This window comes from Streptococcus sp. S784/96/1 (assembly GCF_902729355.1).
Classification (GTDB): Bacteria; Bacillota; Bacilli; order Lactobacillales; family Streptococcaceae; genus Streptococcus; species Streptococcus caledonicus.
In genome coordinates this window covers 1-47,600 of the sequence record NZ_CACVCC010000019.1, presented here as the reverse complement: position 1 = coordinate 47,600, position 47,600 = coordinate 1, and the positions used below count along the sequence as shown (strand labels likewise).

Sequence of the window (47,600 nt, the reverse complement as noted above, 5' to 3'; positions counted from 1 at the left end):
AATAACAGAGATGAACTCATCCAACAAATTAAAGAATACATGGACTGGTATAACTATGATAGACCACAAGAAATATTAAAAGGTATGACCCCTATGGAATTCAGGGAGTCATACCTTACTAACTAATATTCTTTTTTACACTGTCTATTTTAGACGGGGCTTGACAAAATGCATCAGCTTTTTAAGCTATGTTCGCTCGTGCCCCCTTCTTTAAGCAACAAAAAAACGAAGCCGAAATATCCCTAGCTCCGTTCTATGTTTCAAGACGATAATCATTCATCTCTCTATTAATATTTTCTAAACCTTTGATAACGTTCTTGCAGTAAGGCTTCTGTATCTAGTTGGGCAAGTTCATCAAATGTTGTCATCAAATGTTGCTTCAAGTCTTCAACAATTTCACTTGAAAAGTAACCACGTTCAGCAATGACTTTATCGACAACCTTCATATTTAAAAGTTCACCAGCCGTAATTTTCATAAGTTCAGCAGCCTCTGATGCCCGGCTACCATCTTTCCATAAGATTGAAGCAAAGCCTTCTGGACTGAGGATTGAGTAAACCGTATTTTCCAGCATCCATACCCTATCTGCAACAGCTAGAGCAAGGGCACCTCCAGAACCACCTTCACCAATAATAACTGCAATAATGGGAACCTTCAGATCACTCATTTCCATGAGATTACGAGCAATAGCCTCACCTTGCCCACGCTCCTCAGCTCCAACACCTGGATAAGCTCCTGGGGTATTGATTAAGGTTAGAACTGGTCGGCCAAATTTTTCAGCCTGTTTCATCAATCGTAGTGCTTTACGATACCCTTCTGGATGGGGTTGCCCAAAATTACACTTGAGGTTTTCTTGGAGATTCTTACCCTTTTGGATTCCCACAAAGGTAATTGGTTGACCAGCTAAGCGACCAATGCCACCCACAATTGCTCCATCGTCAGAAAATTGGCGATCGCCATGTAATTCCATTACATCATCCAGAAGGAGGTTGGCGTAGTCTAAAGCATTCAGACGCGTCTGACTTCTAGCTTCTTTTAAAATACGTCCTACTGTGCTCATTTTTCACCTCCGTGAAAAGCTACTAACTGGGCAATCGTATCCTTCAACTCCAAACGATTGACAATGGCATCAACAAAACCGTGCTCCTGTAAAAACTCCGCCTTTTGGAAATCCTCTGGCAAATCTTCACGCACTGTCGTTTCAATCACACGACGCCCAGCAAAACCAATCAAAGCCTGTGGTTCTGCCAAGATAATATCACCCTCCATTGCAAAAGAGGCTGTGACTCCACCTGTCGTTGGATCCGTTAAAATCGTTAGGTAAAAAAGCCCTGCATTCGAATGACGTTTAACCGCTGCTGAAATTTTAGCCATCTGCATCAATGACATGATCCCTTCTTGCATACGGGCACCGCCTGACGCTGTAAAGGCAACAACCGGCAGATTTTTTTCAGTCGCTAATTCAAAAAGAAGTGTCAACTTTTCTCCAACAACCGTTCCCATAGACCCCATAATAAAATTAGCATCCATAATCGCAAGAGCAACACTCTTGCCTCCAATTTTAGCAACACCTGTCAGTACAGCTTCATCAAGCCCCGTTGATTCCTTTACCGCTTTAAGTTTTTCGTGATAATTAGGAAAGCGGAGAGGATTCGTATTTTCCAGACCTACAAACAATTCTTCAAACGATCCCTCATCAACTGTTAATTTTAAACGTTCTTGTGCTGAAATTCGAAAATTATAGCTACAAGTCGGACAAATCTTAGCAGGTCCTAAATCTTTTTGATAAATCATGTGCTTACACGCTGGGCATTTAGCAAAAAGTTCATCTGGAACTTCAGGCGCCTCACGTTTAACAGTAGGCTTGAGTGATCTATTTGGATTGATTCGGATATATTTTTCTTTCCTATCAAATAATCCCATCTTTATCCTCTTTTTCTTACTTTTTAATAAAAGCCTCAGGAGCAATCGAGACTTTTTGATAGTTAATCACTATTTTTAGTATAGGCAGGCAGGAAAGTTTCCATTAGAAAACTTGTATCATAGTCTCCTGCAATAACCTGTTTATCTGAAATTAAATCTAGCTGAAAATCCGTATTCGTTACAACACCTTCGATTTCAAGTTCATAAAGTGCACGTTGCATTTTCATTAGAGCATCAAAACGATTTTCACCGTGCACAATAACTTTAGCAATCATTGAATCATAGTAAGGTGGTATCGTATAACCACTGTAAACAGCAGAATCTACGCGTAAGCCCATGCCACCTGACGGAAGGTAAAGTTCACGAATCTTACCTGGACTTGGCGCAAAGTTAAACTTTGGATTCTCTGCGTTAATTCGACATTCAATGGCATGACCAGTAATTTGAACTTCTTCTTGTGTAACGGACAACGGTTGACCAGATGCAATGCGAATTTGCTCCTTGACGATATCAACACCGGTAACAAATTCCGTCACAGGATGCTCAACCTGCACACGAGTGTTCATTTCCATGAAATAAAACTCTCCTGTCTTTTCATCAAGAAGAAATTCTATTGTCCCAGCATTTTCATAGTTAACCGCTTGAGCAGCACGAACAGCAGCTTTACCAAGCGAGTGGCGCAATGTCTTTCCAATAGCTACCGAGGGAGATTCTTCTAAAACTTTTTGATTATTCCTTTGAAGAGAACAGTCTCGTTCACCTAAGTGAATGATATTTCCAAAAGAATCACCTAAAATTTGTACTTCAATGTGACGGGCAGGATAAATCACTTTTTCAATGTACATAGCCCCATTGCCAAAAGCAGCTTGGGCTTCTTGCGATGCCGATTCAAAAGCAGGTGCTAGTTCTTCACGATTCGTTACTTTACGAATCCCTTTTCCTCCACCGCCTGCGGAAGCTTTTAGCATAACTGGATACCCCAGTTTGTCCGCAATAGTCAGCGCCTCTTCCGTAGAAAAAACCTCTCCTTCTGAACCAGGTATAACAGGTACATCAGCCTTTATCATCTCAGCACGCGCATTGATTTTATCACCCATTTTATCCATAACAGAACCAGAAGGGCCAATGAATTTGATATTCATCTCTTCACACATGGTGGCAAATTTAGAATTTTCACTTAAAAAACCAAATCCTGGGTGAATCGCTTCTGCTTTAGTCACAATAGCTGCCGATAAGACAGAATTCATATTTAAATAAGAATCTGTGGATTTTGCAGGACCGACACAAATAGCTTCATCAGCAAGAGCTACATGAAGAGCTTCTTTGTCAGCTTCTGAATAGATGGCTACGGTCGCAATGCCTAATTCACGTGCCGCACGAATAATACGGACCGCAATCTCGCCACGATTGGCAATAAGAATTTTTTTAAACATAATTTATGAGTTAGCAAACAACTATTTAAACCATTGTTGCTACCTTTTCATCCTCTCGTAAATTTTAGAAACCAATAAATCTGTTGATTATGATGAAAATTAAGTCTCGCAAACAAATTTCAAGCAAGTCATCCCAAAACAACCGATTCTTTAGTTTCCTATCGCAAAAGTCAAGGTTCCACTTGCTGCTAGTTTTCCATCAACCTCCGCTTTCGCTTCAACAACTGCAATCGTTCCACGACGTTTCACAAATTTAGCTGTCATGACGAGTTGATCTCCAGGAATCACTTGTTTTTTAAACTTAACTTTATCCATACCGGCATAAAAAACTAACTTGCCTTTATTTTCTGCTTTAGATAACTCTAATACTCCTGCAGTCTGTGCCAATGCTTCCATGATAAGCACGCCTGGCATAACAGGGTATTGCGGAAAATGTCCTTGGAAAAAGGGCTCATTGATCGTTACATTTTTTATGGCAACAATTTCATCATCAGAAACTTCTAATACACGATCAACCAGTAAAAAAGGGTAACGGTGCGGTAATGCTTCTTTTATTTGATTAATATCAATAATCATTTAATACGCACCAATCCTTTTCCAAAATCAACAACTTCCTCATTGACCACTAAAATCTCAGTAATAACACCGTCTTTTGGAGCTGGTACCTCATTCATGACTTTCATCGCTTCTACAATAAGGAGAGTTTGACCTTTTTTTACCATATCACCTACTGATACAAAAACAGGTTTGTCTGGTCCTGGTGATAGATAGGCGACACCTACTAACGGACTTTCAACAATATCCCCTTCAACTTCTTGAGAAGTTTGAACTGATTGAACAGTCTCATCTTTTTGAGACAAAACTGGCGCAACTTCAGATGTTACTGTCTGACTAGAGGCAGAGATGCTTTCTACAACATTTCTTGAAACATTGCTCTGCTCATTTTTTGAAAAAAACAGTTCATTTCCATCTTTTCTATAAGTAAATTCACGAAGACTCGATTGATCAAATTGAGCCATCAAATCTTTGATTTCACTAATATTCACGTTTTAATCCTCCCAACGTTTGAAAGCAAGAACAGCATTGTGCCCTCCAAAGCCAAACGTATTTGAAATAGCATATCGAATTTCTTGCTCTAAACCTTGTCCAGTGACAACATTTGCTTCAATATTTTCTGATAATTCTTGCGTTCCCGCAGTTTTTGGAATAAAGCTATGACGCATCGCTTCAACAGTAGCAATTGCTTCAACAGCTCCTGCTGCACCAAGCAAATGTCCTGTAAATGACTTAGTAGATGATACAGGAACCTCTTTCCCTAAGACAGCTACAATCGCTTGACTTTCTCCCTTTTCATTGGCTGGGGTTGACGTGCCATGAGCGTTAACATAGCCAACTGCTGATGCTTCAATACCTGCTTCCTGAAGCGCTAAGTTTATCGCCTTACGTGCCCCTAATCCTTCTGGATGCGGTGAAGTCATATGGTAGGCATCACAAGTATTTCCATAGCCGACCACTTCCGCTAAAATAGTTGCTCCGCGTTGTTGAGCATGCTCTAAGCTTTCCAAAACAAGCATTCCAGAACCTTCTCCCATGACAAAACCATTACGATCTTTATCAAACGGAATTGAAGCACGTTCAGGATTTTCAGTCGTTGACAAGGCGGTTAAACTTTGGAATCCTGCAATTGCAAACCGTGTAATAGAAGCTTCTGCCCCACCTACCAACATCACATCCTGAAGACCAAATTTAATCGTGCGGAAGGCATCACCTATAGCATCATTGGACGAAGCACAAGCAGTATTAATAGATTTACATACCCCTTGAGCGTTAAAAGCCATTGCAACATTCCCAGACGCCATGTTAGGTAAACATTTTGGCAAGGTCATCGGTTTCACGCGTTTAGGACCTTTTTCATGTAAACGAATCACTTGCTCTTCAATCTCATAAATACCACCTATACCTGATGCCACAATCACTCCAAAACGATCAGAATCAATCGCTTCAACATCTAATCTAGCATTTTGTACAGCCTCTGACGCTGCGTAGAGAGCATATAATGAATACAAATCATAACGATTCGTGTCTTTTTTAACAAAATATTTGTCAAATGGAAAATCTTGAATTTCCGCAGCATTCTTAACAGCAAAATCACTTGTGTCAAACTTCATAATTGGTTTAATACCAATTTTACCATCTCGAAGACTCGCCCAAAATTCTTCTGGTGTATTTCCAATTGGTGAGGTTACACCGTAACCTGTAATTACAACACGATTTGTCATCTTTTTCTCCTTGGCACTCTGCCCATTCACTTATCTTTACCCTTTGGCAAAATAAATATCTCATTGACTCAGCTTAGCCTTGCATGGTCATGCCGCCATCAATTGCAATAACTTGACCAGTTAGGTATTCTTGTTGAGCCAAGAATACAGCTACTTCCGCAACTTGTTCCGGTTTTCCAATAACTTTCATCGGTATTTGCGAGAGCATTACTTCTTTCATTTTTTCAGGAATAACATCCGTCATATCTGATTCTATAAAGCCAGGAGCAATAACATTTACTCGCACTCCTCGTGCTGCAACTTCCTTAGCAACTGACTTAGTAAAACCAATTAAGCCTGCTTTTGAAGCGGCGTAATTAGCCTGACCAATGTTTCCAGCTAAACCGACAACAGATGACACATTGATGATAGCACCTTCTTTTGCTTTCGTCATCGGTTTCAAGACTGATTTTGTCATGTTAAAAGCCCCCGTCAGATTAACCTTAAGAACTTTTTCAAAATCTTCCTCAGTCATTTTGAGCATCAATTTGTCATTCGTAATACCAGCATTATTAACCAGAATATCGACACTTCCTAGCATTTGATTAGCTTCAGTAATCATACGTTCAGCATCTTCAAATGTTGAAATATCGCCAGAAATGGCACAAACTTTAACACCATAATCAGCAAATTGCGCCAGCAATTCTTCAGAAATAGCAGAGCGCCCATTAAGAACGACATTCGCACCAAGACTGGCAAATTTATGAGCAATTGCTAAGCCGATGCCTCGAGTTGATCCTGTGACAAAAACATTTTTTGATTTAATTTCCATTTATTTTAACACTCCAAAAGAAATTTTAGAGAATCTAAATTCTCTACTGATTTGACTAAGAGGTTTTTATCAATTTTTTTGATAAAGCCTGACAAAACTTTCCCTGGTCCAATTTCAATCATCTCATCCACACCAAACGCTCGAATACTTGTAATAGAATCATAAAAACGAACGGGTTCCATTACTTGACGAGCTAGAAGCGATTTAATCTGTCCTTTTTCCATAATCTTCGCTTCAGTATTCCCAACTAAAGGGCAACAAAAGTCAGAGAACGTCACCTCGTCCAGTGCAGTAGCTAACTTTTGAGAAGCCGAAGCCAAAAGGGCTGTGTGGAATGGCCCTGATACATTAAGTGGAATAAGACGTCTAGCTCCTGCTTCCTTCAATAATTCAGTAGCATAATCAACTGCAATAACCTCGCCACCAATCACAATCTGCGCTGGAGTATTATAGTTAGCTGGGGTGACAACGCCCATTTTAGAAGCCTTTCGACATATTTCTTCAATTAAGGTTGGATCGGTATTCATAACCGCAACCATTTTACCACTACCAGCAGGGGCAGCCGTCTCCATAAACTCACCGCGTTTAGCAACCAAAGCTACTGCATCTTCAAACTTAAGTGCTCCACTTGCTACCAGGGCTGAGTATTCTCCTAAAGAAAGCCCTGCTACAATATCAGGAGTGAACCCATTTTCCTCTAACAAGCGATAAATTGCTACCGAAGTTGTCAAAATAGCTGGTTGCGTGTAACGGGTCTGATTTAGCTTCACTTCATCATTATCAATCAAGTCACGCAAATCATAACCTAAAATTTGACCTGCAGCATCAAAAGTTTCTCTGACAACCGGATAAGTATCATACAAATCCTTAGCCATTCCAATTTTTTGAGATCCTTGCCCAGCAAATAAAAAAGCTTTTTTAGACATATTCATATCCTTTTTGAGCATCCGCTCTTCTTTTTATTTTATGATAACAGCATTTAAGACAAATGCCTCAGATTAAACCATTAATCCATCCAGCGTTTCGCTTCTGCTAGAATAACTTGGCGAGCACCAGAATAAAGGTCTTCTAAAATTTCTTGACATGTTTCTTCTTTATTTACAAATCCTGCAATCTGACCTGCCATAACAGAACCATTGACAACATCACCATCCACAACTGCATTTCTAAGAGCACCCGCACCAAGCTCTTCAATTTCTTCAGCCGTTTTGCGACCTGCCAAAAATTCTTTCTCAGCATGAGAATAATTTGTTGACAATTTATTTTTGATAGCACGAACTGGATGACCGACTACAGAAGCTGATATGACAGTGTCAATATCCTTAGCTTTTAAAATTTTATCTTTGAAATTTTGATGGGCATTTGATTCCTTAGCAACAACAAAGCGTGTCCCTACTTGAATAGCATCAGCTCCCAGCATAAATGCTGCTGCTGCGCCATGTCCATCTGCAATACCACCAGCAGCAATGACTGGAATATTGACTGCTGCAACAACTTGACGAACTAGAGTCATGGTGGTCAATTTTCCAATATGTCCACCCGCTTCCATACCTTCAGCGATTACAGCATCAGCTCCTAATTTTTCCATACGTTTAGCTAAAGCAACGGAAGGTACTACAGGGATAACGGTAATCCCTGCCTCATGAAAACGTTCCATGTATTTTCCTGGATTGCCAGCACCAGTGGTCACAACTTTGACACCTTCAGCGATAACAAGATCAACGATGTCATCTGCGAATGGAGATAAGAGCATGATATTGACCCCAAAAGGTTGATCAGTAATCGACTTTACCTTATCAATATTAGCTTTGACCACTTCTTTAGGAGCATTACCACCACCAATAATACCAAGGCCACCTGCATTTGATACGGCTCCAGCTAAATCACCATCAGCAACCCAGGCCATTCCTCCTTGGAAAATAGGGTATTTAATCCCCAAAAGTTCTGTAATACGAGATTTCATTTTTCTACTAACCTTCTAATAGATACATTCATTATAATAATTTGAAAATCAAAGTATGATTCTAAGAAGAAAGGTTGGATATCACTCACAACCTCCTTTTATTCAAAAAGACTTTACTCAACAGTTGATTGAAAATAGCACTATCATTTAAAATGCTTATCTCAATCACCATATTGGAATACTGCTATAAAATCAAATTCGCACAGCGAACACATGATTTCTGCATTTCTTCCTATTTTGTTTTTTCTTCAACATAGGCAACAAGGTCACCTACAGTATTAAGTCCTTCTTCTGTCTCAATTTGGATATCAAAAGCATCTTCAATTTCTGAGATAACTTGAAAAACATCCAATGAATCTGCATCAAGATCATCAAAAGTTGTTTCTACTTTTACCTCTTCTGCTTCTTTACCAAGTTCTTCAACGATAATTTCTTGTACTTTTTCAAATACTGACATGAGTTTTCTCCTCTATAAATATAAAAATTTTTAATTGCGTTTTAATTTTACGCAGATTAACTAAATTCTAACAATTAAATTTCCCCAAGTCAAACCTCCACCAAATCCTGATAAAAGAATTTTTTGAGTACCATCTAATTTCAAGGTTCCATTTGCGACATTCTCTGAGAGCAAAATGGGAATCGAAGCCGCACTAGTGTTACCATATCGCTGCATATTAGCTAAGAATTTCTCTCTATTAACACCGATTTTCTTAGCCATTTTATCTAAAATACGTTCATTAGCCTGATGAAGCAACAAATAATCAGGTTCTCCAACTTCCTCTATGATAGCCAAAATACTTTTAGATACTGTACGAATAGTGAATTCAAAAATAGCTCTTCCATCCATCTGTATAAAAGGATTGATAGCTTCATGCTCTTGAGTAAAGGGAGACTTAACTGTTGTAGCACCGCCAAGAAGACCACCTTTGCTACCATCCGTATGAAGGGACTCCGCTAAAAAATGAAGAACGTCTGCTTTTTCTAAGAGAACACCTCCTGCACCATCTCCAAAGAGAACTGCCGTTGAACGATCGGACCAATCCAACTGTTTTGATAAAACCTCAGCACCGATAACGAGACCACGTGTATAGGCTCCTGAATTAATCAATTTTTCTGCTGTCGCTAGTGCAAAAACAAATCCTGAACAAGCAGCTGATAAGTCAAAAGCAAAGGCGTTGGTTGCACCAAGAGCGCCTTGAACACGCGCTGCCGTTGAAGGCATCAGCGAGTCTGGAGACATTGTTGCGATAAGGATAAAGTCTAGTTCCTCTGGATCTAGATGAGATTTTTCAAGCAATTGCCAAGCTACTTTAATCGCTAAATCGCTCGTATTTTCATTTGTTGAAATGCGGCGCTCACGGATACCCGTTCGTGTTGAAATCCATTCGTCCGATGTATCCATGATTTTAGCTAAATCATCATTGCTTACCACTTGACTAGGAACGTAATGGGCTACTTGACTAATTTTTACAAAAGTCATTAGCGTCTCTCCTCCAAGAAAGTATGAAGATTAACAAGACCACGTTCTAAACCTTCTAATTCATTTTCTGACATTCCCGCCAAAATTTGGTCAATCATGACACGATGAAATTTTTTATGTAAATGATAGACCACACGACCTTTTTTAGTCAAACTAAGATAGACGACACGACGATCCTCTTGTGAACGAGTACGGATAACATACCCCTTGCTCTCTAATTTATTAAGCGCAGTAGTAACTGTACCTAAAGTTACCATAAGCTCTTTAGCAATATCGCTTGGCGTCACCAAACGGTTCTTACCGATGATATCAATAGTATGCACTTCTTTGATGGTACAGTCGCTGAAGGGGCTACTGCGTAAGGTGTTCTCTTCAATAACTAAAATTCGATTAAAGATATCAACGAGATAGTCATTTATTTGATGAAAGTCCATTTAAGACTCCTTTATAATTTGATAATTTAAATAATATCACACTATAAATCATTTGCCAAGTAAAAATCCGTTACCACTTCCCAGAAAAGGCTGGTCTCCTACGTTCTGAATATGCTTTTACACCTTCTTTAAAATCATCTTTAAAAGCAAGGGCTTCTTGAAGATTTAGCTCCAGTTCTGCATAACCCTGCCATCCAGAAAAAAAACTTTGCCAAATTAATTCTTTCATAGCCCTATAAGAATTAAACGACCCTCGTTTTAGACGTTTAATTAATTGCTGAGTGGTTATTCCCAATTTTTCTGATAAGCACGTTTTATAGACGAAACCATACTCCAAAGCTTTTTCAGCTGTCACCGCCTCACCTGTCATTACCAAATGAGTGGCTTTGTTCATCCCAACAGCCCTCATCAAGAGATAAAGACCTCCAGCATCAGGAGCTAACCCAACATTTACAAAAGCTTGGATAAACTTTGCCTTTTCACTGGCGATACAAAAATCTGCTGCCAAGATCATATTAAATGCCGCACCAGCAACAGGTCCATCTACGGCCATAATGATTGGTTTAGGCAACTGCTTCATGGCATATGAGATATCTTGAACCAACTTTGCAATGTCAACTAAGGACTGAATATCGTCAGCCTCCACAGCTCTTTCCATTTCCGTTAAATCTCCCCCAACAGAAAATACTTTTCCTTCTGCTTGGAAGAGAATCATTTTAACGGCTTCATCATCTTTGGCAAGATTAAGTGCTGTTAGAATTTCTTGACACATCGGAATGTTAAAGCCATTTGAAACTTCAGGACGATTAAAGGTTATCGTGGCTAGGTCGCCAGATATATCATATAAGATGGTTTGAAAGTTCATATAACTCCCTCCTTAAAATTATTTATTTGATCAATAAATAATTTATGACTCAAATTATATCACAAAAAAATTATTCGTCAAGCAAAATATTAATAAGATTTTTAAAAAATTTTAGGATATTTTTAAAGTAAATGACAAATTATCAGAATTTTGCTATAATTATTTCAATTTTATTTTCGAGGATTATTTATGAAAGTTATAAAATTTGGCGGGAGTTCCTTGGCTTCTGCTGAGCAATTAAAAAAAGTGTTAGAGATTGTTAAAAGCGACTCTAATCGTCGCTTTGTGGTAGTATCTGCACCTGGAAAACGAAGTTCAGAAGATACAAAAGTAACCGATGCCTTAATCAAATACTATAAGCACTATACAGCAAATCAAGATATTGTTATTGATCAAGAATGGATTATTGATCGTTATAAATCAATTATTGATGGTCTTGCTCTCCCTTCTACAATTTTAGATGAAATCTCGACAGCTATTAAACATCTAGCAACATTTCCAAAAGAAAACAATGATTTTTTGTACGATACTTTCTTAGCTGCCGGTGAAGATAATAATGCTAAGTTGATTGCCGAATATTTCCGTAAAGAAGGATTAAATGCCCGATATATTCATCCTAAACAAGCAGGTTTGATTGTAACAAGTGAACCTGGAAATGCTCGTATTTTACCTTCTAGCTACGATAAATTAGAGGCATTACGCGAACAGGATGAGATTTTAATCATTCCTGGCTTTTTCGGTGTGACTATAGATAACCAAATTTGTACTTTTTCCCGAGGTGGTTCTGATATTACAGGTTCTATTATTGCTGCTGGTGTTAAAGCTGATCTTTATGAAAACTTTACAGATGTTGACGGTATTTTTGCAGCACATCCAGGAGTCGTTGAACAACCTCACTCTATTAAAGAATTAACTTACCGAGAAATGAGAGAATTGGCTTATGCTGGTTTTTCTGTCCTTCATGATGAGGCACTTATTCCAGCTTATCGTGGAAAAATTCCACTTGTTATAAAAAACACAAACAATCCCAGTCACCCTGGTACTCGCATTGTTCTTGAGCACAGTGGAACATCGTCACCTGTTGTTGGCATTTCTGGCGATGATGATTTTGTCAGCATCAACATATCCAAATACCTAATGAATCGTGAAGTTGGTTTTGGGCGTAAAGTTCTTCAAATTTTAGAAGACCTCAATATCCGTTTTGAGCACATGCCTACAGGAATTGACGACATGTCAATTGTTCTTCGTGGGCGTGAATTAACTCCTATCAAAGAACAAGAAATCTTAACTCAGTTGCGTCACCTTGAAGTTGATGAACTCTCAATTGAACGTGACCTTTCGATTATTATGATTGTTGGTGAAAACATGAAGAGTCACGTTGGTGTTACCGCAACCGCAACTCGTTCCTTATCAGAAGCAGGCATCAACCTCATGATGATTTCACAAGGTTCTAGCGAAGTTTCCGTCATGTTCGTTGTTAAAACAGAAAGTGAGAAAAAGGCCATTCGTGCCTTATATGATGCTTTCTTTAAAAACTAACGCTCTAAAACGCTCATTACGGCTTTTGCCTTAATGATGTCAAAGTTCAGTTTATACCATCTCCCAAAGTATAGATAATAAAAAAAGAGTCGGATTATCAAGCTGAGAAATCTTTATAATATGAAAAAGAAAAAAGTTGAAAAAATAGTAAATGGCTTAGAGTAACGTTGCTTAACGACGTTACTCTAGGCCATTTTATACTGAATTCATTTCAAAATTTAGAATTGCGGTCCTCATATTAATGACTCCTGAAATAGCTATGCGCAGACTGGTTAATAAATTAATATGGACACCATGTCTCATCAGGTACTAGCCAGATACTCCCGAAATTCCCCAAGCAATCTAATAACTAAACGTAGTTCTTGCCTTGGCGAAACTTAAGAACATAACAGAAGACCTGATACAACTTTATCAAAAACATTAAACCTATACTTTTTAGACCCTTCATATTTTAAGGTGACTGGAAGAGTAATTTTTACGCTAACTTACTTTGTACATCCTTTTAGGAACGCCAGTCATCATATAAATTAAATATATTAAAGAGGATCACTTAAGTATAGATATTCACTTATAGAACTCTAATCAATCGTGATATCAAATGTCATCATAATCTATTAGAAAGTGAACAAAAAAGAAGAAGACGAAGACGTCTCCTATAAACTTTTCCCTCTTTTTCTCTAGACTTTTTGAATGTTTAAAGTTCTTGAACCAAGTAATTAAATAATTTTTGATTTTGATTATCCATTCGATCTAATAAGAGTTCTGGATGCCATTGAAGTCCTAGAAGAGGGGCTCCGTGTTTTCCTTCGTAAGCTTCAATTGTGCCATCACGAGGATCACGCGCTGTTACTTTAAGGCTAGGGGCCAAATCCTTCACGGATTGACGGTGAATAGAATTGATTTTACTGCCGTTTTCAATTAAATGGCTAACACGACTATTTTTGACAATCGTCACTTCGTGATGAGTTCCTTGATATTCTGACTGCCAGTGATTGTCCACTTTTTGGTTTAAGGTCCCACCAAGAGCAACATTTAAAAGTTGCATTCCACGGCAAACTGCAAAAATAGGTTTTTTCTGCGCTAGCGCTTCTTTAACAAGAGCAAATTCAAACTCATCACGCTCTAAATTGTAATCATCACAGTCAGTAGCTTTGCTTTCTCCATAAAAACGAGGATCAACATTCTGTCCACCAGATAGAATCAATTTATCAATCATATCGACGTAGCTTTTAGCCAAATCAGGTGTTCCCAGTGGAAGAATAATAGGCACTCCACCAGCCACTTTCACCCCTTCTGACAAATGGCGTGAGACAGCATCATAATACATTCCTGACATAGTCGGTATTTCCTTTTCATTTCCTGTAATTCCAACAATGACTGGTTTCATGTTATATCCTCACTTTCCATTTTCTAATGTCTTATATTTTACCGTAAAATGAAAACAATAGCTAATACAGAAAAATTATCGTTAGTATAGTTTAAGCCTATCACATTTCTACTCTACTCGAAAAAGCAAGGAACATCATTTTGCTCCCTGCCTTACAATCACATCACTCTCACAACATCCATCGTACTAGTTTTGGCTAGTTTTTTTCCAATATAGTCCTAGCCCTATTAACACAAAACCTACTAACAAAACTCCAAAACTCTCCCTATCTCCTGATTTAGGTAATTTGGGTTGTTTTTCGGTTGTGATTTCGGTCATTGACTCTGTTGTGCTCTCGGTCGTCGATTCGGTCGTTGACTCCGTTGTGCTTTCTGTTGTCGTTTCCGTTGTTGACTCCGTTGTTACTGGGGCATAACTATTTTTAAATATCGGTGCTTGATTATAGCTAACCTCACCCATTTTGACCCCATTCACATCCGTAACAGAGACAACGACGTGATACGTTACAGAATCATAACTGATTGCCTGATCTGAACCAGCAAGCTCTTTGATGACATACCGATAGCTTCCCTCTTGACTGTAACGAATGGTATCAAAAGTTACCGTACCATCACCAGCGTTGGTTTTTGTTTGAAGCGGTGTCACTAAATCGTCTGCATCATATAGTGCAAACGTAAATTCACCATCTTTCAACTCACGTCCTTCCAACAATTTCGTAGCTTTTAAGACAACATTTTCTGATTTTTCAGATGACGCTTTACCTGAACCAGACTGCAACTTTACGAGTGCCTCAACATCTTTACCAGTTGTTGTGGCTGACGACTACGATAACACGTTACTTAGCGTTGCGCCCTCTACAACACCTTCAGGAATATGAGTCGCATATTCAAAGTAAATAACACGTCTATCATTATTACCGTAAGGTAACGTTAAACCAATAACTTCCCCTGCACCATTACGATTAAGAACCACTTTATCAGTAAGGTTAGTCAAAGCCTCCAATTCCCATAGTTCATCTTCAGATTTAATTGCTTCTGGTTGCGTTGCATAATCAACAACACGTAAACTACCTTCTACTAATGTCTGATTTTCTCCAAATGTATCTACAATCACTAAATCGTTAAGAAGTGATTGCCCGGCGTTCACAACAATACGCCATTGAATTTGATCCGGATTTTTTGAATCTTGATAACCGTATTTCATTTCAGTAAAACCAGCACTACCACGATTATTCTTAAAAGTGAACTTAAACAAACCTCCACCATACTGAACTGTTTTTTCACCATCTGAAACATTACTACGGTCAATAACTGCATCAAATGAAATTTCTACCTTTTTATTCTCAGGGACCTTTGAAAAATGATCCGTAAAGGTCAAGGTAACCGTATCTGTTTCTGGATCAGCAATAGCTTGAGCTACAATAATACCCTCAGCGTTTTTCACTGGAAATTTCATAATGGTAATGAGATTAAATTCCTCTGGAATTTTTAAAACTAATGTATCTCCCTCTTTGATTATCTGACTATCAGGAAAAGACAACTTGTTAACAAACCGAAAATCAACTCCCGATTCAACCACTACATCCACGGTTTCACTGGTAATTTGAACATTATTTTTATCTGGATCATAATAAAGCGTAGCTTCACTTGCATAATCCTTAATTACATTAGCACTTACATCTAATATAGGAATTGAAACCATCCCTAAAATCAAGACAAAGAGTGAAATCAGGTTTATCCACTTCAATTTCATAAATCAACTCTCCTAAAATAATTTTGAAGATAACTAATTTTCTCCAAAGTAATTTTATCACTTTTTTCTAAAAAAGATAAATGTAGCCATTTTATACTAATCCAACTTCAAAAACTACTCTTTGTTTCTTTTTTTTTTAAAAGTTCGGGTGCTCAAAAGAGGAATATTTGAGATAGAAAATAAGACGAACAGCGTTCATCTTATTTCCAACCTCCAAAGGTCTCCCAGACTTTTGGAGCTGTGCGGAGGTGGGAGTGAAAGTGTCCAGTGGACAGTTTCAGCCTGAGCTTCGAAATCAGAGAGCGAGGGAAAGTCAGGATTTCGAAATCATGTCTTCTGTCCCACTCTCAATACCCCCTTCGGAGTTTCATTAATTACTAGAGTTTAACCTAAGATCTCCGTTCGCTTTTTTGGTTCCAACTCTCACGCTGAAAGTGTCCAGTGGCCCCACACTCGACGATTAACCATCTGAGCCTAATCGTTTTTTACCACGGTGGCAACTGTCTGGTCTCAAGAAATCTTGTGGCCGTATTATTTTAAGTTACCGCTAAGAAGTTTAACTTGTGAATACCATTTCTGAACAGGATTATACTTTCAATATAAGTCATAAATCTTGTTGAATTTCTAAAACAAATGGTAACTAACCACTTCTATCATTTGACACCATACGATGTAAGGCCACATTTTCAGGTGTTGAAATGAATTCAGTAGATATCCCTTAAAACGCTAAAAACCAATCCGAAGATTGGTTAAAAGTCATTGATAATTACTAACGCGATAGGAAAGTTTCCCTAGCTAATCTCTGAGTTCCTAGTCAGAACACCTCAATGGACATGCTTAATATCCTATTATTCTATTTCTAGGCTATCGTTAAAATCGTCTACTAGACAGGCTTACTATCCTATCTCTCCAGAGTTACAGTTAAAACGGTCCACTCGATAGTTCTAATCCAACAACTTCTGCAATTCTTGCGCAAGGAGTTGCTGAGCAACTTGTGGATTTGCTTGTCCTTTGGTTGCTTTCATGAGGAATCCTGTAAAGGCCTTATCCGCATTGCGTTTTCCTGACTTGAAGTCCGCAACAGCAGCTTCATTGTCTGCAAAGACTTGGTGGATAATCGGAATCAAGACCGCTGGATCCGATACTTGTACGAGCCCTGCTTTTTCAACATATTCCTTAGCAGAACCACCATTTTTAGCTAGGTGTACAAATACTTTCTTAGCGATCTTAGATGAAATGGTGCCATCTTGAATAAGTCCAATCATTTCAACTAAATTTTCTGGTGTCAAAGCGATGGTTTCAATTGTTTTTTGCTCTGCATTGAGGAATTGAGCTACTTCACCTTGTAACCAGTTAGATACTTGTTTAGCATCTCCTCCAATTTCAACAGCTTTTTCAAAGAAATCAGAAAGAGCTTTTGTTGCCGTCAACTGTCCAGCATCATAGGCCGACAAGCCGAGTTTTTCTACGTATTCCGCACGGCGTTCCGCTGGGAATTTTGGTAACTCTACACGCATTTCCTCAATCCACTCATCTGAAATCTCGTAAAGTGGTAAGTCTGGTTCTGGGAAGTAACGGTAATCCGCTGCACCTTCCTTGACACGCATAAGAATGGTTGATTTATTAGCCTCATCGTAACGACGGGTTTCTTGTTGAATAACGCCACCTGAGCGAAGGATTTTCGCTTGGCGTTCCACCTCATACTCCAATCCTTTACGAACATTGCTGAAAGAGTTCAAGTTTTTCAACTCAGTCTTGATGCCAAATTTTTCCTGACCATATGGACGGAGGGAGATATTGGCATCAACACGCATGGAACCTTCTTCCATCTTCACATCTGAAATCCCTGTGTACTGAATGATTTCTTTCAGAGCTATCAAGTAGGCGTAAGCTTCTTCTGGTGAACGCATGTCTGCTTCTGACACGATTTCGATCAATGGTACACCTTGACGGTTAAGGTCGACATAAGAGTAACCATCTGTTCCGTGGGTGTTTTTACCAGCATCCTCTTCAAGATGGGCACGTTCCACACGGATTTTCTTGGTAGAACCATCTTCCAAAGTTATATTAATCCAGCCGTTGTAACCAATCGGTTCGTCAAATTGTGAAATTTGGTAAGCCTTTGGATTATCTGGGTAGAAATAATTCTTACGGTCAAAGTGCATATGCTGGTGAATGTTCATGTTCAAAGCCAGCGCAGCCTTGATACCCGCATCAATAACCCCCTTATTCATCACAGGAAGCACACCAGGAAACGACCAGTCAATAATATTGGTATTTGTATTTGGGTCATCGCTAAAATGAGCAGGTGTTGGTGAGAAGATTTTTGAGTTGGTGTTCAATTCAACGTGGACCTCAAGTCCTATAATGGTTTCAAAGTTCATTAATTGTCACCTCCAAAAATCACTGGTTGTTGTTTGTGATAGTCTGTTGTTGCTTCAAAAGCTGCCGCTGCTTGGTAAATCGTTTCTTCTGAATATTTTGGACCAATCAATTGCAAGCCAACTGGTAATCCGTCGACAAATCCAGAAGGAATGGAAATACCTGCTAAACCTGCAAGGTTAACTGGAATTGTTAGCAAATCAGCCAAATACATCGCAACTGGGTCATGGCTTTGACCATCCAAGTCATAAGCTACTGTCGGCGTTGTTGGTCCAAGAATCAAGTCATAGTCCGCAAAAACCTTTTCAAAGTCTTGGATAATCAAGGTGCGAACCTGACCAGCTTTTTTGAAATAAGCATCATAATAGCCAGATGACAAGGAGAAAGTTCCCAACATGATACGGCGTTTTACCTCTTCACCGAAGCCCTGACTGCGAGTATTAACATAAATTTCTTCAAGACTTCTAGCATCTTCTGCACGGAAACCATAGCGAATCCCATCAAAACGTTGCAAGTTAGATGAGGCTTCTGATGAAGCAATGATGTAGTAAACTGCCACCCCATACTTACTATGAGGCAAAGAAACTTCCTCGATGATAGCACCTAGTTTTTCAAAATGCTTGGCTGCTACGAGAATATTTTCCTTAATCTTCGGATCAATCCCTTCACCGAGGTATTCCTTAGGAAGGGCTATTCTCATTCCCTTGATATCTTGACCAATCTTGCTAGTAAAGTCAGTTACCTGCACTGGGGCAGAGGTTGAATCTTTGCTATCTGCTCCTGCAATCACATTGAGCAACTGCGCATTTTCCTCAACTGTTTGAGAAAATGGTCCAATCTGATCCAAAGAGCTACCAAAAGCAATGAGGCCAAAACGTGACACAGTTCCATAAGTTGGTTTCAAACCAACGATACCATTAAAGGCTGCTGGTTGGCGAATTGAGCCTCCAGTATCAGACCCGAGCGACAAACGCACTTGTCCTGAAGCAACTGCTGTTGCAGAACCGCCTGATGAACCACCAGGAACTTTTGACTGGTCCCAAGCATTTTTTGTTTTCTTGAAATAAGACGTTTCTGTTGAACCACCCATGGCAAATTCATCCATGTTGGTCTTACCAACCACAATCATGCTATTTTGGTAGGCATTGGCAACGGCTGTCGCATCAAAAATTGGCTCATAATTGTAAAGCATTTTAGACGCTGCGGTTGTCAATATTCCCTTAGTTGAGATATTATCTTTAACTGCCAAAGGAATCCCTGACATGATATTGTCTGCGTCAATTCCTTTTTCATCAATCACCTTAGCCTGTGCAAGCGCTGCTTCTTCTGAAATCGTAATAAATGAACCAACAGCTTCTTCACGAGATTTGATATCTTCAAGCGTTGCTTTTGTGAGTTCTGTGGCAGTGACTTCTTTTGCAACCAAGAGGTCATGCAATTCTTTAATCGTTTTATTATTAAATGACATTAAGCATCTCCTCCGTCTTCAAAGATAGCTGGGACCTTGATAAAGTTATTCGCACTTTCTGGTACATTTTTAAATAACAATTTACGATCCATGCCAGCTTCTGCCTTATCTTCACGAATCACCGTTTTACGGTCGGCCATGGTCGTTGTAATTGGAACACCAGTTGTATCAACCTCGTTTAACAATTCCACCATATCGACAATTTTTGTCAATGTTGTTGCAAATGCAGCTGTCTCTTCGTCTGAAAATGACAATTTAGACAGCTTCGCAACATGGCGAACTTCTTCTTCAGAAATTTTCATGAGTTACCTCTTCTAATATTCTACGTAATCTTCTTTATTATACCACAAAGCTCTCAGCTCTGCTATTTCCCCAAAAAGAAATCATCATAAAAAGCCCCAAATTGAGGCTTTAGCATTCAGGAACGATCATCGTAACCTTTTGGATGGCTTGAATGCCATGCCCAAGCGGTTTTAATGATTTTTTCAATATTGTCAAATTGTGGTTTCCAACCGAGCACTTCACGCGCTTTTTCTGAACTTGCAATCAGGGTGTCTGGGTCTCCAGGACGACGGTCAGCTAATTCAGCTGGGATTTCTTTACCAGTCACTTTACGAGCAGCTTCTAAAATTTGTAGGTTTGAGAAACCTGTCGATGATCCCAAGTTAAAGGCTGCCGATGCTCCGCCATTTCTCAAATAATCAACTGCTAAGATATGTGCGTCTGCCAAATCAAATGGATGCACATAATCACGGACGTTAGTACCATCTGGAGTGTTATAGTCATCCCCAAAAATCAGGATTTTCTCGCGCTCACCTTGCGCAACTTGCAAAATAATTGGAAGCAAGTGTGTTTCAGGACCGTGGTCTTCACCGATAGAACCATCTGGTTTAGCGCCAGCAACATTGAAATAACGAAAGGCTACAAATTTGATGCCATAAGCCTTATCAGACCACTTCATAATAGTTTCCATCATTAGCTTACTTTCACCGTAAGGATTGATTGGTTTTTGTGGTGTAGTCTCAAGGATTGGAATTTGCTCTGGAATGCCATAAGTGGCTGCTGTTGATGAAAAGACAATGTTGTTCACGCCACATTCATTCATAATTTCCAATAAGCTAACCATGCCTGATGTGTTATTATCAAAATATTTCAATGGATCTTCCATAGACTCTGCCACCAATGAAAAGGCTGCAAAGTGAATCACCGCATCAACATCAGGATTTTCAGTAAAGACTTGACGCATGAAGTCCTTATCAGCCAAATCCCCTTCATAAAATTTAGCCTCTGGATGCACTGCGGCACGGTGTCCTGTCACCAAGTTATCAACAACGATAACCTTCTCTTTTCCTTCAGAAATCAAACGGTCAACCATATGAGAACCGATATACCCAGCCCCACCTAGAACGACTACTGTCATACTTATCTCCTTTTATTTTAAGTGACTTTATTATAACAAAAAACGTTTTATCTGACTATTCTACACCAACAGACGCTATAAAACGTCTAAAAGCAGTTTGACCCTCTGCTGTCATTTTGTAAACCCCTGCATCTTCTAGCACACGAGTAAAGGTTGCACCAACAGCATCTTGAACAACACCAGTCACTGTCTCAGCTTTCACTTCTGGATGAGTATCCTTGATTTGATTCGCCCAGTCCAAATGATAATCTGCGACATCATTTTCGTGACCGAGTAAGTATTTCTCTACTTCTTTCAATTCATCCTTTAAGCGTGGTGGCAAAATAGCCAAACCCATGACTTCAATGAGTCCAATATTTTCCTTTTTAATATGCTGAACGTCTTTGTGTGGATGATAAACCCCGTCTGGGTGTTCTGCCGAGGTGTGATTATCTCGCAGCACTAAATCCAACTCAAATTTGCCATCACGTTTTCGAGCAATCGGTGTTACCGTGTGATGAGGAACTTCATCTGTGTAAGCAATGATATCTGCCTCAGTATCAGAATAATCTCTCCAAGCTAGACGAATCCGTTCTGCCAACTCAACCAATCGTGTATTGTCAAACGATTTCAATCGAATCACTGACATAGGCCAGTTAACAATACCTGCTGCTACAGTTTCAAAACCTTTGAAGGTAAATCGCTCTGTTAGCTCTGCCATTTCCATAGGAAAGGTATGACATCCACCTTGATAGTGATTATGGGTCAAAATAGAGCCACCAACAATCGGCAAATCGGAGTTTGAACCCGCAAAATAACCTGGGAAAATGTCAACAATGTCCAATAGCTGTTCAAAAGTCTGACGGCTAATCACCATAGGGACATGCTCAGTATTCAAGAAAATACAGTGCTCGTTAAAATAAGCATAGGGTGAATATTGGAAACCCCAGTTCTCCTCACCCAGTTTCATACGAATAATCCTATGATTGGCACGATCCGGATGATTAATGCGGCCTTGATAACCTTCATTTTCCATGCACAGTTGACATTTCGGATATTCACTAGCTTTAACTAATTTAGCTGCCGCAATCGCTTTAGGATCCTTTTCAGGTTTAGACAAATTAATGGTAATCTGCATATCCCCGTATTTAGAAGGTGTTTTAAAAGCAATATTTTTGGCAATAGCATCAACTTTGATATAGTCATTTTTTTTACTTAGCTCATAAAAATCAGCGATAGCTTTTTCCGGACTTTTTTTATAGGTTTGCCAAAATCTTTGATTAAGCACACTTGGAATCGGCGTGATAAAACTCATCAATTCAGCACCCAAACAGTTTTTTTCCTCCTGTAAAGGACCACATTTCCCATTTTTCACAGCTATATCCACAAGGCGATTTTTTAGAGGAATTAAGGATGTCTCATCCGTTTCTTCATTAACCTGTTCCTCACCAACCAATGCCATAATCCGATTTTTAAGATAGATAGCATCTAACTCAGTATAATCACTATTAGCAATCACAGTTTCTACAAATTGATCTAGTACTGTCATAACGTTACTTTCTAGATAATACTCGGCTACCACCAGCTACTTCTGCGATGTAAAAAGCTGGCGCATATCCAATTTTTTCTTCATAAATCTTGCCAACAACCTCTGTGAAGCCGTCAACCTTATCTTTTTGGACAATAGCAATGGCACAGCCACCAAAACCAGCTCCTGTCATACGGGCTCCAAGTACTCCATCTTGTTCCCAAGCTGTATGTACAAGCGTATCAAGTTCGACACCAGTTACTTCGTAGTCATGTTCAAGAGAAACGTGCGACGCATTCACCAATCGCCCAAATTGTTCCAAGTCACCAGCTACCAAAGCAGCTTTGGCTTTCAAGGTCCGTTGGTTTTCAGATACTGCATGGCGGGAACGCTTGATCCTATTCCCATCTTTAATGAGATAAGCATATTGATCAAAAGTTGCTTCATCAAGCTCACCTAAGGTTTCGACAGATAGCAAAGCATTTAATTCGGTCACAGCGGCTTCACACTCACCACGACGCTCATTATACTTGGAATCAGCCAGTTCACGACGTTTATTGGTGTTCATAATAACAACAATGTAATCACCTAAATCAAGTGGTACAAGCTCGTATTCCAGAGTATTAGTGTCCAGATAAATGGCCTGTTTATCTGCTCCCATACCAATGGCAAACTGATCCATGATACCTGAATTCACACCGATAAAATGATTTTCTGTTTGCTTCCCAATTTTTACCAAATCAAGACGGTCAAGGGTCAACTCAAATAATTCTTCACAAATAACGCCAATCAGCAATTCTAACGAAGCAGATGACGATAGCCCTGAACCATTTGGAATGTTACCATAAACATAGACATCCATACCAGATTCAATCACATGCCCTGCTTCTTTTAAAAACTTAATGACACCTTTAGGATAATTAGTCCAACTGTCCTCTTTTTTAAAAACAAGGTCATCAAGACTGACCTCAATAATACCTAGATCCTCAAAATTCCCAGAATAAAAACGTAAGGTACGGTCATCACGTTTACGGGCAGAACCATAAGTCCCAAGCGTAATCGCCGCAGGAAACACATGACCACCATTATAATCGGTATGCTCCCCAATCAAATTGATACGACCAGGTGAAAAGAAAGTTGCATCAGGTGCAACACCAAAAGTGTCTAGAAAAGCTTGTTTTAATTGTTCAGTATCCATAAAATACTCCTTTGATATCGTTTTTAGTTATATTATAGAGTACATTAGTAAAAAAATCAATATTATCAGTAAAAATTTTATCTATTTTTACCCTTTTTTACTTTAGTAATTTTGTCACTTTTATTACACCATATAATAACATAAAATATTAAAGTCCTCACTACAATATCAGCCACCTATTTTAACATATAAAAGAGGCTTATGACCTGTTATGGACTAGCCTCATTTTTACTATTTATTTGCTCCCAACATCCCTGCAACAAATTGTTTTTGAAGGACAAAGAAGATAACTAGTGTTGGTACAGTAGCTACAAGCACAGCAGCCATAATCATACCAAAATCTGGAGAATAGCTTGATCCTAACTGCGAAATTAAAAGTGGTACAGTTTGTTTTTCAGTTGATTGTACTACAACCAGTGGCCAAAGGTAATTATTCCAACTGTTCATAAAGGTAATAATAGCTGCAGCTGCATATGTCGTCTTCATTGTCGGCATATAAATCTTAAAGAAAAGTCCTACCTCAGAGACACCATCGATACGCCCCGCTTCCAACAATTCCTTTGGAAACATTTTTGTATTCTGACGGAAATAAAAAATCAAAAAAGCAGTCGCAATATATGGTAAGAAAATAGAAGCGTAAGAATTGATTCCCACAAGAGAGCTTACCATAGACATTTTCCCAAACAAACGAAATAGCGGAATCATAATTGCCGCAAATGGTACCATCATGGATAAAAGAATAATATTAAACACAATGTCCTTGCCTTTACTGCGATAAACTTCAAATCCATATCCTGCGGAAGAACCTATTAAGAGAGCTAATGTTGTTTGAAAAAGGGCAACAACAGTTGAGTTTTTCAAAGCATTGCTCATATCTGTTTGACTAAAAATATTTTTCAAGTTCGTAAAAAGTTCACCACCTGGTAACATGCGTCCATTAGTAACATCAATGCTACTATTTGTTGCACTCACCACTAAAAAATAAAATGGAAATACAAAGACAATGGACATAAGTATCAAAAAAATATAAGTTGCTATTGTTTTTGGTTTATCTCTTTTCATCTTTTCCTCCCACTCGTGTTTGAATAATAGATAAAATCACTACCAGTAATACAATTGCATATGAGACAGCTGCCGCATAACCAAAATCTGGCGTGTATTTAAAACTCAAATTATAGATATATTGTGAAATAGTCGTTGTAGCATCCCCAGGACCACCTTGAGTGATGTTCATTGGTTCATCAAACAATTGCAATGTCCCAATGGTCGAAGTAATTGTTGTAAATAAAATCACAGGTTTTAAGAGAGGAATAGTGATATTAAAGAACTTATTAACTGCACTAGCACCATCAACATCAGCTGCTTCATAAATTTCGGGATCAATATTCTGCAATGCAGACAGGAAGAAAATCATATTATATCCTGTCCAGCGCCAAGTAATAGCAATAATAATAACAACTTTCGCCCAAAAAACATCATCCAGCCACATTATTGGTTCTTGTAAAATATGTAAAGTTGTTAAAATCTTATTCATGATACCATCATTTGAAAAAAGATATTTGAAGACAATAGAATAAGCAACCAGAGATGTTACTGAAGGTAGGAAGACAATCGTTCTAAAAAGTCCTTTCAACTTTAATGACTTGTTATTTAACAATACTGAGAAGAAAATGGCTAAGATTATCATAACTGGCACTTGGACAACCAGGAACAAAACAGTATTCTTTAATGCACTGATAAAAACTGGATCATTAAAGAGACGCTTGTAATTATCAAAACCAACAAAACTCAAATTATTTCCTTTGCCTGATGAGAGCGATAACTTGAAAGCTTCCAGCATTGGATAAAAATAGAACAGGATGATCAATATAGTCGGAATGATAACAAATAACCATCCCGCAAGCTTTGATCGTAAAAATGGATTCATTTTTTTCATTCTAAACTCCGACTTTCTGAATAAAATAACCAAATAATTTAGTTATCAAGCAAATGCCATGAACGTCCTAAATTATTTGGCTAACATGCGATTATTTCAACTGATTTTCAGCCTCTTTTTGTGCATCTTCAAGGACTTTATCGATATCCTCTCCACTCAAATATTTTTGCAATCCTTTGATAAGGATATCTTCAATAGCGTATGTGTTTTCACCATAGTTAACAGCTGGAATTTGTGTTGACCATTCCGCGAAGTCTTTATAGATTTTTTGTCCACCAAAATATTTTGCTTCTGTGTCATAAACACCTGCTTCAGTTGCTGGAATATAAGAACCAATAGCACCGATGTTTTCTACAAGTGTTTTGTAAAGGTCTGTACTAGTACCAAATGTTTCTTTTAAGAAATCAGCAGCTGCTTCTTTGCCATCAACATTAAGTACGTAAATTGACGCACCTCCAAGGTTAGAAGCGTTGACTGAACCTTCCATTTCTTGACGTGGGAATGGTACAACTGCCCATTTTCCTTCCTGATCTTCTTGTGCTGTGATAGATGGTGTAATCCAGTTACCTGTTGGCACTGACCAAACAACACCATTATTAAAGTCACTTAGCCATTGCCCCCAATCACTATTACTATCTGTAAGACCAGCATCATATATTTTTTTGAAATCTTCGAATGCTAATTTCAATGACGCATTGCCTGCAAGAGTTGGCGTTTTCCCATCTTTTCCTGTATACCAAGAACCTGTTGAATTAATCATCGAACGAATCAATCCGAGGTCATTAACGTCTGTAGAAAGTAATTTTTTACCTGTCTTTTCAAAAACTTTTTTACCAATTTCAGTATATTGTGCCCATGTTAGATTTTGCAAGTCTTCTAATTTGTAACCTGCTTTTTCAAGAATATCTGTTCGAACATAAAGACCTGTCACACTTGTATCAAACGGCACTGCATAGTTTGTACCATCAACTGAAGTTGCTTCAACTTTATAAGCCGAGAAATCATCTGCATTGATAACATCTGTCAATGGGAAAAAACTATCTGGATACGCTTCTAGGAAGCTCTTTGCACGATAGTCTTCAATGAGAACAATATTTGGCAAACCATTTGTCACACCTGAACTAAGGGCAGTATTAAGTTTTTGAACGATATCTGCTTGTGCATTTTCAACGATATCTAAATCAACTTTATCCCCTTCGGCTGCATCATGTACTTTTTCAGCCTCTTCAAAAGCACGGACATTATAATTTTTATCCCAAGCCCATACAGTAAGTTCAGTTTTTCCTGAATTGTCTGTCTTTGAAGCACCAGACTCTGATTTCGATCCACAAGCTGTTAACAACAAACTCGAAAACAAAGCGCCAACCAAAAGTGTTTTAACAGTACGTTTTTTCATTATGATTCTCCTTGAATCCTTTATTTTACATTGTCATTATAAAATGTAAGCGGTTAAAAGTCAAGTGTTTTTCAGTAATTTTTTACTATTTTTTTAGTTTATAAACTTCTGATGTTGTTAACCATTTCTAACCTAAAGTAGCAATTTATATTTAACTGTTCTTAATAAAGACCTCAGTATAGACATATCTCCTACTATTTTTGTAGAATTACTAGACTTTCTTAGAAAACACATCAATTAATTTAGTAAAAAACCAACCTAAGGCTGGTTTATATATTTTAAATCCCTCTAAGGGTAAATGTAATAGTCAATTCTCTCTCAGCATATAAATGATACTGCTCTTGTACCGGAGCCCCCCAAGAATCATCACCACCTACACCCATCTGTGCTGCTAAAATGCGAATCCAGGTCCAATGAGACTGAGAAAGATCTTCTTGATGACTTGCAGCATCTATCTCTTGAGCACTGTGTGGTAAAACGCTCATCTCAAATGGTTTATTAACAGCTTCAAACAATAAAGCATGGTCCTCATTATCAGAAACTTTCAACCACCGAACTCCTGTCCGGTTACCATTTTCTTGTGGTACCAAATACGGAGTCTCATTATTTTGGACTGTTGTTTCAAAAATCCCTAGGCGAACTCCTTCTTTCCGGTCGATATAATTTTCTTCCGGACCATTTCCATAATAAGTGATTTCCTGATAAGTTCTAGGTAATTTGAATTCCATCCCATAGGCAGGAATGGTTGGTAAATTAGCATATCCTGGATATGTTAGATCAATAGTTATATCACCTTGTCCATTAATGGTATACGATACTTTATGTGTATACTCCCCAGATATCGCTAATTGATGAGTAAAGGCAATTGTCACTCTATCACTTTCTTCTTCAATGGTCATGCCGATATGCTTCTGATAAAGTCCAGCTGTTAACCACATACCTCGATCAAAACCATGCTTCACACCACGATCATTATCTGTCAATGCACGCCAAAAAGTAGTCTTAGGAGTTCTTGTGATATATTCAATGCCATTTTTAACAAATGATACCAAACCACCCTCAGCTATTGAAATTAGAACACTAAAATCATTTCCATGGACACCGATGTTAACATCTCCTTTAACAACCCGTATAGGTAAGATATTTTTATTCCCTTGCTGTGTATTAGACATTTTTTCTATATACTGAGCAAAAGTAATTTCATCTCCAATTTTTCCCCAAATAGTGGCTACTTTTAGATGCTGGGTGACTTCGTAAGTATATTCTCCATCTGCTTTAACCTCAGGATAATCCAAATCAAATGTTATTTTCTCACCCGCAGGTACAATAAAATGATAATCTCGACTCCAGATAAACTCCCCATTTTTTCTAAGACTAGCTTTAAAATAGCTATCTCCAGTATCACTAAAAAGATTTTGATTATCAATTGTCACATTTTTAGGAGTTACGGATAATTTAACATTGGCATAGAGTTTTTTAACCTCTTGTGCTTTAGGAGTCGGCTTTCTGTCCGCGAAAACAATACCATTGCCGCAGAATTCATAATCTGTTGCACGATCTCCCCAGTCCCCACCGTAGGTCAAGACTTCCTGTCCAAATTCATTTTTCTGAAGAATTGATTGGTCAATATAATCCCAGATAAAACCACCCTGGTACTGTTCATATCGGTTCTCCAAATCTGTATAGAGACCCATTCCCCCCAGAGAATTACCCATCGCGTGCATATACTCACAGGAAATGTATGGTTTTTTAGGACATTTTTCTAAATACTCAATAATGTCTGCCGGTTTAGCATACATACGACTTTCCATGTCCGATATCTCATCGTAGTCACGATTCCAAAAGACTCCTTCATAATGAACAAGCCGATTTGGATCAACTCGATGGAAAAATTCCGTCATTGCTAAAATATCTTCACCAGCATAAGATTCATTTCCACATGACCAAATAAGAATTGCAGGATGATTTTTATCTCTTTGAAACATGCTGTTCGCACGATCCAATACATTTTCTTTCCATTCTGGTAGATTGCCAGGAACATTCCACGATGGATCTAAGTGCCCAAGCTTTTGCCAAGATCCGTGTGTTTCTAAATTAGTTTCATCAATCATATAAAGACCGTATTCATCACACAGCTCATACCACCGTGTTTGATTAGGATAATGAGACGTCCTAACAGCATTGATATTATGCTGTTTCATAAACTTAATATCCCATAACATCTCTTCCTCTGTAATTGCTCGGCCATAACGGTGGTGAAACTCATGACGATTCACTCCTTTAAAGATAATACGCTTACCATTAAGCAACATCAGACCGTTCTTTAATTCAAAACTTCTAAATCCAACCTTGTTAATAACTAGCTCAATTAACTGACCAGCTCTTTCTAGACGTAATTCTAATTGATATAAATTAGGTTTTTCAGCACTCCAGGCATGAACTCCTGGAAGAATAATCCCTTTTTCAATCTCCGCTATTTCCCCAGAGAAAACTACATCTCCTTTTGAATCCAGTAAACGGGCTGATCGCGATAAGGCCTGACAATCTCCTAAAATATCCACTTCAATCTTTAATAAACCATCCTTATAATGATTAATCAAATCTTGGTGAATAAAGAGATCACGAATATGTACTTCTGGAATCGCATAAAGGTAAACATCTCTAAAAATTCCTGAAAAACGCCAAAAATCCTGATCCTCAAGCCAGCTAGCACTTGAACGTTTATAAACTTCAACCGCTAATTTATTGTCACCCTCCACTAAAAACTCTGTTAATTCAAATTCTGTTGGGGTAAAACTATCTTCTCCATAGCCTATAAAATGGCCATTGAGCCAAACATAAAAAGCCGTTTCCACCCCTTGGAAAGAGATCATTATTTTTTTACCAACAAGAGCTTCATCAATTTCAAAATACTTAACATAAGAACCTACTGGATTATACTCTTTGGAAACTTGTGGTGGACGTAACTCCTCCATACCATCCCAAGGGTACTGAGTATTAACATATTGGCGTTTATCATATCCTTGATTTTGAATATGTCCAGGTACCTCAATCCAGTCAAAAGATGAGATATCATAATCTATCTTATAAAAATCCGCTTGGCGTTGACTTGGGTTCCTAGCATAGCTAAAACGCCATTTCCCATTCAGCGATTGCCTCAACTTCATCTTACCTATCTTTGCCTCTTCTTCACTGGTAAAGTAAGTATGATCCGAATGTGCTGAAATTTTATTGACTGCAAATATTTCTGGATTTTCTAGCCATTCTAAGCTAGGTTTATTAATTCTCATTGATAATATTCTCCTTAATCAATAGCTTTGAAATAATAAAGTTGTGTTGCCATGTCCTGTCTTACGATAGGATTATAAATTCCCATCTGCATCAATTCATCACCAGATAAAATACTACCATTCTTCATTGGTTGCGTTGCATAAATAGAGTCAAAGTAACCCACAGAATGGCCAAGTAATTGACCCGTTGGTAATTCCTCAAGTCGATAATCCCAATCAGGATTCAAACCAATCAACAAAGTCTTAGACAAATAAGGTTGTGCGTGAGCTAATACATGAGCCGTAAATAGCAATGCTTCTTTTTGATTTTCAGACACAAAAATCCAAGCTGTCTCATTACCAGCCTTAGGAGATTTAAGACGATAAAAATCTCCGTATTGAACTAGAGGACGAATTTTTTTATAACTAGCAATTTGCTCAATAACATCAACCTTATCTGAATCAGACATTTTTGTCAAATCAAGCTCATAACCCAATACACCACTCATTGCAACATGTGCACGTGCTTCAAGAGTTGTCACTCTCCCAGTTTGATGATTTGGTACCGCGGAAACATGTGATGTCATCATAGAAATTGGATAAGCTAAAGATGTTCCATATTGAATAGTTAAACGTGCCAAGGCATCTGTATTATCACTTGCCCAAGATTGTGGCATATAGTAAGCCCAACCCAAATCAAAACGTCCACCGCCTCCTGAGCAGCCTTCAAACAGGATATCTGGATAAGTTGATGTTATTTTTTCTAACAAAGCATATACTCCAAGGACATAACGATGACCAGCTTCTCCTTGACGATTTGGTATAAGAGCTAAAGAATGGATGTCTGATAGGTGTCGATTCATATCCCATTTAATATAGTCAATATATCCCTCATCTAGAAGTAGTTTAAGTTGAGTAAAAATGGCATCTTGAACATCTTTTCTTCCCATATCAAGAACAAATTGACTACGCGATGGCGATGGCTCTCTTCCTGGTATCTGCATGAGATAGTCTGGATGACTGCGATACAGATTAGAATCTTTAGAAATCATTTCTGGTTCAAACCAAAGTCCAAATTTAAGCCCCTGCTTATGGACATAGTCTGCAAAATGCTTCAAACCATTCGGAAACTTATCTTCCCATACCTGCCAATCTCCCAAAGAAGATTGATCGTCGTTTCGATGACCAAACCATCCGTCATCAAGAACAAACATCTCTATTCCCATTTTTTTAGCTTCATCAACGATTGGATGTAACTTTTCTTCGTTAAAATCAAAATACGTAGCTTCCCAATTATTTACCAGAATAGGACGTTCTTTATTTCTATGTTTACTTCTTACTACATTATCACGAATAATATGATGAAAATTCTGACTCATCCCATTTAATCCATTTTCAGAATATGTCATCAAAACCTCTGGTGCTTGAAAAGATTCACCAGCTCCCAAATGCCACTCGAATCCATAATCATTTATACCAGCCACTAAACGTACCTGACTAATATGATCCTTCTCTACCTCAAAAGAATGGTTACCAGAGTAAACTAGATGAAAACCATAGGAATCTCCTGTAAACTCATCCGTCTTTTTATCAGCCAAAACTAAAAATGGATTCATATGATGACTAGATGTTCCTCTTTTACTGCTGTAAGTTTTAATACCATAACCAATCGTTTCTCGCTCCATGTGACGTTCATTAGCATAAGCTCCAGGTAAAGAAATTACATCAAAGTCTTTTGCGACAAAGTCTATTTGCAATGATGCTACCTTTTCTACAATGAGGTTCTGATTACCACAGTTAATTAGACGACTAGAACGTGCAATGATATCTTGGTTTTTAAAAATCGTATAAAAAAGTTCTACTTCAAGATTTAATAAAGAATCTTCTAAAGTAATGATCAATGTCTCCGCTTCATCAACTGTCGCAAACGATGCAGGGAGACCTTCCAAAACTGGCTTACCAACTTCCATACGATGGCTCTTATAACGTAAATCTACCGAATAACTTCCGGTAACACCTTTTACCATTAGAGACGGTGTCCTATAATCTCCAGAATGTCCACCCGAAAACTCTTGGGGCAAGGTATCTTTCGAGTAACCACGCTCATTAATTGATGGTATATTGCCAGAAAATCCTCTATCAATTCTAGGATAAGTCATATGGTTATGATAGCGCTTAACTTTTTTTCCAAAATAAAGATGGCTTAACAAACCACCTTCTTCAATCATAAATAGATAAGATAGCCTTTCGTTAGATAGATGGAATGTTCTTGTTTCAGGAATAAAGGTAATTAAAGTCATCACAAACTCCTTTTTGTTTTTTCACTAATTATTTTACTGTTTTTTTACTTATATTTCAACATATTTTTTATCAATCGCACAACAAACCTATGTCAGAAAAGAGTTTTTAAAAGTAAAATTTTAGTTTATAGGATGAATGAAACTCAATTTTTATGATATACTATAAGCAATAGATTACATCAAGGAGAAAAACATGGCAACGATTAAAGACATCGCAGAACAAGTTAAAGTTTCAATAGCTACAGTCTCACGCGTGTTAAACAACGATGAATCCATGTCTGTTAGCGAAGATACCCGAAGAAGAATTTTTCAAACCGCTGATAAACTAGGATATACTCGATATAAAAAGAACTTAGTATCAAAAAATGAAAACAAGAAGGTCGCTATCATCCAATGGTACACTGAATCAGAAGAAATCAATGACCTTTATTACTATTCAATCCGCATAGGAATTGAACGTAGAGCAATTGAATTAAACTATGAAATTGTTCGCCTCTTCAACGATTCACCACTTGATTCTGCTAGAAATTGTGATGGAATTATCGCTATCGGAAAATATAGCAATGCTAAAATTAAAGAGTTAGAAGCAATTAATGATAATTTAATTTTTGTTGATAGCGATACCCTTACCCAAGGTCATACTTGTATCACTACAGATTTTACCAACTCCGTTGTCAATGTCCTAAATCATTTTATCAGTCGTGGACATAAACGCATCGGTATTCTTACTGGCGAAGAACGGACCGCTGACCATGAGTTTCCTTTGATTGATCCTCGATTTTCAACCTTTAAAAATTACCTCAGTCAGCATAAACTCTACAATCCTAATTATGTCTTTATTGGAAAATTCTCCACTGAAGACGGCTACCAAATGATGAAACAAGCCATTTTCCAACTAGGAGATGATTTGCCAGATGCTTTCTTCATTGCTAGCGATGCCTTAGCAATAGGAGCTCTACGAGCATTACAAGAAGCAGATATAAAAATCCCTGATCGTGTCAGTATCATTTCTTTCAATGATACTGTAGTAGCAAAACAAGTCTATCCTCCTTTGAGTAGTGTAACTGTCTTTACTGAAGAGATGGGAATATTGGCTATGAACACATTGGATCAGTATCTAGAAAACTCTTCACCAGATATTCCAATTATGATGACTACCGCAACTCTTCTCACCTTACGCTCCAGTAGTAAGTAGAGGTTTTTATGCAACACACCGGAGACCTTTATCTTCCAAATGCTCCTGAGATTCTAGCTCGGCAATTACAATGTCAAGAGCTCTTATATGATTTTAACCACATACGTCCCTCAGATGGAGAAACGCGAAGAAACTTACTTGAACAAATGTTTGCCAAAGTCGGTCAGAATGTTTACCGCGACCTCTCTTACCAATTTAATCTGCCAGTTACTATTGGTGAAACCTGTTGGCTAAGAGCTAATGTAACCGTACTTCCAGGAGTAACAATAGGTGATAATACCGTTATAGGTGCTAGAAGCCTTGTAACTAAGGATATTCCTAGTGAGGTACTAGCATACGGTCAACCTTGTCGTGTCATTAAAAAATTGCTTGATTAGCATACCTAAATAACCAAAAAACTGAACTAGCGATTTGAATCCTAGTTCAGTTTTCATATTTTTATCTAATCTTTACGCAGAAAGCATCCCAAGGAGCAAGACAATGATTATTAATAATAACCGCTTCATCTGTATTTGAAATAATAACTTCAGTATAATTAACATCAAAACTAAGTGACTGTTCCTTATCTGATAAGTTCACGACCACTAAATAAGATTCCTCATCAGTGTACCTTCTATAGGCAAAGACTTTATCCTCCGTTTCCAGTAATTCAAAATCGGCATCTATCAGCCAGCTTTTTTCTTTACGAAGATTAACTAATTTCTGATAAGTATAAAATATAGAATTAGGGTTATTTACTGCTTCTTCTACATTAATCAATGTGAAGTTTGGATTAACTGGTAACCAAGTTTCATCAGATGCTGAAAATCCTGCTTTCTTTTCAGTATTCCACTGCATAGGTGTACGAGCGTTATCTCGACCAATCATTCGAATATTATCCATAATACTATCTTCTGATTCACCTAGGCTCAGTGCTTCTTTTGCATAATTTAAAGATTCAATATCGTCTAAATCTTCAAAAGATTTGAAAGGGTAGTTAGTCATTCCAATTTCTTCTCCTTGATAAATGTATGGCGTACCACGCATCAAATGAAGTAAGATAGCAAGTGCCTTAGCAGATTTTTCCCTATATTCACCTGTATTACCCCAAATAGATAGAACCCGAGGTAAATCATGGTTATTCCAAAATAAAGAGTTCCATCCCTCGCCTAATTTCAATTCTGTCTGCCACTTATTAAAAATCATTTTTAACGCAGGAACATCTAATTCTTTGATGTATTCCCATTTCGGTCTATTTTCTTTATGTTGTAAACCAATATGTTCAAATTGGAAAACCATTGACAATTCTTTTTCATCCGGATTAGAATAACGTTTTGCAATTTCAGGTGTTGCTCCCCAAGTCTCACCCACAGTTAGCAAGTCCTTGCCAGCTAGTGTATACTGATGCATCTCTTTTAAATAATCATGAAGCTTAGGCCCATTTTCTTTAATAAGTTGATCAGGTAATTTCCCTAATAAATCGATGACGTCCATGCGGAAACCACCAATACCTTTGTCAACCCAAAAATTCATCATCTCATAAATCTTATGTCTGAGAACTTCATTTTCCCAATTCAAATCAGGCTGCTTTTTACTAAACAAATGAAGATAGTATTGTTGTGATGTTTCATCAAATTCCCAAGCAGAACCGGAAAAGGTAGAGACTAATTCATTAGGTTCGTTACGCCAAATATAAAAATCTCTCTTTTCACTATGAGGGTTATTTTTAGCTTCAACAAACCAAGCATGTTCATCCGAGGTATGATTGACAACCAAATCCATAATAATCTTAATGCCTCTTTGATGTGCCTGTTCAATTAGTTCTTCCATATCAGACATATCTCCAAAAATATCAGCAATAGCTTCATAATCGGATATATCATAACCATTATCATCCATAGGAGATTGGTAAACTGGTGATAACCAAATCGCTGTAATCCCTAACTTCTCCAGATAATCTAATTTACTAATGATACCCTGTAAATCACCAACACCATCTCCATTACTATCCATAAAAGATTTTGGATAAATTTGATAGATAGTTGCTGTGTGCCACCAATGTTTTTCCATGTTGACCTTCTTTCTCTATAAAAAGAGTTGACTTAATCAGCCAACTCTAAGGGAGCATTACTCAAATACAATTACTTAATCCTTTTCCGCCATAGCATGAGCTAAGTTCACTAAGTCTAAATTCACTGCTGAGTCATTAAACCGAGCAAAAACTTACTTACCCATTGACAGAAAAAGTATAAAAGATAAATATTTGGTAATTAGCCCCATAAAAATCTAATCATATTCTTTTATACTATCCTTGATATCTGAGCATATGATAAACATGATTTTATTTCTAATTTCTATAAAAATTTCTTTTCTATTTAACTGAACCACTTGTCATGCCAGAAATGATATTCTTTTGGAAGATTAGATAAACGATTAGAATTGGTATAATACCTACGACATACGAAGCAAAACTTGGTCCGTAGTCACTAAAATATTGCCCTTGGTAATTATATTGAAAAAGTGGCATTGTCCATGTACTTGAATCTCTGTTAAGTACAAGAAGAGGCATCAAGAAGTCATTCCAAACCCACAAAGCATTAATAATCAATACAGTGGCATGCATTGGTTTCATCAAAGGAAAGATAATTTTTCGATACATCATAAAGCGACCGGCACCATCAATAGCTGCTGCCTCATCCATTTCTGCTGGGACAATAGTTTTAATATATCCCACATATAGAAACAGGGTCTGAGGAATCGCATAAGTAAGATACAAAATAGTTAAACCAACCAGATTAGTCATTCCAAAATTACTCATCAATTTAGCCATTGGCAACATGATAACTTGAAAAGGAACAAACATCCCTATGATTAGCAAAGTATACATGATAGCAAATACTTTCTTACGATCCATATGGCGGGCAATGGCAAAAGCTGCCATCGGAATTACCAAGATAATTAATCCCACACTAACAACTGTTAAAAAGGCTGAATTAAGAAAATAATGAACAATGCCATCATTAAATAGACGTTCATAGTTAGACAAGGTCCACTCTGCAGGTAAACCAAAGAAATTCCCTGTAATCTCTTTAGTTGTCTTAAATGAACTAATAACCGTTACCGCTAATGGGATTAACATGAGAAAAATCCCGATGCTTAGCACAGTGTAGGCAACGATATTATTTTGTTTCTTAGATTTCATAATAGTTTACCTCACACTTCATATTTTTTAGAAAGAGTAATTTGTACCACTGAAATAATGGTAATAATTACAAACAGAACAACTGCTAAGGCATTGGCATAACCAAATTGGTTATTAGTAAATGCATTATCATAAACCAATAGACCCAAGGTCCTGGTCACCCCATCTGGACCACCTTTTGTCAATGAATAAACCAAGTCAAAGGCTGTAAGACCAGATTTCATAGCTAAAATAAAAACCATAGAAATAGAAGGAAGCAAGAATGGTAGTTCAATTTGGAAAAATTGTTGACGCTTATTGGCTCCATCAATGGCTGCCGCTTCCTTAATATCCTCAGGAATAGACTGCAAACCAGATAAGAGAATAACGACCGGCATTGCAAGACCTTGCCATAGGGCTACAAATAGAACAGACCAAAATACTGATTTTTCTTGAAAAAGAAGATTGGAACTTAACCATTTGATTCCAAATAACTCACCAATCTGAGGCAATCCATAGTTAAATAATTGACTAAAAATTAAACCAATCGTTACCGTTGATAGAACTGCTGGAAAGAAATACCAAGTTCTAAAGAATCCAACCGCACGAATTTTACGATTTAATAAAGTTGCTAGCCAAATACCAATTGTAATTTCCCCAACAACTAACCCTACTGTAAAAAGAAGAGTAAATCCTAAACTTTTATAGAAAGCCTGATCTTGAAAGATCTTGACATAGTTTTCAAAACCTATAATATTATAATGTCGAGTTAAACCAGTCCAGTCTGTCAATGAATAAATCAATCCATTTACAAGTGGGTAAAAGAAGAAAATTAACTGAAGAAGAACTGGTAGTGCTACAAAAAGATATGCCCAATATTTACTAATAAAACCTTGTTTTTTCATGCAAGTCTCCTTAATCACTAAGTCAAAGAGTCTGGTTAACTATCCAGACTCTTTACTTTCACTAAGATACTATGATGGTTTATTTCATTGTATCAAAGAATGTATTCAAATTACCCATGTAACCGTCTAAGTCTTTGTTCTTGATGTAAGATACATTTGCGTCCCAGAATTTTTCTTCAGAAGTCCATTCTGAATGTAACCAAATCGCTTGTTTATCTGTGAAGGCAAGTGAAGCTACGTCAGCCAATTCTTCAAATTTTCCATCTGTCTTAATACCCTTAACAGAAGTTGGTGAGCCGTCAACATCATAGTATTTCTGCATTGCTCCTTTTGAGCTTAAATATTCAACAAAGTCTTTTGCACCATCTACATTCTTAGAATCCGCAGAAACTGAAACAGCCATATCTGCTGCACCAACTGTCATTGCCGGAGCACCAGCTGTCAAGCCTGGCATCGCAAAGAAGCCAACTTCAAAATCAGGTTGTTGCTGATTGATAACTGTCAATGCCCATGATCCGTTAGCCATCATCAAAGCTTTACCTTCTGCAAAGACCGCTACTGTATCTGCATAAAGAGCTCCATCAGAGTTAGATTGACCATTGCCAGCAAGTAAATCCAAATATGCCGCTACGTTTTTAGTTACTTCGTCGGATTTAATACCACCTTTATCACTAAAACGAAGAACATCGTTTGCCTTATCAGCACCACCAGCACTTTGAATCCATGCTAATTGTGCAAAGCCATTCACAGTCCAAGCATCTCCTAGTGCTTCTGCAAATGGTGTTTGACCATCTTCCTTAATTTTCTTAACAATATTTTGGAATTCAGCTAATGATTTTGGAACTTCAATACCTAATTTTTCAAAAGCTGTTTTATTATAGTAAACACCGGACACATTTGTGGTTAAAGGAACATTATAAATTTTATCATCTACTGCATATGCTTCTGCTGCACCTTCATTCAAGTTACCAAGAATATTTTTTTCTTTTGTTAAATCAACGAATTGACCATCCTTAGCCCATCCTTTAAAGTCAGCATTTTGAGGATAAATATTCACAACATCCGGTGTTTCTCCATTTGCAATACGTGTTTTTAAAACAGTTCCTGCATCTGGTACACTTGTTAATTTTACTTTAATATCGTCTTGTGATTTATTATAATCATCTACAATTTCTTGTAAAGTGGCTTGCATCTCAGGTTTTTGTGAGAAAAATTCAATTTCTTTAGTATCACTACCTGAACCACCGTTACCACAAGCTACTAGGAAACTTGCAAAGCTACAAACCGCAGCACATTTTAAAACTGTTTTGAATTTCATAAAATTCTCCTTATTTTTTATTGAAAATATATTGTAAACTAAAATAATCTTTTTGAACATAGGGAATTGTTAACCCAATATTCATTAATTCATCTCCACCAAAACTAGCAGATAATTTCTCACAGTAATAGGTAGCTTCTGGATCTAAACCTTCTAATCGAACTCTAATAAAGGGAGCTTCTGGCTGTGATAAAATTTTGACAAAGGTAAATACAACTTGACTCTTATCTTTTGATATCAAATTGTAAGCATAGGTATTATCAGTTTTTTGTAAACGATAATAATCACCAAATTGAACAGTTTGACGAATTGATTTATAGGTTTCTACTTGTTCCGCAATCTCTTCTAATTCACTTGACTCTAATTGTGTCAAATCAAGTTCATAACCCAAATTTCCTAGCATAGCAACATTTCCACGAGTTTCTAGTGGTGTGATACGTCCAACTTGATGGTTAGGAACAGCTGATACATGAGAACCCATGCTGATTGTTGGATAAATCAGACTAGTCCCTTCTTGAATTGATAATCGACCAATCGCATCTGTATTATCACTAGCCCAAGCCTGAGGCATATAGTAAATCATACCTAAGTCATTACGACCTCCGCCTCCCGAACAACTTTCAAATAAAACATTTGGAAAACGTTGATTTAGCGTCTCTAAAATACGATACAGACCTAATATATAACGATGGTAAAATTCATGTTTCTCATGATTAGCTTGATTCTCAGGAATATTCGTTATATTTCTATTCATATCCCACTTAACATAACCAATATTTGCTGAATTCAAAACGTTTGAGACACTTTCAATAATATAGTCGCACACCTCATCCTGAGATAAGTCAAGCACTAATTGCTCACGACTATAGGTGTGACCTCTTCCAGTAATTTGGATAGCCCAGTTAGGATGTTCTCTATACAAATCACTATCTTCTGAAACCATCTCTGGTTCAAACCATAGACCAAAGGTCATTCCTAAATCATTAACCTTCTCAGCTAATCCTTTAAGACCATTCGGGAGCTTCTCTTTATTTTCTACCCAATCACCTAGCGAACATGTATCAGAGTTTCGTTTACCAAACCAACCATCGTCAAGAACAAATAACTCAATACCTAACTTGGCAGCTTCAGAAGCTAGAGAGACTAACTTATCTTCTGTAAAATCAAAATAAGTTCCTTCCCAGTTATTAATTAAGATTGGACGCTCTTTGTTAGCAAATTTTCCTCTAGTCAAATGGTGACGAATAAATTCATGACTATCTCTAGTCATTCCTGTAAATCCCTTATCTGTATAGGATAATATTGCCTCCGGTGCTTGGAATTCTTGCCCTGGTTCTAAAACCCATCTAAATTTCTCATCATTTAGCCCCATACCAAAACGTGTTGTATGAATTGCTGTCGTTTCAACAAAAGCTGTAAAATTTCCACTATAAACGAGATGAGCCGAATAAATGTCACCACTACGCTCTGTTGCTTCAGGACTAGCAAGAGCAATAAACGGAGTGCGAGAGTGACTTGAGGCTCCACGAATACTACCAATACTGTATTTCCCTTGAGTTAACGGAGTCTTCGTCCATTCTTTTTCATAACCATATCTACCAGTTAAAGTATGAATATCAAAATTCTTATGAGGCAAATCTAAAGTGAAACTGAGTAATTTTTCAAGATGAATGACTGTTTTTCCAGCTATAACCTTAGATGACCGCGTAATAATATTACACTCTTCAAAGACGCTGTAAGATAAAACCACTGTAACATCTGACAGAAAATCATATAACTCAATTTCAAGTGTTTCAACCTTACCCTCATTACCAAAACTGTTAGGTAATCCTTTTAAATCAGACTTTCCTTTATAGATACGGTGGCTGCGATATTTTAAATCCAAAGCTGTACCGTACTCATTCGAAACTTCAATTGCTGAGGTTCTAAAGTCTCCTAAACCATTACTACTAAACTCTAATGGTAACGTATCCAAGGAGAATGTTCTATCCTTACTTGTTGGATTTGGCGAAAAAGCTCTATCCTGATATGTTATTTTGTTACTATCACTAAAGCAATTAATTTTTTTACCAAAATAACGATTGACAAGAAGATTGTTATCTAAAACTTGCATAATATACGAACTTTCTCGTGTTTTCAGATGAAAAATTTGCTTATCTTCCTTATATTCAATCATACTTCCTCTCCTTTTATGGTTACATTATAAACCATGAAAACGTTTTAATAAATGGAATTATGTTTTAATTATATGGTAAAATGTTAGGTGGAGGTATTTTATGATTTTTTCTGAATTTCACAACGATACTATTGATCTCACTATTGATTTTTACGGTTTTGAACAATGTACACCTAAATATGGATTTGGACCTGCTATCCGAGAAAACTATGTTTTGCATTATATCGAAAGTGGAAAAGGGACATTCTATTACAATGGAAATAAAACCTCTTTAGAAGCAGGAGATTTATTTCTACTAAAACCCAATAAACTGACCTACTATGAAGCAGATGAAGTGGATCCTTGGAGTTATTACTGGATAGGTATTAGCGGAAGTAAATCTAGGGATTACTTTAGTCTATCTAAGATTCATAGGGATTCTGTTTTAAAAGTACCTAATAAATCAGAAACACATACAGTTTATCTACTAGTGAAATCTATTATTGAGCAAAATGAGAAGCTTAAACACTCTGCTCCCAGTCAACTTCATCTTCTAGGAGGAATCTATGAACTCCTCTTCAATCTTGCAACTATAGCACCTGAAACACGGCATAAAGAAGTACATCCTTCCGAACAACTCTGTATCAATTGTCGTCACATTATCGAAACATCTTATACTTCTACTACTCTTACAATTCAAACAATTGCTGATACACTAAATGTTAATCGAAGCTATCTAACAACTATCTTTTGTGACTACTTCAATACATCACCCAAAGAATACCTTAATCAAGTTCGGATGAAGCGAGCTAAATATCTCCTTGAAAATACACACGAACCAATTAAATTTATCGCCTTTTCCGTAGGATTTTCCGATCCTCTCTATTTTTCAAAAGTGTTCAAGAATTACTTTAAAGCCACTCCTAGCTCTTTTAGAACTAAATTAGAAAAGGAATACTAATTTGAATATTCCCAGTACCGTTATCAGGACTGCTCCCTGTCATGTTGACAATGAAATAATAATTGTTTAAACAACGGCCTTGTTTGAAATATAGCTCATAAATCTTTAGTTTATCTTTGTAACGTAATTTCATAAGAAAAGCACTCTAAAAGTTAGATTTTTTGTCTAACTTTTAGGGTGCCGTTCCTAGTGAATTTTTGTTATTCACTATAAGGGGGCTATCACTTTTCCCAATGTCATTAAGTTAACTAACCTATCACATTTTGTGGTGGGTTAGTTTTTATGTTACACTAAAAATAAAAGGGGAAAAGTCATGCTAGATCAGATTAAAGCTCATTTACTTGATAGTATTAACGACATCATTTCTAGTGCCAATCAGTTTGTGCTTCATCCTGAAAAAGATTTTAGTCGGAAAAGTCAGCTAACGATGAAAACCATGATTTAAGCTATACTGACCATGGGTGGTAATACCTTAGCCAAAGAGCTACTTGATTTAGATTTGCCTGTCTCTCAATCTGCCTTTGTTCAACGACGGTATCAGATTAAACACCAAGCTTTTAAAACACTTTTTAGGGATATTACTTCTAAAATTCCAATCTCTGATAATCTCCCTATCCTGGCTGTTGATGGCAGTGATGTGATTCTACCAAGAAATCGTTTTGATAAAACGACCTCTTTTCAAACTGGACCACATCACACTCCCTATAATCTCATTCATATCAATGCTCTCTACAATCTTGAACAAGAGATGTATCATGATTTACGGATCCAAGATAATCGAGAGGTTGATGAACGTGCGGCTTTTATTGATATGATGGAGAGTTGTCCCTTTTGAACAGGCTCTGGTGATAATGGATAGGGGGTATGAATCCTACAATGTCATGGCTCACTGTCAAGAAAGAAATTGGTCCTATATTATTCGTATTCGTGACGGGAATCATTCTATGAAGTCAGGTTTTAACCTCCCTGACACCCCTTGTTTTGATGAAAAATTTGACCTAAACACCTGCCGAAAACAGACCAATGAGATGAAACAACAGTATCAAAATTTTCCTAATATTTACCTAATCACACATCCTTTGACTTTCTACCAAGCTCTAGCCGAAAAAGCGACCCACTCCAGTTTTACGAACTTCATTTTCGAATGGTGAGTCTCGAAATCAAGCCAGGTTTCTTTGAAACTTTGGTGACAAATACGAATTATTCTCCAGAAAAATTAAAAGATCTCTATGCCTACAGATAGGGCATAGAGACCAGTTTTCGTGACCTAAAATATAGTATTGGTCTGACTCATTTTCATGCGAAAAAGAAGGAAGGGATTCTCCAAGAAATCTACGCTCGCTTTATCAATTTTAATGTTTGTAAATGGCTAACCTCACACGTTGCTATTAAAACATCAAAGTTAAAACAGGCTTATAAAATTTGTTTTTCAGACGCTGTTTATGCCTGTCAAAAATTTCTTAGAGACAAACTCACTTCCTTCCAATTAGAAACCTACATTGCCAAGCACCTATCTATTATTCGACCCAATCGAACATTCCGAAGAAAAATACGAAGCCAGCTACCTGTAAGCTTCACTTAGAGAGTAACATAATAGCTGAAAAATTGGGTTAAAAAACATCCTTTTTGTGCTCCCTAAATACAAAAACTATTCCCGTTTGGTCATCAATTGCTCGGACGGGAATAGTTCCTTGAATTGTTTAAATGCTTAACTTAATCATATTGATCACTTTTCCCAGCCTATTTTTTCTAAAATTCTTAATAAATTATTCTCTTGTTACTTACCAACCTTCTCATAAGCAAAAACTATTTCATAGGTTTTTTCTTCACCTAGTTTTAGGAAGACCTGATTAAAGTTTTCATGATTGACAGCATCTGATAAATCTTGAGGCTCTATCGCAACACCTTCCTGTGCCTTGCCTACTAGCCCATTATCACGCGCAAAATAGACACCATCTTCAAGTGAGTTCATCGTATAAATAACAACTCCTTGCCGCTCTGAGAAGATTCTAAGTTGGTTTCCACTTTCTTCGTCAGTCAAAATTACAATTAGCTCGCCAGCTTTGCTATTAACCACCCAAGTACCATCGAAACCATCGTTTTGGGAAATAGCAGAGCTCAAATTTTGTCCTCCTCTAAAATCATAAGGAGTATTCGTCACATCTAAGAAATTTCCTGAAGGAATTAATTCACGATTTACTTCCAAAACATGATACGCTTGAACTTTCAAAATATGGCTATGAAGATCCTGATACTGACTCAGATTAAAGTATGGGTGAGTCGTTGGATTAAAAAGCGTAGTTTCAGTAGCATTTTTTCCCGTAAACGTCATCGTTAAGCTGTTATCATCACTTAAAGCAAAAGTAGCTACAACATCCATATCTCCAGGGAAGCCATCAAGCGCCTGCTTAGCTTTATAGCTAAATTTAACTGCTACAAAATCATCGCCTTCTACCAATTCATAATCCCCAACTTGGCCGTGAAAGCCATTAGGACCACCATGAAGAGTATTAGCATTATTATTAATAGGCAATTGATAGACTTTTCCACCAATAGTCGCTTGACCTTTCGCAATACGACCTGCTGTACGTCCAATCATCTGAGCAGCATATAGGGTATTTTTCCCATAATCACTAGGTTTATCAAACCCTAACAAGAGATTTTTATGCTTGCCATCACCTGTTGGCACTAAAAATTCCTACCAAGTTGCTTCTAACATCAAAAAACTTGCAACAACTTGATTTTTATTGACCAAACGAATTTGAACAACCTCTTTACCATCAATAACCTCTAAACCCTTTGTTTCAAATGTCATAAAATAGCTCCTTAAATTTTTATAAGTATATTTTACAACTTGATATACTATCTGTTAATAGCAAAAAGAAAAGAACCCTAGGGTTCTTTTCATACTAATTATTTAGCGATTTTTGCGAAGTACTCAAGAGTACGTACAAGTTGTGCAGTGTATGACATTTCGTTGTCGTACCATGAAACAACTTTAACCAATTGCTCACCGTCAGCTTCCATAACTTTAGTTTGAGTTCCGTCGAACAATGAACCAAATGAAATACCTACGATATCTGAAGAAACGATTGGGTCTTCAGTGTAACCAAATGAGTCATTTGAAGCAGCTTTCATAGCAGCGTTTACTTCATCAGCAGTAACTTTTTTATCAAGAGTTACAACCAATTCAGTTACAGAACCTGTTGGAACTGGAACACGTTGTGCAGCACCGTCAAGTTTACCGTTAAGTTCTGGAATAACAAGACCAATAGCTTTTGCAGCACCTGTTGAGTTAGGTACAATGTTAGCAGCACCAGCACGAGCACGACGAAGGTCACCACCACGGTGTGGACCGTCAAGAATCATTTGGTCACCAGTGTAAGCGTGGATAGTTGTCATAAGACCTTTTTGGATACCAAATGCATCGTGAAGAGCTTTGGCCATTGGTGCAAGACAGTTTGTAGTACATGAAGCACCTGAGATAACTGTTTCAGTACCGTCAAGAATGTCGTGGTTAGTGTTGAATACAACAGTTTTAACGTCGTTTCCACCAGGAGCAGTGATAACAACTTTTTTAGCACCATTTTCATGGATGTGTTGCTCAGCTTTTTCTTTAGAAGCAAAGAAACCAGTAGCTTCAAGAACGATTTCTACACCGTCAGCAGCCCAGTCAATGTTAGCTGGTTCGCGTTCTGCAGAAACTTTAATGAATTTACCGTTAACTTCAAATCCACCGTCTTTAACTTCAACTGTACCGTCGAAACGACCTTGAGTTGTATCGTATTTCAACAAGTGAGCAAGCATGTTTGGATCTGTAAGGTCATTGATACGAGTAACTTCAACACCTTCAACGTTTTGAATACGACGGAAAGCAAGACGACCGATACGTCCGAAACCGTTAATACCAACTTTAACTACCATGTGTGATTTCCTCCTTATGAAAATCAAGTAAATATTTTTATTAAGGGCTACCCCTTTAACAATTGTGAAAAGATTAACTTGTAAAAGTACAAGTAACTTTCAACATTTCTATTATATAACTTATAGCAAGAAAATGCAAATTCTTAAACCGCTTTCTTATGCATTTTTTGTTATAATTTTCACAACTTTATTAAAAGTATTTTTTCTAAAGCAGTAACGTCCTAACTTTAAAATGTAATAAATCAGAAAAAGACAGATGTGTGTGTTCAGAAAATCTGATATAACTAAATTTTCTACGAGAATGAACCATTCCACCTCCCTACACTAAGAAAGGCTTTAGCAATGGCCATATTACTGTTGGCATTCATAGTATCCTCAAGAAAAAGTACCAAGCAATCATACCTTGATATATGGTGAGCATTGCATAATCAAATTATCAACTATATTAGCTAAGAAATCGCCACTATAATTGACAAATGGTAGAAAAAGAGCCTCTTTTTAATCCTTCCCTATCTCATCCTTCCAGAAATCAGAAGTCAACTCAGAATTGGAAGTTGTAATGGCATCTAATTGCTCAAAAAACTGTTTTGAACCTATACCCATAGTCAATTCCTTTCTCGCAACATAGTTCGTACTGTTGTATCATAATATTCTAGCAATGTAAACTAGTACATTTAGCAAATTAGTAGCTCCTAGCAACTTATGCCAACCTAAGGCGAACACAGTTGGTGAGTCTGAAGCCTTAGTATCCGAAAATTTTCCGTTTCAAAGATAATAGTTATAAATATAGTCTGCCACCATACCCATTTTTTCTTTCCGATAGTGTATTCTATCATCTCCTCAAACTAATGGTATTACCACGCGCTTTCCTCATTTTCTATCGGTGCCGCTGTATTTTAATCGCTGATAGCCGGCGTACAAACCACCTGTTTTCATGGGTAGTTTTGACTTATCATGCACCTAAAAATCAGAAGTTCACTCAAATATGAACTTCTGATTTTTCTATTTTTTAGAACTTTTTCAGTTTCTTTTAAACTAGAAATAATTAGCCGATACATATCTAATTATTTAATTAAAATCAAACTTAAAAAAGTGGGGGATGAAAATGAAAAGACCCCCTTATAATGGACAGTATAAAAAGTACTATACTGTTCTTATAAGGAGGTTCTTTTCTCATGGCTAAAAAAGGAAGTAAATTTACAAAGTATCCACCTGAATTCAAAATACAAGTAGTCGAGGACT

The 47,600-nt window shown here is 37.4% G+C and carries 39 protein-coding genes and 2 pseudogenes; 6 read left to right on the top strand and 35 right to left on the bottom strand.

Going from position 1 to position 47,600, the window contains the following annotated elements; all coding sequences use genetic code 11:
• Window positions 1-126, top strand: a 126-nt coding sequence (locus GZ996_RS07620) for an IS3 family transposase (RefSeq protein ID WP_161979775.1), incomplete at its 5' end; no start/stop codon positions are given.
• A gap of 161 nt (window positions 127-287) precedes the next feature.
• Here the strand turns inward: GZ996_RS07620 and GZ996_RS07615 are convergent.
• From GZ996_RS07615 to fabM, 13 genes are all read right to left on the bottom strand, one after another.
• Window positions 288-1,058 (bottom strand): acetyl-CoA carboxylase carboxyl transferase subunit alpha, encoded by a 771-nt coding sequence (locus tag GZ996_RS07615; RefSeq protein WP_156807045.1) that lies wholly within the window; start codon window positions 1,056-1,058, stop codon window positions 288-290.
• Window positions 1,055-1,921 carry an acetyl-CoA carboxylase, carboxyltransferase subunit beta gene (gene accD / locus GZ996_RS07610; protein ID WP_156807044.1) on the bottom strand — a complete coding sequence of 289 codons (867 nt, stop codon included), beginning with the start codon at window positions 1,919-1,921 and terminating at the stop codon, window positions 1,055-1,057. The genes GZ996_RS07615 and accD overlap by 4 nt, the downstream gene beginning before the upstream one ends.
• A gap of 62 nt (window positions 1,922-1,983) precedes the next feature.
• The gene (locus GZ996_RS07605; RefSeq protein ID WP_162011740.1) at window positions 1,984-3,354 is read right to left on the bottom strand and encodes an acetyl-CoA carboxylase biotin carboxylase subunit; all 1,371 of its coding nucleotides are present in this window, start codon (window positions 3,352-3,354) and stop codon (window positions 1,984-1,986) included.
• 150 nt (window positions 3,355-3,504) lie between these two features.
• The gene (gene fabZ / locus GZ996_RS07600) at window positions 3,505-3,927 is read right to left on the bottom strand and encodes a 3-hydroxyacyl-ACP dehydratase FabZ (RefSeq protein WP_156807058.1); all 423 of its coding nucleotides are present in this window, start codon (window positions 3,925-3,927) and stop codon (window positions 3,505-3,507) included.
• On the bottom strand, window positions 3,927-4,400 hold the full coding sequence (accB, locus tag GZ996_RS07595) for an acetyl-CoA carboxylase biotin carboxyl carrier protein (RefSeq protein ID WP_156807042.1): 474 nt from the start codon (window positions 4,398-4,400) through the stop codon (window positions 3,927-3,929). The genes fabZ and accB overlap by 1 nt, the downstream gene beginning before the upstream one ends.
• A gap of 3 nt (window positions 4,401-4,403) precedes the next feature.
• Window positions 4,404-5,633 carry a beta-ketoacyl-ACP synthase II gene (fabF, locus tag GZ996_RS07590; protein ID WP_162011739.1) on the bottom strand — a complete coding sequence of 410 codons (1,230 nt, stop codon included), beginning with the start codon at window positions 5,631-5,633 and terminating at the stop codon, window positions 4,404-4,406.
• Window positions 5,634-5,706: 73 nt separating this feature from the next.
• Window positions 5,707-6,444, bottom strand: coding sequence for a 3-oxoacyl-[acyl-carrier-protein] reductase (gene fabG, locus GZ996_RS07585; protein ID WP_156807040.1), 738 nt, complete (start codon window positions 6,442-6,444; stop codon window positions 5,707-5,709).
• Between the two features lie 5 nt (window positions 6,445-6,449).
• Window positions 6,450-7,370, bottom strand: coding sequence for an ACP S-malonyltransferase (gene fabD / locus GZ996_RS07580; RefSeq protein ID WP_162011738.1), 921 nt, complete (start codon window positions 7,368-7,370; stop codon window positions 6,450-6,452).
• Between the two features lie 80 nt (window positions 7,371-7,450).
• Window positions 7,451-8,407: an enoyl-[acyl-carrier-protein] reductase FabK gene (fabK, locus tag GZ996_RS07575; protein WP_161979548.1), complete on the bottom strand. Its 957-nt coding sequence runs from the start codon at window positions 8,405-8,407 to the stop codon at window positions 7,451-7,453.
• A 232-nt stretch (window positions 8,408-8,639) separates the two neighbouring features.
• The gene (locus GZ996_RS07570) at window positions 8,640-8,864 is read right to left on the bottom strand and encodes an acyl carrier protein (RefSeq protein WP_156807037.1); all 225 of its coding nucleotides are present in this window, start codon (window positions 8,862-8,864) and stop codon (window positions 8,640-8,642) included.
• A gap of 60 nt (window positions 8,865-8,924) precedes the next feature.
• Window positions 8,925-9,887 carry a beta-ketoacyl-ACP synthase III gene (locus GZ996_RS07565; RefSeq protein ID WP_162011737.1) on the bottom strand — a complete coding sequence of 321 codons (963 nt, stop codon included), beginning with the start codon at window positions 9,885-9,887 and terminating at the stop codon, window positions 8,925-8,927.
• The gene (gene fabT, locus GZ996_RS07560) at window positions 9,887-10,321 is read right to left on the bottom strand and encodes a fatty acid biosynthesis transcriptional regulator FabT (protein ID WP_156807035.1); all 435 of its coding nucleotides are present in this window, start codon (window positions 10,319-10,321) and stop codon (window positions 9,887-9,889) included. Before fabT ends, GZ996_RS07565 begins: the two co-directional genes overlap by 1 nt.
• 70 nt (window positions 10,322-10,391) lie before the next feature.
• The gene (gene fabM, locus GZ996_RS07555; RefSeq protein WP_162011736.1) at window positions 10,392-11,186 is read right to left on the bottom strand and encodes a trans-2-decenoyl-ACP isomerase; all 795 of its coding nucleotides are present in this window, start codon (window positions 11,184-11,186) and stop codon (window positions 10,392-10,394) included.
• A 189-nt stretch (window positions 11,187-11,375) separates the two neighbouring features.
• Between fabM and GZ996_RS07550 the strand changes: the two genes are divergently transcribed.
• Window positions 11,376-12,725, top strand: a complete 1,350-nt coding sequence (locus GZ996_RS07550; RefSeq protein ID WP_162011735.1) for an aspartate kinase — start codon at window positions 11,376-11,378, stop codon at window positions 12,723-12,725.
• A 225-nt stretch (window positions 12,726-12,950) separates the two neighbouring features.
• Here the strand turns inward: GZ996_RS07550 and GZ996_RS12240 are convergent.
• The 15 genes and pseudogenes from GZ996_RS12240 to GZ996_RS07475 form a co-directional block, all read right to left on the bottom strand.
• A pseudogene (locus tag GZ996_RS12240) lies at window positions 12,951-13,028 on the bottom strand (EamA family transporter); the annotation flags it as partial.
• A 391-nt stretch (window positions 13,029-13,419) separates the two neighbouring features.
• Window positions 13,420-14,112 (bottom strand): gamma-glutamyl-gamma-aminobutyrate hydrolase family protein, encoded by a 693-nt coding sequence (locus tag GZ996_RS07540; protein ID WP_156806408.1) that lies wholly within the window; start codon window positions 14,110-14,112, stop codon window positions 13,420-13,422.
• 186 nt (window positions 14,113-14,298) lie between these two features.
• On the bottom strand, window positions 14,299-14,889 hold the full coding sequence (locus tag GZ996_RS07535; RefSeq protein WP_162011734.1) for a Spy0128 family protein: 591 nt from the start codon (window positions 14,887-14,889) through the stop codon (window positions 14,299-14,301).
• Window positions 14,890-14,934: 45 nt separating this feature from the next.
• Window positions 14,935-15,864, bottom strand: coding sequence for an Ig-like domain-containing protein (locus tag GZ996_RS07530; protein WP_162011733.1), 930 nt, complete (start codon window positions 15,862-15,864; stop codon window positions 14,935-14,937).
• Between the two features lie 944 nt (window positions 15,865-16,808).
• Window positions 16,809-18,248: an Asp-tRNA(Asn)/Glu-tRNA(Gln) amidotransferase subunit GatB gene (gene gatB, locus GZ996_RS07525; RefSeq protein ID WP_161979683.1), complete on the bottom strand. Its 1,440-nt coding sequence runs from the start codon at window positions 18,246-18,248 to the stop codon at window positions 16,809-16,811.
• Window positions 18,248-19,714 carry an Asp-tRNA(Asn)/Glu-tRNA(Gln) amidotransferase subunit GatA gene (gene gatA / locus GZ996_RS07520; RefSeq protein ID WP_162011732.1) on the bottom strand — a complete coding sequence of 489 codons (1,467 nt, stop codon included), beginning with the start codon at window positions 19,712-19,714 and terminating at the stop codon, window positions 18,248-18,250. Before gatA ends, gatB begins: the two co-directional genes overlap by 1 nt.
• A complete protein-coding gene (gene gatC / locus GZ996_RS07515; RefSeq protein WP_156806412.1) occupies window positions 19,714-20,016 on the bottom strand; it encodes an Asp-tRNA(Asn)/Glu-tRNA(Gln) amidotransferase subunit GatC in 303 nt (100 codons plus the stop codon). Before gatC ends, gatA begins: the two co-directional genes overlap by 1 nt.
• A gap of 116 nt (window positions 20,017-20,132) precedes the next feature.
• On the bottom strand, window positions 20,133-21,134 hold the full coding sequence (galE, locus tag GZ996_RS07510) for a UDP-glucose 4-epimerase GalE (protein ID WP_161979949.1): 1,002 nt from the start codon (window positions 21,132-21,134) through the stop codon (window positions 20,133-20,135).
• Window positions 21,135-21,189: 55 nt separating this feature from the next.
• Entirely contained in the window at window positions 21,190-22,662 is a 1,473-nt protein-coding gene (galT, locus tag GZ996_RS07505; protein ID WP_162011731.1) for a UDP-glucose--hexose-1-phosphate uridylyltransferase, read from the bottom strand.
• A 4-nt stretch (window positions 22,663-22,666) separates the two neighbouring features.
• On the bottom strand, window positions 22,667-23,839 hold the full coding sequence (locus GZ996_RS07500) for a galactokinase (protein WP_156806415.1): 1,173 nt from the start codon (window positions 23,837-23,839) through the stop codon (window positions 22,667-22,669).
• A gap of 231 nt (window positions 23,840-24,070) precedes the next feature.
• Window positions 24,071-24,901: a carbohydrate ABC transporter permease gene (locus GZ996_RS07495; RefSeq protein ID WP_156806416.1), complete on the bottom strand. Its 831-nt coding sequence runs from the start codon at window positions 24,899-24,901 to the stop codon at window positions 24,071-24,073.
• Window positions 24,888-25,775, bottom strand: a complete 888-nt coding sequence (locus GZ996_RS07490) for a carbohydrate ABC transporter permease (protein ID WP_161979946.1) — start codon at window positions 25,773-25,775, stop codon at window positions 24,888-24,890. Before GZ996_RS07490 ends, GZ996_RS07495 begins: the two co-directional genes overlap by 14 nt.
• A 91-nt stretch (window positions 25,776-25,866) precedes the next feature.
• A complete protein-coding gene (locus tag GZ996_RS07485) occupies window positions 25,867-27,171 on the bottom strand; it encodes an ABC transporter substrate-binding protein (protein ID WP_161979945.1) in 1,305 nt (434 codons plus the stop codon).
• A 278-nt stretch (window positions 27,172-27,449) separates the two neighbouring features.
• On the bottom strand, window positions 27,450-30,461 hold the full coding sequence (locus GZ996_RS07480; RefSeq protein WP_162011730.1) for a glycoside hydrolase family 2 TIM barrel-domain containing protein: 3,012 nt from the start codon (window positions 30,459-30,461) through the stop codon (window positions 27,450-27,452).
• A gap of 14 nt (window positions 30,462-30,475) precedes the next feature.
• Window positions 30,476-32,743 carry an alpha-galactosidase gene (locus tag GZ996_RS07475; RefSeq protein ID WP_156806420.1) on the bottom strand — a complete coding sequence of 756 codons (2,268 nt, stop codon included), beginning with the start codon at window positions 32,741-32,743 and terminating at the stop codon, window positions 30,476-30,478.
• Between the two features lie 190 nt (window positions 32,744-32,933).
• On the opposite strand from GZ996_RS07475, the gene GZ996_RS07470 reads away from it, so the two are divergent.
• A complete protein-coding gene (locus GZ996_RS07470; RefSeq protein WP_156806421.1) occupies window positions 32,934-33,935 on the top strand; it encodes a LacI family DNA-binding transcriptional regulator in 1,002 nt (333 codons plus the stop codon).
• 8 nt (window positions 33,936-33,943) lie between these two features.
• On the top strand, window positions 33,944-34,312 hold the full coding sequence (locus GZ996_RS07465; protein ID WP_162011729.1) for a maltose acetyltransferase domain-containing protein: 369 nt from the start codon (window positions 33,944-33,946) through the stop codon (window positions 34,310-34,312).
• Window positions 34,313-34,373: 61 nt separating this feature from the next.
• On the opposite strand, the gene GZ996_RS07460 is transcribed toward GZ996_RS07465, so the two are convergent.
• The 5 genes from GZ996_RS07460 to GZ996_RS07440 form a co-directional block, all read right to left on the bottom strand.
• The gene (locus GZ996_RS07460) at window positions 34,374-35,984 is read right to left on the bottom strand and encodes a glycoside hydrolase family 13 protein (protein WP_161979689.1); all 1,611 of its coding nucleotides are present in this window, start codon (window positions 35,982-35,984) and stop codon (window positions 34,374-34,376) included.
• A 301-nt stretch (window positions 35,985-36,285) separates the two neighbouring features.
• On the bottom strand, window positions 36,286-37,116 hold the full coding sequence (locus GZ996_RS07455) for a carbohydrate ABC transporter permease (RefSeq protein WP_161979690.1): 831 nt from the start codon (window positions 37,114-37,116) through the stop codon (window positions 36,286-36,288).
• 11 nt (window positions 37,117-37,127) lie between these two features.
• Window positions 37,128-38,000 carry a carbohydrate ABC transporter permease gene (locus tag GZ996_RS07450; protein WP_161979939.1) on the bottom strand — a complete coding sequence of 291 codons (873 nt, stop codon included), beginning with the start codon at window positions 37,998-38,000 and terminating at the stop codon, window positions 37,128-37,130.
• A 79-nt stretch (window positions 38,001-38,079) separates the two neighbouring features.
• Window positions 38,080-39,318, bottom strand: a complete 1,239-nt coding sequence (locus tag GZ996_RS07445; protein ID WP_162011728.1) for an extracellular solute-binding protein — start codon at window positions 39,316-39,318, stop codon at window positions 38,080-38,082.
• Between the two features lie 10 nt (window positions 39,319-39,328).
• Window positions 39,329-41,494, bottom strand: a complete 2,166-nt coding sequence (locus tag GZ996_RS07440) for an alpha-galactosidase (RefSeq protein ID WP_162011727.1) — start codon at window positions 41,492-41,494, stop codon at window positions 39,329-39,331.
• Window positions 41,495-41,594: 100 nt separating this feature from the next.
• Between GZ996_RS07440 and GZ996_RS07435 the strand changes: the two genes are divergently transcribed.
• Together GZ996_RS07435 and GZ996_RS07430 are read left to right on the top strand one after the other, a co-directional pair.
• Window positions 41,595-42,434, top strand: coding sequence for an AraC family transcriptional regulator (locus GZ996_RS07435; RefSeq protein WP_162011726.1), 840 nt, complete (start codon window positions 41,595-41,597; stop codon window positions 42,432-42,434).
• A 313-nt stretch (window positions 42,435-42,747) separates the two neighbouring features.
• Window positions 42,748-44,016, top strand: a pseudogene (locus tag GZ996_RS07430) (IS4 family transposase).
• A gap of 195 nt (window positions 44,017-44,211) precedes the next feature.
• Here the strand turns inward: GZ996_RS07430 and GZ996_RS07425 are convergent.
• Window positions 44,212-45,123, bottom strand: a complete 912-nt coding sequence (locus tag GZ996_RS07425) for an aldose epimerase family protein (RefSeq protein WP_238386416.1) — start codon at window positions 45,121-45,123, stop codon at window positions 44,212-44,214.
• A 224-nt stretch (window positions 45,124-45,347) separates the two neighbouring features.
• Window positions 45,348-46,358 carry a type I glyceraldehyde-3-phosphate dehydrogenase gene (gap, locus tag GZ996_RS07420; RefSeq protein ID WP_162011725.1) on the bottom strand — a complete coding sequence of 337 codons (1,011 nt, stop codon included), beginning with the start codon at window positions 46,356-46,358 and terminating at the stop codon, window positions 45,348-45,350.
• Between the last annotated feature and the right edge of the window lie 1,242 nt (window positions 46,359-47,600).

What these genes read in the sequence shown, in the direction of transcription:
- GZ996_RS07435 (WP_162011726.1), top strand. Translation starts at nt 41,595, where the DNA reads ATGATTTTTTCTGAATTTCACAACGATACTATTGATCTCACTATTGAT.
- GZ996_RS07465 (WP_162011729.1), top strand. Translation starts at nt 33,944, where the DNA reads ATGCAACACACCGGAGACCTTTATCTTCCAAATGCTCCTGAGATTCTA.
- gatC (WP_156806412.1), bottom strand. Translation starts at nt 20,016, where the DNA reads ATGAAAATTTCTGAAGAAGAAGTTCGCCATGTTGCGAAGCTGTCTAAA.
- GZ996_RS07470 (WP_156806421.1), top strand. Translation starts at nt 32,934, where the DNA reads ATGGCAACGATTAAAGACATCGCAGAACAAGTTAAAGTTTCAATAGCT.
- GZ996_RS07440 (WP_162011727.1), bottom strand. Translation starts at nt 41,494, where the DNA reads ATGATTGAATATAAGGAAGATAAGCAAATTTTTCATCTGAAAACACGA.
- GZ996_RS07450 (WP_161979939.1), bottom strand. Translation starts at nt 38,000, where the DNA reads ATGAAAAAACAAGGTTTTATTAGTAAATATTGGGCATATCTTTTTGTA.
- GZ996_RS07495 (WP_156806416.1), bottom strand. Translation starts at nt 24,901, where the DNA reads ATGAAAAGAGATAAACCAAAAACAATAGCAACTTATATTTTTTTGATA.
- galT (WP_162011731.1), bottom strand. Translation starts at nt 22,662, where the DNA reads ATGACAGTACTAGATCAATTTGTAGAAACTGTGATTGCTAATAGTGAT.
- fabG (WP_156807040.1), bottom strand. Translation starts at nt 6,444, where the DNA reads ATGGAAATTAAATCAAAAAATGTTTTTGTCACAGGATCAACTCGAGGC.
- GZ996_RS07500 (WP_156806415.1), bottom strand. Translation starts at nt 23,839, where the DNA reads ATGGATACTGAACAATTAAAACAAGCTTTTCTAGACACTTTTGGTGTT.
- GZ996_RS07460 (WP_161979689.1), bottom strand. Translation starts at nt 35,984, where the DNA reads ATGGAAAAACATTGGTGGCACACAGCAACTATCTATCAAATTTATCCA.
- gap (WP_162011725.1), bottom strand. Translation starts at nt 46,358, where the DNA reads ATGGTAGTTAAAGTTGGTATTAACGGTTTCGGACGTATCGGTCGTCTT.
- GZ996_RS07570 (WP_156807037.1), bottom strand. Translation starts at nt 8,864, where the DNA reads ATGTCAGTATTTGAAAAAGTACAAGAAATTATCGTTGAAGAACTTGGT.
- GZ996_RS07445 (WP_162011728.1), bottom strand. Translation starts at nt 39,318, where the DNA reads ATGAAATTCAAAACAGTTTTAAAATGTGCTGCGGTTTGTAGCTTTGCA.
- GZ996_RS07615 (WP_156807045.1), bottom strand. Translation starts at nt 1,058, where the DNA reads ATGAGCACAGTAGGACGTATTTTAAAAGAAGCTAGAAGTCAGACGCGT.
- GZ996_RS07490 (WP_161979946.1), bottom strand. Translation starts at nt 25,775, where the DNA reads ATGAAAAAAATGAATCCATTTTTACGATCAAAGCTTGCGGGATGGTTA.
- GZ996_RS07605 (WP_162011740.1), bottom strand. Translation starts at nt 3,354, where the DNA reads ATGTTTAAAAAAATTCTTATTGCCAATCGTGGCGAGATTGCGGTCCGT.
- fabK (WP_161979548.1), bottom strand. Translation starts at nt 8,407, where the DNA reads ATGAAATCTCGTATTACAGAACTTTTGGGGATTAAATACCCTATTTTC.
- fabT (WP_156807035.1), bottom strand. Translation starts at nt 10,321, where the DNA reads ATGGACTTTCATCAAATAAATGACTATCTCGTTGATATCTTTAATCGA.
- fabF (WP_162011739.1), bottom strand. Translation starts at nt 5,633, where the DNA reads ATGACAAATCGTGTTGTAATTACAGGTTACGGTGTAACCTCACCAATT.
- fabD (WP_162011738.1), bottom strand. Translation starts at nt 7,370, where the DNA reads ATGTCTAAAAAAGCTTTTTTATTTGCTGGGCAAGGATCTCAAAAAATT.
- GZ996_RS07550 (WP_162011735.1), top strand. Translation starts at nt 11,376, where the DNA reads ATGAAAGTTATAAAATTTGGCGGGAGTTCCTTGGCTTCTGCTGAGCAA.
- fabM (WP_162011736.1), bottom strand. Translation starts at nt 11,186, where the DNA reads ATGAACTTTCAAACCATCTTATATGATATATCTGGCGACCTAGCCACG.
- GZ996_RS07480 (WP_162011730.1), bottom strand. Translation starts at nt 30,461, where the DNA reads ATGAGAATTAATAAACCTAGCTTAGAATGGCTAGAAAATCCAGAAATA.
- GZ996_RS07485 (WP_161979945.1), bottom strand. Translation starts at nt 27,171, where the DNA reads ATGAAAAAACGTACTGTTAAAACACTTTTGGTTGGCGCTTTGTTTTCG.
- GZ996_RS07455 (WP_161979690.1), bottom strand. Translation starts at nt 37,116, where the DNA reads ATGAAATCTAAGAAACAAAATAATATCGTTGCCTACACTGTGCTAAGC.
- GZ996_RS07565 (WP_162011737.1), bottom strand. Translation starts at nt 9,887, where the DNA reads ATGACTTTTGTAAAAATTAGTCAAGTAGCCCATTACGTTCCTAGTCAA.
- GZ996_RS07530 (WP_162011733.1), bottom strand. Translation starts at nt 15,864, where the DNA reads ATGAAATTGAAGTGGATAAACCTGATTTCACTCTTTGTCTTGATTTTA.
- gatB (WP_161979683.1), bottom strand. Translation starts at nt 18,248, where the DNA reads ATGAACTTTGAAACCATTATAGGACTTGAGGTCCACGTTGAATTGAAC.
- gatA (WP_162011732.1), bottom strand. Translation starts at nt 19,714, where the DNA reads ATGTCATTTAATAATAAAACGATTAAAGAATTGCATGACCTCTTGGTT.
- GZ996_RS07540 (WP_156806408.1), bottom strand. Translation starts at nt 14,112, where the DNA reads ATGAAACCAGTCATTGTTGGAATTACAGGAAATGAAAAGGAAATACCG.
- galE (WP_161979949.1), bottom strand. Translation starts at nt 21,134, where the DNA reads ATGACAGTAGTCGTTCTAGGTGGGGCTGGGTATATCGGTTCTCATATG.
- accD (WP_156807044.1), bottom strand. Translation starts at nt 1,921, where the DNA reads ATGGGATTATTTGATAGGAAAGAAAAATATATCCGAATCAATCCAAAT.